The sequence below is a fragment of the Enterobacter sp. P82 genome, from assembly GCF_037053385.1.
Lineage (GTDB): Bacteria > Pseudomonadota > Gammaproteobacteria > Enterobacterales > Enterobacteriaceae > Enterobacter.
Map to the genome: position 1 here is coordinate 1 of NZ_JBALHX010000005.1, position 57,671 is coordinate 57,671.

Below are 57,671 nucleotides of genomic sequence, written 5' to 3' on the forward strand. Positions count from 1 at the left end.
TTTGCCTGGCGGCTTTAGCGCGGTGGTCCCACCTGACCCCATGCCGAACTCAGAAGTGAAACGCCGTAGCGCCGATGGTAGTGTGGGGTCTCCCCATGTGAGAGTAGGGAACTGCCAGGCATCAAATAAGTGAAGAGGCCATCCGGAAGGATGGCCTTTTTGCGTTTCTACGGCGCACAAACAAATCCCCCAACTCCTTGCTTATACGGTAAACTACCTCCGTTTTTGCATCAGGATAGCGTCTATGAACCACTCCCTTAAACCCTGGAATACCTTTGGCATTCAACGGAATGCTAATAACATTGTACGTGCCGATACTGCACAGCAATTGCTGAGTGCATGGCAAAGCGCAACAGAAAACGATGAACCCGTACTGATTCTGGGCGAAGGAAGTAATGTCCTGTTTCTCGAAGATTTTGCCGGAACAGTGATCGTCAACCGCATCATGGGAATTGATGTGGAAGAGCGCGCTGATAGCTGGCATCTGCACGTAGGGGCCGGAGAGAATTGGCATCATCTGGTGCAATTTACCCTTGAGAAGGGGATGCCAGGCCTCGAAAATCTTGCACTGATCCCAGGTTGTGCCGGATCGTCACCCATTCAAAACATCGGTGCCTACGGCATCGAACTGAAACACGTCTGCGAATATGTCGATTGTATTGAACTGGCGACCGGAACGGCTCAGCGCTTGACGGCCGAACAGTGCCGTTTTGGTTACCGCGACAGTATTTTCAAACATGAGTACCAGGATCGCTATGTGATTGTGGCCGTTGGTCTGCGTCTGGCGAAAAACTGGAAACCAGTCCTCACCTATGGTGATTTAACACGTCTTGACCCTGCAACTGCAACCGCACGTGAGGTGTTTGAGTCTGTTTGCCATATGCGAATGACCAAACTTCCCGATCCAAAAGTGAATGGAAATGCCGGGAGTTTCTTCAAAAACCCAGTCATTAGTGGCGAAAATGCAAAAGTATTTCTCGCTGGATGGCCAGCTGCACCACATTATCCGCAAGCTGATGGCAGCGTGAAGCTGGCTGCGGGCTGGCTCATCGATCAGTGCCAGTTAAAAGGTGCCACGAAGGGCGGGGCTGCAGTGCATCGTCAGCAGGCCCTGGTTCTGATTAACCAGGGCAATGCGACCGGCAGCGATGTTGTGCAGCTGGCACACCATGTCCGTCAGTGTGTGGGCGAAAAATTTAATGTCTGGCTGGAGCCAGAAGTTCGCTTCATTGGCCGCACAGGTGAAGTGAATGCCGTGGAGACCATTGCGTGAAGGATAATACCATCCCGTTAACACTGATTGGCATTCTTGCCGACGGTGAGTTTCATTCTGGCGAGCAGTTGGGTGAGCAACTCGGCATGAGCCGTGCCGCCATTAACAAACACATCCAGACCCTCCGTGACTGGGGTGTGGATGTCTTCACGGTTCCCGGAAAAGGGTACAGCCTGCCGGAGCCAATCCAATTGCTGAATGAAGAAGCGATCCGTAACCAGATTGGATATGGCAATGTTGCGGTGCTGCCAGTGATTGATTCGACGAACCAGTATCTTCTGGATCGTCTGCCTGAGCTGAAATCCGGGGATGCCTGTGTTGCGGAGTATCAGCAGGCTGGTCGTGGCCGTCGTGGCCGCAAATGGTTCTCGCCATTTGGCGCCAATCTCTATCTGTCCATGTACTGGCGTCTTGAGCAGGGGCCTGCTGCCGCTATTGGCCTGAGTCTGGTTATTGGCATTGTCATGGCAGAAGTTCTGCACGATCTGGGTGCTGATAAAGTGCGTGTTAAATGGCCTAATGATCTGTATCTGAACGATCGTAAGCTTGCAGGTATCCTGGTCGAACTGACAGGAAAAACAGGCGATGCGGCGCAAATCGTTATTGGTGCAGGCCTCAACATGGTTATGCGCAATGTACAAAATGATGTGGTGAATCAGGCCTGGACTAATCTTCAGGAAGCAGGGATCGTCATCGATCGTAACACCCTCGCCGTGCGTATGATTAAGGAATTGCGCAGCTCACTCATCCTCTTTGAACAGGAGGGGCTGGCACCCTTCCTGTCTCGTTGGGAAAAGCTGGATAACTTTATCAACCGCCCGGTGAAATTACTGATTGGTGATAAAGAGATCTACGGAACATCCCGTGGCATTGACGCACAGGGTGCATTGCTTCTGGAGCAGGATGGTGTGATCAAGCCGTGGGTGGGCGGTGAAATTTCACTGCGAAGTGCTGAACAACCGGAATGAGTTAATTATGCGAAAACCCGTCTGCGCTACGCTGGCTGTGATGATGAGTTTGCTCTTCTCTCCTCTCTCTCAGGCGGGTCAGGCCTGGGAAAGTTATAAGGCACGCTTTTTCAAACCGGAAGGCCGCATTGTCGATACCGGCAATGGTGACGTTTCGCATACGGAAGGTCAGGGTTTCGCCATGCTGATGGCGGTGGCCAACAACGATAAACCCACGTTCGATAAGCTCTGGCAATGGACAGACAGTCAGCTTAAAAACAAAGAGAACGGCCTGTTTTACTGGCGTTATAACCCCGCAGAATCCAACCCGGTTGCCGACAAGAACAACGCCTCAGATGGCGATGTCCTGATTGCCTGGGCACTGTTAAAAGCCGACGCGCGCTGGCATGACAAACGCTACAGCGCTGCATCGGATGCAATTACAAAAGCACTGATTGAGCACAACGTGATCCGCTATGCGGGTTACCGGGTGATGCTACCCGGTGTCCAGGGGTTTAACCTTGATGGTGAAGTGGTACTGAACCCTTCCTATTTCGTGTTTCCGGCATGGCAGGCCTTTGCCGGGCGTAGTCATTTAGCGGTCTGGCGTGAATTGATTAAGGATGGAGAACGCCTGCTGGGGAAAATGGGCTCGGGTAAAGCGAATCTGCCCACTGACTGGGTCTCTCTGGCGTCGGGTGGCAAGCTGGCTCCGGCCAAAGGTTGGGAACCGCGAATGAGCTACGATGCGATTCGTATTCCGCTGTATGTGGCCTGGGTTGATAAGCAAAGCCCACTGCTGACGCCGTGGCGAGCCTGGTTCGGTCAATTTCCCCGGGAACAAACTCCCGCCTGGGTTAACGTCACGACTAACGAGTATGCACCCTACATGATGGAAGGGGGTCTGCTGGCAGTACGTGATTTAACGATGGGACAGTCTTCCACAGAACCCGAAATCACCTCAAAAGATGATTACTATTCAGCAAGCCTGAAAATGCTGGTGTGGATCGCTCAACAATAATCTGAGCATTCCCTCTCCCGACGGGAGAGGGAAGCAATGCCATTTTACTGCGGATAAGGTACCCAATCTCCGCCGTTCAGGCGAACGTAAGGTTTGTTCTGGTACTGAATAACCACTGCGTTGGCGTTCTCAGAGACTTCTGCCGTTTGCGGCAGATTGCTGGTGAGCTGATCCCAGTTCACGCTGTCTTCCACAAATAGCTTCCCGTCAACGGCACGGGCAACCAGCTCGGAAATGGCCAGATAGCTGGTTGGCTGGGTGATCTCAATCGGCGCGCCCTGATGAGGAGCCTTCATACCAAAGAATTTAATACCTGCAGGCACATTGGTAATGGACGGACTTGGGATATCACGCAGACCAGACACCTGCATCCTGTCACCTTTCAACGCGCCACCATGCTCTGGTACCACAACCACCATCACTTTACGGCCTGATTTTTCCAGCTCCGTGAAGAATGCGTCCAGTTCGTCGAAGAACTTCTGCGCACGCACCTTATAGTCCGCTGTTTTGCTCACGCCAGGGAAGTGGTTACCATCGTGAAGCGGCAGGGTGTTAAAGAATGTCGCACTGCGAGGATTATTGTCCTTTTCGATGGTCTGCAGCCAGCGTTGCAGCACGGCAGTGTCGTCATAAACAGGTGAACCGTCGAAGCCCAACAGCGAAACCGGCAGACCCGTTTGATCCATCAGCGGTGCCTGCATACCCCCTTCCTGACGAACCTCTTTCAGGAAATCACCAAACACACCGTTATGACCCAACATCAGATGCTGTGTAAAGCCCAGTTTTGCCAGGTTATCGAACAGATAGCACTGGTTTCCGGCAGGCTGGTACAGGTTTTTATGTGAGGGCTGGCCGCAGCTTGCTCGCAGCAAACGAATTGCCGCCGGGCCACTGTACGAGGTAGCAGAGTTGAAATCTTTAAACTGAATGTCGAAATGTGACCACAGAGGATGCGACATCAAACCTGCTGCATCCACATCTGCCCAGGAGAGTGAACAGATGTTGATCACCAGCAGTTCAAAGGGTTGAGCATCTGCCGGCAGCGCATCCGGGAACTTAGTCTGTCGCTTATCTTCCGCGGTATAGAAGCTGGAAAGCCAGGCGTTCAGGTTAGTGGAGGTCGGTGGTGCGGTCTGGGTGGGGATATCACCCACCACAGGTGTATCGCCCGCGGTCGCAACGGTTGCCGCCGCACTGCCGCCGGTGGTGGTGACAGTTGTGGTCGGTTGACCCGCCGGCCACAGAGAAAAACCGGGACCTGCAAGCGTCAGCACGTTAAGCCAAATCATAATGGCGACGACAAACACCGTGACGCGGACCCACTGCGACAGAAATAGCCAGGCAACCAGCAGCACAAAAACGGCACCAATCATCTGCCAGTTAATAAAGCGCTCAGTGAGGTCAAGGACATAGCTGGCGCTAAACCCGGCAACCTGCGATCCCTGGCTCATAATGCTGTCCGGCCCCGGTAGCCAGGTATCATGCCAGAACAGCGCAAAGCCGACAGGGATGGCCACCCAGTGGCGTAAGCGATGCAGCCTGATATTTGGCAAAGGCATCAGCAGGAAGGCCATAAACACCAGGTTGAGAAGAGGATGGAAATTCAAATAGCCTGCCCAAAGCAGACCAAACTTCACCAGAAAGTAGAAGTTCCAGCCAGAAAGGCCGCGCCAGTATTGCCACAGCGGCGAGGGTGACGAAGCGGTATAGGTAGAATTAGTCATGTTTTCGGTCTGCCTTGACGTGTGATGCCCGTGTCAGTGTTCCGGCTGGTTTTACATAGCGAGGTTTTACAAACAGCACTCTGGCCGTATCACGGATACGGCGTATTGAATGGCGCGCGTAGTAGCCAAGCGGGAAAAAGATCAGCGCACAAAATACGACCAGTTGAATGATATCGCTGATACTCATGATGGTGCGTTCTCCCCATTCTCAGTTAATAAGCGAAGGGGTTCCGGAACCCGACGCCAGACATGTCCATCATATTTGGCATTGAGAATCGGTTTAACCTCACTCTTGATAGCGAGCGGTTTAACCCATTGTTCTGGCTTGAGGGCGCGCATCTGCACCAACTCTGCGCTGATAGAATTATCTTCGAACCAGATCATACGGTTAGAGAAGATATCCCCGGTCGGCAGCGGGAAGATGTGGTTAAGCGCAGTATCGAGATCGTTTACCCGGCAGAAGGATAAAAACAGTACCAGACGATTGTCGCCAATGGTCATGATGTCCCCTGTGCGGTTCGGACGGCATAACGTGAGGGCCTGTTCAACGCGAATACCCGGTACAGGGCGCAGGGCAACCATGACCCCTTTTCCGTCTGCCGGAAGTAGGGTGTTGTTCATCATGTTGCTAACGGCGTCGCAGAAGGTATCCCATTTTTGGTACCCACGCAGTTTCATCGGCTGCGTCATGGAGAGCAATGTGGACACATCTTCCGGGACATGGCGGCTGAACTGCTGGCCCTGAACGCTCTCGATAAGCGTCAGGCAGCGCGACAACGGCGCATTCCATGGAATGACCATATTGGCACCACAGCCCAAAAGCAGACGCTCATCGGTGGCGCGCAGGCTGGTATTTTTTTCGCGCACGATAATTTTTAACGCACTTCCGCGCTGGCGACGTAAGGTGTGGATTTGCCTTGCCAGCGTCTCAATCTGGTTATTCTGCATCAACGAGAAAACAATCGTTGCTGCCTGGGTTGTGCGGGCTTCATGAAAAAGCGCTTCGTTAGATTCAAACAGTGACCAGTTTTCCGACAGTGCAGGTGCTCCTTCTAAAACCGCAATATGGCTCAGAATCCGTTTTTCATCACTGCGCGGTTGCACCACGGTTTCTTCTTGCTTTGCCAGGTGCCACCTACCCTCGATATGTTTAAGGGTCAGTTGTTGTCTGGCGCTCACACCTTTTTCATTGCACCAGAATGCAATGTCGTAGAGATAGCTACCGACCTGATCACGCACACTTGCCAAACCAAACAGGGAGCGATATTCACCCATTAAAAGTGAGAAGAGCTTGTCATTATTACTACCAGGATTGACTATCAATAGCGTGCAATTTTGAAACTTTGTCCATTTATTGATTTTTTCCAGCCAGGTCAGCAGTTTTTCTGCGGGGATATTTTGCAGGACGTTATTCGCACATTTAAGGATCACCAGATGGTGATCCGGATCAATAGAGCACTGAACGTCGCGGGACAAAAAGTATAGACTATCGACTTCCGATGACATGGAAAATAATCGCACAGACTGCGGTCCGCGGTCACTTTCGAGCGAAATAATTTTCTTCGGGTCTTCGCCCATGCTAATGACGGCTACACGGGAATCCTTATCCTGCGCGGCAATTGTCTGGTTTACCAGACTGATAGCATCTTCATTTCGGTCCGTATTAATCCACCAGACTCCTCCGACTGGCATGTGGCTCAATTCGTCCCATAATGACTGGATGCCAATAGAAAATATGGAGTCCACGGTGTCCCTCTTTTCGTCTAATTTATCTGTATCTCAGTTTACTAGCGAAAGCGTAGAAATAAACCTAACATTGAAATTAAAGAACATCAGATTTAGCATGTAAATGAAATTTGATAGGCAGGATGCCTCGCAACTTCTGAACATGCGATTTTACTCAAAGGGATGGAAGAGAATGGATAATAATGAACCCGGTACCCCAGTCGACTCAACCCTGGGTTACACATTCCAGAATGATTTTCTGGCGCTTACGCAGGCTTTTTCTTTACCTGAAATAGATTACACCGATATTTCCCAGCGGGAACAGTTGGCTGCGGCTATTAAACGTTGGCCGTTATTAGCTGAATTTGCCCATCAACAATAAGGGAGCCATTGATGGCCATACTCGGATTACAAGGCATCCGTGGCGGGGTGGGTACCACATCCGTGACTGCGGCGCTGGCGTGGTCATTACAGCTTTTAGGTGAGTCGGTGCTGGTTATTGATGCCTGCGCCGATAATTTGCTGCGTATGTCGTTTAATGTCGACTTTACGCGCGAAGAGGGCTGGGCTCGCGCACTGCTTGATGATAAAGACTGGCGGGATGCGGGTATGCGTTATACCTCCCATCTTGATTTACTGCCTTTTGGTCAATTGACCACTGTGGAACGCGAAAATGAGGCGGCTTATCAGCGTCTGTTTTCGCAATTCACGCTTGCGCTGCAGAGCCTGAAAGAAAAAGGGCACTATAAATGGATCCTGCTGGATCTGCCGCATGGCTCCGGCACGCTGACCCGACAGCTTATCGCGCAGTGCGACTATGTCCTCTCCATCGTGAACGTTGATGCGAATTGCCATATCCGTTTACATCAGCAAGGGCTGCCTCAGAATGGACATATTCTAATTAACGATTTACGCATTGGCAGCCAGATCCAGGACGATCTGTATCAGGTGTGGCTGCAAAGCCAGCGTCGCTTGCTTCCGATTGTCATCCATCGTGATGAGGGAATGGCAGAATGCCTTGCCTCTAAGCAACCGCTCGGAGAATACCGCAGCGATTCACTGGCGGCAGAAGAGATTCTCACACTGGCTAACTGGTGTCTGTTGAACTTCGCCAACGCGGCGGACCCTGCAGGGAGTTCGGTATGAGTCGTCTCGCCAGCTGGTTACTCATCCCGCCGGTCAGTTCGCGTTTGAGCGAACATTACCGGCATTTTCGCCGGCATGGTGCTTCGTCATTTAGTGCCGCGCTCGGTTGTTTCTGGATGATTCTGGCCTGGATGTTCATTCCACTCGAACACCCGCGCTGGCAGCGCATACGTGCGCGGCACAGCGAGTTATATCCGCACATTAACCCGGACCGGCCACGGCCTTTGGATCCGGCGCGATACCTCATTCAGGCCATCTGGCTGGTGGCTACGTCCCCCCGGTCAGAGAAAAAAGTGCCGCACTGGCGCAGCTTCTCTCGCGTTCAGCAGTTACGTGAACGCTACCATCAGTGGCTGGATAAATTGCCCGATAGCGTTACCGATAAGACCAGCCACCTGGATAACCATAAAGAGCTCGGGCATCTCCACCCGGGCTTGCGGCGTTTTATTCTCGGCGTGATCGTCGTCTTCTCGCTCATCCTGGCGCTGGTCTGTATTACGCAACCCTTTAACCCGCTGGCACAGTTCACCTTCCTGATCCTGCTGTGGGGCGTGGCATTGCTGGTTCGCCGTATTCCGGGTCGCTTCTCAGCCCTGATGCTGATTGTATTGTCGTTGACCGTCTCCTGCCGCTACATCTGGTGGCGTTATACCTCAACGTTGAACTGGGACGATCCGGTCAGCCTGGTGTGCGGCCTGGTTCTGCTGTTTGCAGAAACCTACGCGTGGATTGTACTGGTGCTGGGCTATTTCCAGGTGATCTGGCCGCTCAACCGCCAGCCGGTTCCGCTGCCAAAAGATACCGCGCAGTGGCCGTCGGTTGATCTCTTTGTGCCCACCTACAACGAAGATCTGAGCGTGGTGAAAAACACCATTTATGCCGCGCTGGGTATCGACTGGCCAAAAGATAAACTCAAAGTCTGGATCCTCGATGACGGCGATCGCCCGGCGTTTCGTCAGTTTGCGGAAGAGGTGGGAGTCGAGTACATCGCCCGTCCGACTCACGAGCATGCAAAAGCCGGGAACATCAACAACGCGCTGAAGTATGCCACTGGCGAGTTTGTCTCGATCTTTGACTGCGACCACGTACCGACGCGCTCGTTCTTGCAGATGACCATGGGCTGGTTCCTGAAAGAGAAAGAGCTGGCGATGATGCAGACGCCGCACCACTTCTTCTCGCCGGATCCGTTTGAACGTAACCTTGGCCGTTTCCGTAAAACTCCGAACGAAGGCACGCTGTTCTATGGCCTGGTGCAGGACGGGAACGACATGTGGGATGCCACCTTCTTCTGCGGCTCCTGTGCGGTTATCCGCCGCAAACCGCTGGATGAAATTGGGGGTATTGCGGTCGAAACGGTCACCGAAGATGCGCATACCTCGCTGCGTCTGCATCGTCGTGGTTATACCTCTGCCTATATGCGTATTCCCCAGGCCGCCGGTCTGGCAACGGAGTCACTGTCGGCGCACATTGGCCAGCGTATTCGCTGGGCACGCGGCATGGTGCAGATTTTCCGTCTCGATAACCCCCTGATTGGGAAAGGGCTCAAGCTGGCGCAGCGTCTTTGCTACGTCAACGCCATGTTCCACTTCTTGTCCGGTATCCCGCGGCTGATCTTCCTGACTGCGCCACTGGCCTTCCTGCTTCTTCACGCTTATATCATCTACGCCCCCGCGCTGATGATTGCGCTGTTTGTTTTGCCGCACATGATCCACGCGAGCCTGACGAACTCGAAGATTCAGGGTAAATACCGCCATTCATTCTGGAGTGAAATCTACGAAACGGTACTGGCCTGGTATATCGCCCCACCAACGATGGTGGCGCTGATTAACCCGCACAAAGGTAAATTTAACGTCACCGCGAAGGGGGGGCTGGTGGAAGAGGAATACGTCGACTGGGTGATCTCCCGTCCGTATATCTTCCTGGTATTGCTGAACATTGTTGGCGTTATCGCGGGTATCTGGCGTTACTTCTATGGCCCGGAAAACGAGATCCTGACCGTGTTTGTGAGTATGGCATGGGTGTTCTACAACCTGATTATCCTCGGTGGCGCAGTTGCCGTGTCGGTAGAGAGCAAGCAGGTACGTCGTGCGCATCGTGTTGAAATCTGTATGCCTGCAGCGCTTGCCCGTGAAGATGGACATCTCTTCTCCTGTACCGTGCACGACTTCTCTGACGGTGGTCTTGGGATCAAAATCAACGGTCAGGCGAAAGTGCTGGAAGGGCAAAAAGTTAACCTGCTGCTTAAACGTGGTCAGCAGGAGTATGTCTTCCCGACGCAAGTTGTTCGTGTGGCCGGGGATGAAGTCGGTCTGCAGCTGATGCCGTTGACCAAAAAGCAGCATATTGATTTTGTGCAGTGTACGTTTGCCCGCGCGGATACGTGGGCTCTCTGGCAGGACAGCTTCCCGGAAGATAAACCTCTGGAAAGCCTGCTGGATATTCTGAAGCTGGGGTTCCGTGGCTATCGTCACCTTGCAGAATTTGCCCCGTCGTCGGTGAAAATAATTTTCCGGTCACTTACTTCGCTGGTTTCCTGGGTCGTGTCGTTCATTCCTCGTCGTCCTGAGCGGGATGAGGCGAAGCAGGCGGACCCGGTTATGGCTCAACAATGATGATAACGCGATGAAAACAAAACTTTCCTGGTTATGTGCAGTGGCAATGGGGATGAGTGCAATCCCCGCAACAATGGCTAATGCAGCACCTGATAACGCAGCGGCAACGCCTGCGCCAACGGTGCCTGTAGTCGCGCAAGCAACCGATGCGGTTGTCACTGCGGCACCCGGTCAAACAGAAAACATCACTCCGAACCAGCCAACGGAGGGGAACACCCTGCCGGCAGACAACCAGGTCATTGGGAAGGTGATGCCGGGCGTCCGGGGCGCAAATGCGCCCGTTGTCGCGGACAATGCCCCGTCACGGGATGTGAAGCTGACCTTTGCGCAAATTGCGCCCCCTCCGGGAAGTATGGTGCTGCGCGGCATCAACCCTAACGGCGGTATTGAGTTTGGTATGCGCAGCGATGAGGTTATCTCTAATGCGGTGCTGAACCTTGAATACACCCCATCTCCGTCGCTGTTACCCGTGCAGTCTCAGCTGAAGGTTTACCTGAATGACGAGCTGATGGACGTTCTGCCCGTTACGAAGGAGCAACTGGGTAAAAAAACACAGGCTCAGGTGCCGATCAACCCGCTGTTTATCACCGACTTTAACCGTATCCGTCTGGAGTTTGTCGGCCACTACCGTGATGTCTGTGAAAACCCGGCCAGCAACACACTGTGGATGGATGTCGGGCGCAACTCCTCGCTGCAGATGACCTACCAGTCACTGGCGCTGAAAAACGATCTCTCAGCGTTCCCCATTCCGTTCTTTGATCCGCGTGACAACCGTTCGCTAACCCTGCCGATGGTCTTCGCCTCGTCCCCGGATGTGACTGAGCAACTCGCGGCCACGATTGTGGCATCCTGGTTTGGTTCGCGTTCCGGCTGGCGCGGCCAGAGCTTCCCGGTGATGTACGATAAAATGCCGGACAGAAACGCGATCGTCTTTGCGACCAATGCCAAACGACCAGCCTTCCTTCGCGATCATCCAGACGTCAAAGCGCCAACCATTGAAATGGTAAGCCACCCGGATAACCCGTACGTGAAGCTGCTGGTGGTCTTTGGTCGTGATGATAAAGATCTGGTGCAGGCCGCAAAAGCGATTGCTCAGGGCAATGTCCTGTTCCGCGGTAACAGTGTCGTTGTGGATGAAGTTAAGCCACTGCTGGCGCGTAAACCTTACGATGCGCCAAACTGGGTACGTACTGACCGTGCAGTGACATTTGGTGAACTGAAAACGTACGAAGAGCAGTTGCAGGCGACCGGGCTTGAGCCTGCACCAATTAGCCTGTCACTGAATCTGCCGCCGGATCTGTACCTGCTGCGTACCAACGGGATTGATATCAATCTGAACTACCGTTACACCTCGCCGGTAACGAAAGACAGCTCGCGCATGGATATCAGCCTGAACAACCAGTTCCTGCAATCTTTCAGCCTGCAAAGCACGCAGGATACTAGCCGACTGATGCTTCGCCTGCCAGTGTTGCAGGGGCTGCTGGACGGGAAAACGGATGTCTCTATCCCGGCGCTGAAGCTGGGTGCGGTGAACCAGTTACGCTTTGATTTCCAGTACATGAACCCGATGCCTGGCGGTTCGATAGATAACTGCGTGACCTTCCAGCCTGTACAGAACCACGTTGTGATTGGCGATGAGTCGACCATCGACTTCTCGAAGTACTATCACTTCCTGGCGATGCCAGATCTGCGTGCATTTGCTAATGCGGGCTTCCCGTTCAGCCGTATGGCCGATCTCTCTGAGTCCATTGTCGTTATGCCAAAAGCGCCAAATGAAGGGCAGGTGACAACGCTGCTGGATACCATGGCGACCGTAGGAGCACAGACAGGATTACCGGCAATTAACGTCACGTTGACTGATGATGGTAGCCAGATCCAGAACAAAGATGCTGACATCATGGTGATCGGTACCATCCCGGATAAGCTGAAGGATGACAAACGTATCGATCTGCTGGTGAAAGCGGCTCAGTCATGGGTTAACACCCCGATGCGCCAGACCGAGTTCCCGAGCATTATGCCGGATGTTAACGATCGCCAGGCCAGCGTGCAGACGACCGTAACGTCTCAGGGAGCCATGGCCGCAGTGGTGGGCTTCCAGTCACCTTACAACGAGCAACGTAGCGTTGTGGCTCTTCTTGCGGACAGCCCGCGCGGGTATGAACTGCTCAACACCGCGATGAACGACAGCGGTAAACGTGCCGCGATGTTTGGTTCGGTGTCGGTGATCCGTGAGTCTGGCGTCAACAGCCTGCGCGTGGGTGATGTGTATTACGTCGGTCATCTGCCATGGTTCGAACGTCTGTGGTATGCGCTGGCTAACCATCCGGTTCTGCTCGCCATCCTGGCTGCGGTCAGTGTGGTTCTGCTGGCGTGGGTGCTGTGGCGTCTGCTGCGTATCATCAGTCGTCGTCGCCTTAATCCGGATGAGTAAGATGTGATGAAAGCCTTTCGCTGGTGTGCATTAGCAGCGTTGATGCTGGCGGCACTTCCCCTTCGCGCCGCCTGTACCTGGCCTGCCTGGGAGCAGTTTAAAAAGGATTACATCAGTGAGAGCGGGCGTGTCATTGATCCCAGTGACACGCGCAAAATTACGACGTCAGAAGGGCAAAGCTACGCCTTGTTCTTTGCCCTGGCCGCGAACGATCGCAAAGCGTTTGACCAGTTGCTGACGTGGACGCGCGATAACCTTGCCAGTGGCAATCTCAGTGACCACCTGCCGGCCTGGCTATGGGGACAGAAAGACAAAGAAAACTGGGCGGTTATTGATACCAATTCCGCCTCAGATGCCGATGTCTGGATCGCATGGTCGCTGCTTGAGGCGGGTCGGTTGTGGAAGCATCCGGAGTATACCCGTACGGGTAAGGCACTGCTGAAACGCATTGTCAGCGAGGAAGTGGTAAAAGTGCCCGGTCTCGGCGCGATGCTGCTTCCCGGCAAAGTGGGTTTTGCCGAAGAGAAAAGCTGGCGCTTCAACCCCAGTTATTTACCTCCGCAGTTAGCGAGCTATTTCACGCGCTTCGGTGCTCCGTGGACGACCCTTCGTGAAACCAATCTCCGTTTGCTGCTGGAGAGTGCGCCGAAAGGTTTTTCGCCGGACTGGGTGCAGTATCAGAAAAACAAAGGCTGGCGGTTACAACAGGATAAGACGCTGGTAGGGGGCTACGACGCCATTCGCGTCTACCTCTGGGTGGGGATGATGAGTGATAACGATCCCCAGAAAGCCCGGCTACTGACGCGCTTCCAGCCGATGGCGGCAATGACAATGAAACACGGTGTGCCGCCGGAGAAAATGGATGTGGCGAGTGGAAAACGCACGGGTAAGGGCCCGGTCGGTTTCTCTGCCGCGATGCTACCTTTTTTACAACAACGTGATGCCCAGGCGGTTCAGCGCCAGCGCGTTGCAGACCATTTTCCCGATAATAATGCCTATTACAGTTACGTACTGACTCTCTTTGGGCAAGGATGGGATCAGCATCGTTTTCGCTTCACCGCTAAAGGTGAATTAATACCGGATTGGGGCCAGGAATGCGCAAGTTCACAGTAAGTCTACTCAGTTTATCGCTTGGCCTGGCATTGATGCCGTTGGCTCAGGCCGCTAACTCTCCCCAGCAGAGACAACTGCTGGAACAGGTTCGGCTGGGTGAATCAACTCAGCGTGAGGATTTGGTTCGACAGTCACTTTATCGTCTTGAGTTGATTGACCCGAACAACCCTGACGTCATCGCCGCACGCTTTCGTTACCTGCTTCGTCAGGGTGATACCGGTGGTGCGCAAAAAGAGCTGGATCGACTGAAAGGGATCGCGCCGGGCTCCAGTGTGTATCAGTCATCACGTAATACGATGTTGCTCTCCACCCCTGATGGTCGCCAGCAGCTACAGCAGGCCAGATTGCTTGCTACGACGGGGCACACTCAGGAGGCGATTGCCGCCTATGACAAGCTGTTTGGCGGCAACCCACCGAGTGGCGACCTTGCGACGGAATACTGGAATGTCGTGGCGAAAGATCCTGCCCGCCGCAATGCAGCGATTAACCAGCTCAAGAAAATAAATACCAGTAACCCCGGAAATACACAGCTGCAGGCAACGCTGTCTCAACTTCTGTTCCAGAGTGGACGGCGCGATGAAGGCTTTGCGGTGTTGCAGGAGATGGCTAAATCTACCAATGGCCGCAATCAGGCGTCAGATTTGTGGTATGAGCAGATAAAAGGCCAGCCTGCCAGCAGCGCCAGCGTCAGCGCGTTGCAAAAATATCTGAGCGTGTTCAGCGACGGTGATAATGTCGCGGCGGCACGCTCACAGCTTGAAGCACAACAAAAACAGCTTGCTGACCCGGCGTTCCGTGCGAAAGCGGAAGGACTGGCCGCAGTGGATGCCGGACAGGGTGGTAAGGCGGTAGCTGAACTGCAAAAAGCCGTCAGCGCCAACCATGCCGACAGTGAGGCAGTGGGGGCCCTGGGGCAGGCTTATTCCCAGAAAGGCGATCGCGCCCGCGCAGTGGCACAGTTCGAAAAGGCGATTGCCCTCGATCCCCAGAGTGATAACCGGGGCAAATGGGACAGTTTGCTGAAAGTTAACCGTTACTGGCTGCTGATCCAGCAAGGGGATGCGGCGCTGAAGGCGAATAACCCAGCGCAGGCAGAGCGTTACTATCAGCAGGCACGCAATATAGACAATACCGACAGTTATGCTGTGCTGGGGCTGGGGGATGTCGCGGCAGCGCGTAAAGATAACGACGCGGCAGAACGTTATTATCGCCAGGCGTTGCGTATGGACAGCGGCAACAGCAATGCGGTTCGTGGTCTTGCCAATATTTACCGCGCGCAGTCTCCTGAGAAAGCTTCACAGTTTATCCAGTCGCTGTCTGCCAGCCAGCGCCGGAGCATTGATGATATTGAACGTAGTCTGACCAACGAGCAGCTTTCAGCCCAGGCAGAACAGCTGGAGAATCAGGGTAAATACGCTCAGGCAGCAGAAATTCAGCGTCGCCGTCTGGCACTCTCTCCTGGCGACGTGTGGATAACATACCGACTGTCGCGCGATCTCTACAGCGCGGGCCAGCGTAGCCAGGCGGATACCCTGATGCGTCAGCTTGCCAGCCAGAAACCGTCTGACCCGGATCAGGTGTATGCCACCGGGCTGTATCTTTCCGGAAACGATCAGGACCGGGCTGCCCTGGCGCATCTGGACACGCTTCCGCGTAACCAGTGGAATAGCAACATTCAGGAGCTGGCCGACCGCCTGCAAAGCAACCAGGTGCTGGAAACCGCCAACCGTCTGCGCGACAGCGGCAAAGAGCAGGAGGCAGAAAATCTCCTCCGCCAGCAACCGACCTCCACCCGAATTGACTTAACTCTGGCAGACTGGGCACAACAGCGCGGCGATCTTAATGAGGCAAAAGCGGCTTACAGTGCCGTGTTGCAGCGTGAGCCGCAGAACGAAGATGCGATCCTCGGTCTGACTGAAATTTACAGTGCGCAAGGTGACAAGGATGCCGCGCGCGCCGAACTGGCAAAATTGCCGGCCGCGCAAAATGGTCAGCCGTTGTCGCTCAATATGCAACGCCGGATTGCGATGGCGCAGGCCGGTCTGGGTGATTCCGCTGCCGCAGAACAAACATTCAACAAAATCATCCCGCAGGCCAAATCGCAACCCGGCTCCATGGAAAACGCGCTGGTATTACGTGATGCTGCGCGTTTCCAGGCACAAAACGGCCAACCTCAGCAGGCGCTGGATACCTATAAAGATGCGATGGTCTCGTCTGGCATCACGACGACGCGCCCGACCGACAACGACAGCTTCACCCGTTTGATGCGTAATGATGAAAAAGATGACTGGCTGAAGCGCGGCGTGCGTAGTGATGCCGGTGATTTGTACCGCCAGCAGGATGTTAACGTCACGCTGCAACATGATTACTGGGGCTCCAGCGGTACGGGCGGTTATTCTGATCTAAAAGCGCACACCACCATGCTGCAGGTTGATGCCCCGCTCTCTGATGGACGTATGTTCTTCCGCAGCGATCTGGTCAATATGGATGCCGGATCGTTTGAGACGAAGGACGGGAAGTACGATCCGACCTGGGGTACCTGTTCAGCGACACCGTGTAGCGGCAACACCCATCAGTCAGACAATGGTGCGAGCGTCGCCGTTGGCTGGCAGAATAAAACCTGGGCGATGGATATTGGTACCACGCCAATGGGCTTTGATGTCGTCGACGTGGTCGGCGGTATCAGTTACAGCAGCGATCTGGGGCCAATCGGCTATACCGTTAACGCCCACCGCCGACCAATATCCAGTTCTCTGCTGGCCTTCGCCGGGCAAAAAGACACCAATACCGGCACCACCTGGGGTGGCGTGCGTGCTACGGGTGGTGGTGTGAGTGTCAGCTATGACAAAGGCGAGGCGAACGGTGTCTGGTCGAGCCTGAATGCAGAAACGCTGACGGGTAAAAATGTGGAAGATAACTGGCGCGTCCGCTGGATGACGGGTTACTACTACAAGCTGATTAATAAAAACAATGAGCGCCTGACGGTCGGCGTCTCCAACATGTTGTGGCACTACGACAAAGATCTGAGTGGGTATTCTTTGGGTCAGGGCGGCTACTACAGCCCGCAGGAGTATGTCTCCTTCGCCTTGCCAGTGACCTGGCGTAAACGCACGGAAAACTGGTCCTGGGAGTTGGGTGGCTCGGTATCCTGGTCTCATTCAAAAACCAAAGACGAGTTGCGCTACCCGATCCAGAGTCTGATCCCGACCGATGAGCCAGGCCGCTATACTGACCGGGGCGCGATGGAAACCGGCAGCAGCTCCTCAGGCACAGGTTATACCGCGCGGGCTATTATCGAACGTCGTGTAACGTCCAACTGGTTTGTGGGCATGGGAGTGGATATTCAGGAAGCGAAAGACTATACCCCAAGCCATGCGTTGCTGTATGTACGCTACTCTGCTGCAGGCTGGCAGGGCGATATGGATTTACCGCCGCAGCCGCTCATCCCTTACGCGGACTGGTAATCGGATTTTCCTTAATCCATTTGTAAGTCTCTCTTAATAGCGTAGCAATCGGGTATACTCAGGCGCGCCAGGTTTACACCCTGGTGCGCCCTGCGCTTCGAGTTTTGTGGAGAGTCATTTTGCGTGTCAGCCGTTCTTTAACGATCAAGCAGATGGCGATGGTTTCTGCCGTCACCATGCTGTTTGTCCTGCTCTTTTGCGTAATTTTGCTGTTTCATTCCGTACAGCAGAATCGCTATAACACGGCTTCGCAGTTAGAAAGTATCGCCCGCTCGGTGCGAGGCCCACTCTCTGCCTCTATCCTGAAAGGGGATATTCCCGAAGCGGAAACCATTTTGAAACGCATTCAGCCGGCTGGTGTCGTAAGCCGGGCGGATGTTGTGCTGCCTAACCAGTTTCAGGCGCTGCGGATGAGCTTTATCCCGGAACGCCCCGTCCCGATGATGGTGATGCGCCTGTTTGAACTGCCGGTGCAGATTTCACTGCCGGTCTATTCGCTTGAACGTCCTGCTAATCCGCAGCCGTTGGCCTATCTGGTGTTACAGGCGGATTCCTATCGCATGTATAAGTTCGTCATGAGCTGGGTGGTTACGTTAGTGACCACTTGCTTACTTATGACGCTGATCCTCAGCGTGGCGCTAACCTGGTGCATTAACCGCCTGATTGTACATCCGCTGCGCCGTATCGCCCGCGAGCTGAATGCACTTGCGCCGCAGGATCAGATGGGGCATCAGCTTGAGCTGCCGCGTCTGCATCATGACGATGAAATTGGTATGCTGGTGCGCAGTTATAACCTCAATCAACAGCGTATTCAGCGTCAACAGGATGAGTTAAGCAACAGCGCCACTCGCTTCCCGGTGTCCGAGCTTCCCAATAAAGCGTTTTTGATGGCGATGCTGGAGCAGACTGTTGCGCGCCAGCAAACCACGGCGCTGATGGTCATCGCCTGCGAGACCTTGCAGGACACGGCTGGCGTGCTCAAGGAGAGCCAGCGCGAAATGTTGCTCCTGACGCTGGTGGAAAAAGTGAAGTCTGTCCTTGCCCCGCGCATGGTACTGACTCAGGTCAGTGGTTATGACCTGGTTGTTATTGCCAACGGCGTGAAAGAGCCCTGGCATGCGATCACATTAGGTCAGCAAGTACTCACTGTCATTAATGAACGCTTGCCTGTTCAGGGTATCCAGCTTCGTCCAAGCGCCAGCATCGGTATCGCGATGTACTATGGCGACTTGACCGCGGAACAGCTATATCGGCGCGCGTTCTCGGCGGCCTTTACCGCCCGGCGCAAAGGGAAAAATCAGATCCAGTTCTTCGACCCGGAACAGATGGAAAAGGCGCAACAGCGCCTGACCGAAGAGAGCGATATCCTGACCGCGCTGGATAACCGTCAGTTTGCCCTCTGGTTACAGCCGCAGGTGAACTTACTGACGGGAGAAGTGAAAAGTGCTGAGGCGCTACTCCGTGTACAGCAGCCGGATGGCTCATGGGAGCTACCGGAGGGGCTGATTGAGCGCATCGAATCCTGTGGTCTGATGGTCACCGTCGGTTACTGGGTGCTTGAAGAGTCCTGCCGTCAGCTAGCTGCCTGGCAGGAGCGGGGCGTGACGCTGCCGTTATCGGTCAATTTGTCAGCCCTGCAGCTTATGCACCCGACCATGGTTTCAGAGATGCTGGAGCTGATCCATCGTTACCGAATCAAGCCTGATACGTTAACCCTGGAAGTGACCGAGAGCCGACGCATTGACGACCCTAATGAGGCGGTGGCGATTCTGAAGCCGCTGCGTAATGCCGGCATTCGCATTGCACTGGACGATTTTGGCATGGGGTACGCCGGGTTGCGCCAGCTTCAGCACATGAAAACTCTTCCGGTGGATGTGCTCAAAATTGACAAAGCGTTTGTCGACGGCCTGCCGGACGACAGCAGTATGGTGCAGGCCATTATCCAGATGGCACGCAGCCTGAACCTGCATCTTATTGCCGAGGGGATTGAGACCGAAGCGCAACGCGCCTGGCTGGCAGAGGCGGGCGTGGAGAGCGGACAAGGCTTCCTTTTTGCCCGTGCTGTTCCTTCGGATGTCTTTGAACAACGATACCTTTCTGGTCCTGACAATAACGCAAAAGTGTAATTTTGTTGCTGGCTTGTGCGAGTCAGCTCAAAATTCTTAACATTTGTGTTTCAAATTTGAACTGAGTTTATTTCTGTCCTGTTATGTGGGTGTTATTTTAAAGCCGCAGGTTAACCATAACCTTACAAAGCCTGTGGTTTTTCTTCCCAAGGACACCCTATGAAAACCTCACTCTTCAAAAGTCTTTATTTCCAGGTCCTGACAGCCATCGCCATCGGTATTCTGCTGGGTCACTATTACCCAGAACTGGGCGCACAAATGAAACCGCTTGGCGACGCGTTCGTTAAGCTCATCAAAATGGTCATCGCCCCGGTGATCTTCTGTACGGTAGTGACGGGCATCGCGGGCATGGAAAGCATGAAAGCGGTAGGTCGCACCGGCGCTGTGGCACTTCTGTATTTCGAAGTGGTCAGTACCCTCGCGCTGATTATCGGTCTTATCATCGTTAACGTGGTGCAGCCAGGTGCGGGTATGAACGTTGACCCGTCAACACTGGATGCCAAAGCGGTCGCGGTTTATGCCGATCAAGCGAAGGATCAGGGCGTCGTCGCCTTCCTGCTGGACGTAATACCTGGCAGTGTCATCGGCGCGTTCGCCAGCGGAAACATCCTGCAGGTGCTGCTGTTTGCGGTCATGTTTGGCTTCGCCCTGCATCGTCTGGGCAGCAAAGGTCAGCTTATTTTCAATGTGATTGAAAGCTTCTCGCAGGTGATCTTCGGTATCATCAATATGATCATGCGCCTGGCGCCGATTGGTGCTTTCGGTGCGATGGCCTTTACCATCGGTAAATATGGCGTTGGTACGCTGGTGCAGTTGGGTCAGCTGATTATCTGTTTCTATATCACCTGTATCCTTTTCGTGGTCGTGGTACTGGGTTCTATCGCCCGCGCGACAGGCTTCAGTATTTTCAAATTCATCCGCTACATCCGTGAAGAGCTGCTGATTGTTCTGGGGACGTCTTCTTCTGAGTCGGCGCTGCCGCGTATGCTCGATAAGATGGAGAAACTAGGGTGCCGGAAATCGGTGGTCGGTCTGGTGATCCCGACGGGTTACTCCTTCAACCTTGATGGAACCTCGATATACCTGACGATGGCGGCTGTGTTTATCGCTCAGGCGACCAACAGTCATATGGATATTTTCCATCAGATTACCCTGCTGGTGGTGCTCCTGCTCTCTTCTAAAGGTGCGGCGGGCGTAACAGGCAGTGGCTTTATCGTGCTGGCGGCCACCATTTCTGCAGTGGGTCACCTGCCAGTGGCGGGTCTGGCGTTGATTCTGGGTATTGACCGCTTCATGTCTGAGGCGCGTGCGTTAACCAACCTGGTGGGTAACGGCGTAGCAACGGTAGTGGTGGCGAAACTGGTGAAAGAACTGGATCACAAAAAGCTCGACGACACGCTGAATAACCGTTCAACTGACAGCAAAAATCCTGGCTTAACCTCTTAATCTTGTCACAAATGCCCGTATTCCCTTGTCGGGATGCGGGCTCCTGCGCATAATAACTGTTCATACCTGTCATAATTCGACAAGATTTTTTTTGGGTATATTTCACTTCTGACCGTGACGTTTTGCCGAACGCGCGGTCTAATTGACGTATTTTCATCGTCATCTTTAAGAGTGAGGCGCGTCGCGAGACACTCTTTTTTTAACCAGGAATGTTGATCAGGGGTTCACATGCAGGGCACAAAAATTCGACTCTTAACCGGCGGTTTGCTGATGATGGCAGCAGCCAGTTATGTGCAGGCAGATGCGCTCCAGCCAGACCCGGCCTGGCAACAAGGGACATTAGCGAACGGTTTTCAGTGGCAGGTTTTAGCCACTCCACAACGTCCCAGCGACCGTATTGAAATCCGTCTGTCCGTGAATACCGGCTCTCTCACGGAAAGCACCCAGCAAACTGGGTTTAGCCACTTTATTCCCCGGCTGGCGCTCACTCAGAGCGGCAGTCTGCAAGCGGTTCAGGTGCGTTCGCTTTGGCAACAGGCCATCGATCCAAAACGCCCACTTCCTCCGGCTGTGGTTTCGTATGACTACACCATGTTTAACCTGAGCCTGCCAAATAACCGCAACGATTTGCTCAAAGAAGCCCTGACGTATCTCTCCGATGCCTCTGGCAATCTGGCGATTACGCCGGATACCGTTAACTATGCCCTGAGCAACAGTGACATGGTGGCGACCTGGCCTGTGGATACCAAAGAGGGCTGGTGGCGTTATCGCCTGAAAGGCTCCACGTTGCTTGGGCATGACCCGGCCGAACCATTGAAACAACCGGTGGATGCTGAGCAGGTAAAATCGTTCTACCAGAATTGGTACACCCCGGACGCGATGACGTTGATCGTTGTGGGCAACGTGGACAGCCGCGCGGTGGTTGAGCAGATCAACAAAGCGTTTGGCGAATTGAAAGGTAAACGTGAAACACCTGCTCCCGTCCCAACGCTCTCGCCACTGCGTACAGAACCCGTCAGCATTATGACGGACACTGTGCGCCAGGACCGGCTTTCCGTCATGTGGGATAACGCCTGGCAGCCTATTCGTGAGTCCGCGGCGCTGCTGCGCTACTGGCGTGCGGATCTGGCGCGTGAAGCGTTGTTCTGGCATGTTCAGCAGACGCTCAATAAGAACGGTGTGAAGAATATCGGTCTTGGCTTTGACTGTCGTGTGCTGTTCCAGCGCGCACAGTGTGCCATTAACGTTGAATCACCGGGTGATAAGCTGAATGCGAATTTAGGTGTGGTCGCGAAAGAGCTGGCGAAAGTGCGCAAAGAGGGGCTGTCCGAAGAGGAATTCAACGCTCTCGTGGCGCAGAAAAAACTCGAGTTGCAGAAGCTGTTTGCGACATACGCACGCGCCGATACCGACATTCTGATCAGCCAGCGTATTCGCTCCCTGCAGAATCAGGTGGTGGATATTGCACCGGAACAGTACCAGAAGCTTCGTCAGGACTTCCTGAACGATCTGACCGTCGATATGTTAAATCAGGACTTGCGTCAGCAGCTGTCGCAGGAAATGGCGTTGATCCTGCTGCAGCCAAAAGGCGAGCCGGAATATGACATGAAGGAACTTCAGTCGACCTGGAATTCCATTATGGCTACCGCGCCGCAGCCGGTGCAGACCACCACGACTGATGATTTACATCCGGACGCGACGGATACTCCTCAGGGGCAGTAATGCGTAAATATCCCCTCTCCCAGTGGGAGAGGGGATCAGCCCACACCTTACTTAAACAGGCATCGCCTCACGCGGAATAATCGCCCCGCGATACTGAATCACGGTGCTGGCCGTCAGATGCCCGCGCTGTGCCGCTGCTTCCGGTGTTCCACCCGTCAGACGTACCGCCAGATAGCCCGCGCTGAATGAATCCCCTGCCGCCGTGGTATCAATCACTTTCTCTTTGGCCAGCTTCACGGCCGGAACCTCAACCGACGCTTCACCTGCAATAGCGACCAGGCACGAATCCGCACCTCGCTTAATCACCACTTCGCTCACGCCAGCGGCCTGCGTGCGCGCAATTACCTCCTCTACCGGCTTCTCACCCCAGAGGGCGTCCTCATCATCAAGGGTCAGGAAGGCGATATCGGTGCATTGCAGCATCTGCAGATAAACCTGCTGCGTTTCTTCACGGCTGGCCCACAGGCGGGGGCGGTAGTTATTATCGAAAATAACCTTACCGCCGTTGGCACGGCATTCGCGCAGCAGAGAGAGCAGTTTTTCGCGACTGTCCTGGCTTAAGATTGCCAGGCTGATCCCGCTCAGATAGAGATAATCAAACGTGGCCAGTTTTTCACAGATGTCGGCGGCAGCATCACTCTCAAGCCAGAACTTAGCTGCTGCTTCGTTACGCCAGTAATAAAATGTGCGCTCACCGGTGCTGTCGGTTTCGATGTAGTAGAGCCCCGGGAGACGGTTTTCCATACGCTGGATCAGCGAGGTTTCAACGTGTTCACTCTGCCAGGCGTCCAGCATTTGCTGGCTGAAATTATCGGTACCCAGTGCGGTGACATAGTTCACGGTGAGCGCCTCAGGTGCAACCTGACGGGCAATATAAACGGACGTGTTTAACGTATCGCCACCAAATCCGCGGCTAACTTCCGCGCCTTTTTGTGACAGCTCAATCATGCATTCGCCAATCACGGCAATTTTTTTGGACATAGTCGTGAACCTGAACAGAAGAATTATCAGCAGTGTGCGCTGAGTGAATTAACTGGTCAACTATATTAAAACAACGTTCCATTATTTTATTTGAGCCAGCGCGTGTTCCTGCTCACTTATGTCATCTTAATTTCATTTTCCCCGTGAATTGAACATAAAGTTCTCAATTGTTGCGCCGATAATCCTGTGACGAGTCCAGAAAGGCTATCCCAACAACAGGACATCTGAAATGAAGTCAGAGCAGGTTATCCAGCGGCTGAGCACTACGCCTGAGGCAAGTATTGAGAACTTGCAGGAGCATCGCTACTGGCTGCAATGTGAGCGCGCGTACACCTATCAGCCGATCTACCGAACTGATGGTCGGCTGATGGCAATTGAAATTTTGACCGTCGTTACGCATCCATCAAACCCTTCTCAGCGTATCGCACCGGATCGCTATTTTGCCGAAGTTGCCGTTCGCCAGCGCCTGGATGTGCTGGAAGAACAGCTCCGTATGCTGGCGACGAAGCAGGCCTTTTTCGAGCAGAATGATATCCTCGCCTCGGTGAACGTTGATGGCCCAACTCTGCTGGCGCTGCGTCAGAATGCGAAATTGCAGGAATTGATTGCCACCCTGCCATGGATGCGCTTTGAGCTGGTCGAGCATGTTCGACTGCCGCAGGACTCTTCGTTTGCTTCAATATGTGAGTATGGCCCGCTGTGGCTGGATGATTTTGGTACTGGCATGGCGAACTTCTCTGCCCTGAGTGAAGTGCATTATGACTACATTAAAGTGGCCCGCGAGCTGTTCATTATGCTGCGGCAGACCTCTGAAGGGCGGAATCTGTTTACGCTGTTATTACAGCTGATGAACCGCTATTGCCAGGGGGTGATTGTCGAAGGCGTGGAAACGCTGGAAGAGTGGCGTGATGTGCAAAACTCTCCTGCAGCGGCTGCGCAAGGCTATTTCCTCTCTCGCCCGGTCCCCATGGATCACCTCGATAACGTGATAACGACCCTCTGATAAGCCCGCTTCCCTTTGTCTGAACTATAGTTTTACAGGACAGGTCATCAGGAAAGGGGAAAACAATGACAAAAACAGCCAGGGTAATCTCCTGGGTAGCAGGGATTTTCTTGTTGTTGATCGTGGTTTTCGTCGTCATTGTTGCGACGTTTGACTGGAACCGTCTTAAGCCGACCATCAACCAGAAAGTCTCAACCGAACTGAACCGCCCCTTCGCCATACGTGGTGATTTAGGGGTGGTTTGGGAACGTCAGAAAGAGGAGACCGGCTGGCGAAGCTGGATCCCCTGGCCACATGTCCACGCTGACGACATCATCCTCGGCAACCCGCCAGATATCCCGGATGTCACCATGGTGCATCTGCCCCGCGTTGAAGCCACGCTGGCCCCGTTAGCGCTATTGTCCAAAACGGTCTATCTGCCGTGGATCAAACTTCAGCAGCCCGATGCGCGGCTGATTCGCCTCTCTGAAAAAAACAACAACTGGACGTTCAACCTTGCCAGCGACAGCGAAAAAGATCCGAATGCCCAGCCTTCTTCCTGGTCATTCCGTCTCGACAATATTCTTTTCGATCGCGGGCGGATCGCCATCGACGATAAGGTCAGCAGGGCGGAAGTGGAGATCCTGGTTGATCCGCTGGGCAAACCCTTGCCGTTTAGCGAAGTGACTGGCAGCAAAGCGAAAGGCGACAACACCAACGTGGGTGATTACGTATTCGGCCTGACAGCAAAGGGACGCTACAACGATCAACCTCTCAGCGGTAAAGGGAAAATAGGCGGCATGCTGGCGCTCAGGAGCGAAGGCACGCCGTTCCCGGTGCAGGCGGATTTCCGTTCCGGAAATACCCGTGTGGTGTTCGTGGGGACGGTCAACGATCCGATGAACATGGGGGGTGTCGATCTACAGCTGAAATTTGCCGGTGAATCTCTGGGCGAATTGTATCAGCTCACTGGCGTGCTACTGCCGGATACGCCTCCGTTTGAGACCGACGGCCATCTGGTGGCGAAAATCAATGCAGAAAAATCGTCGGTATTTGATTACCGGGGTTTCAACGGTCGTATTGGTGACAGTGATATCCACGGCTCACTGACTTACACCACCGGGAAACCGCGCCCGAAACTGGAAGGGGATGTCGAGTCCCGCCAGCTGCGTCTGGCCGACTTAGGCCCGCTGATAGGTATTGATTCCGGTAAAGGTACGAAGTCAAAAGAGGTGAAGAAAGACCTCCAGCCCGCGGGGAAAGTGCTGCCCTACGACCGCTTTGAGACCGACAAGTGGAATGCAATGGATGCGGATGTACGCTTCAAAGGCGGCAAAATTGAACACGGCAGCACGCTGCCGATCAGCAATCTTTCGACCCATATTCTCCTCCAGAATGCCGACCTGCGCCTGCAGCCGCTGAAGTTTGGCATGGCAGGCGGGACAATTTCCTCGAACATTCACCTGGAAGGCGATAAAAAGCCGATGCAGGGACGAGCCGATATTCAGGCCCGCAGGCTTAAGCTGAAAGCGCTGATGCCGAACGTGGAGTTAATGCAGAAAACCCTCGGCGAAATGAACGGTGATGCCGACATTCGCGGGGTAGGGAATTCCGTGGCGGCGCTGCTGGGAAGCAGTAATGGCAATCTGAAGCTTCTGATGAACGATGGGCTGGTGAGCCGCAACCTGATGGAGATCCTGGGGTTGAACGTCGGAAACTACGTTATCGGGCAAATCTTCGGTGACGACGAGGTGCGGGTGAACTGCGCGGCGGCCAATCTGGATCTGGTTAACGGCGTGGCACGCCCGCAGATTTTTGCCTTTGACACGGAAAACGCAGTCATTAACGTGACCGGTACCGCCAGTATGGCCTCCGAGCAGCTTGATTTGACGATCGATCCGGAAAGTAAGGGGATTCGTATCATCACCCTGCGCTCGCCGCTTTATGTGCGCGGCACCTTCAAAAACCCCCAGGCGGGTGTGAAGCCCGGGCCTCTGATTGCGCGTGGTGCGGTGGCAGCAGCCCTCGCGACGCTGGTAACCCCAGCCGCAGCGCTGCTGGCGTTGATATCGCCGTCAGAGGGCGAGGCAAATCAGTGCCGGACCATTTTGTCACAGATGAAGAAGTAAGGTGCGGTATGTTATTGCCGGGTGGCGCTGCGCTTACCTGGCCTACATTTGAATCGTAGGCCGGGTAAGGCGTAGCCGCCACCCGGCATTAGCTTACAGAGCCTGGTGCTTCGTCTCGTGCGTCAGCAGCAGTGCAATCAGCGTCAGCGCTGCCATAGCTGCCAGATAGACACCGACATAGAACAGACCATAGTTTGCCTGTAACCAGGTCGCGATGTACGGCGCAACGGACGCGCCCAGAATGGAGGAGACGTTGTAAGAGAACGACGCGCCGGTATAACGCACTTCCGTCGGGAACAGCTCCGGCAGCAGCGCGCCCATCGGGCCGAATGTCAGCCCCATCAGGCTCAGGCCAATCAGCAGATAGGCCATCACCAGCGCCGGGCTACCGGAGCTCAGCAGCGGTGGGAAGACAAACAGGGCAAACAGAATGATCAGCGTGGTGATCACAATCATGCTTGCGCGGCGACCAAATTTATCCGCCAGCAGACCCGCAATCGGTACCATCACACCAAACCCAATCACCGCCATCATCAGCATCCACAGCACTTCGTTACGCGGCAGACCCAGCCCAACTGGCGCGGCGGCGGTACTGAACGTCATGGAGTAAACGGTCATGATGTAGAACAGGGTATAGGTCGCCAGCATGATAAACGTGCCCAGCACGGTCACGCGGACGTGTTTGGTCAGCAGCGTGCCCAGCGGTACTTTCACCTGTTTTTTCTCGGCGGCAACTTTCGCGAAAACAGGGGTTTCATGCAGAGAAACGCGGACATACAGACCAATCAGCACCAGCACAGCAGAGAACACAAATGGGATACGCCAGCCCCAGCTCATGAACTGTTCATCTGTCAGCAGCCAGGAGAGCAGCAGGAACGTCCCGTTGGCAAAGAAGAAGCCAATGGGTGCGCCAAGCTGCGGGAATGAACCATACAGCGCACGTTTACGCGCCGGTGCGTTCTCGGTCGCCAGCAGCGCTGCACCACCCCATTCACCACCCAGCCCCAGACCCTGACCAAAACGCGCCAGCGCCAGCAGAACGGGAGCCAGAATGCCGATAGTTTCGTAAGTTGGCAGCAGACCGATGGCCACGGTGGAGATCCCCATCGTCAGCAATGAGGCCACCAGAGTGACTTTACGCCCAATGCGATCGCCAAAATGCCCAAACAGCGCAGAGCCAATCGGACGGGCAACAAACGCGATAGCAAAGGTGGCCAGAGATTGTAGCGTGGCTGCCGTCGGGTCTCCCTGCGGGAAGAAAATATGCGGGAAGACGATGACCGCAGCGGTGGCATAAATGTAAAAGTCGAAGAACTCGATGGCGGTGCCAATCAGCGATGCGACGACAACTTTATTGCGCGAATTTACCGGAACGTTTTCTGCACCAGAGTCGAGTGTTGTGGCTGTTGCTTGCATAATATTTTCTTATTTTTTGTCGAACGAAAGGCCATATTACGCACAGCAAAAGCGACATTTCAATCTGTAACAAAGCTGTTGGCTGGTGATAAAAGCAACAAAAAGCGGATAATTTTCAGACCAGCCAAAACACGTCTATGAAATGCTTCACAGATTTTAAATATTAGTCAATAAAACTGGTTTTTGGTTAAATAAAAGTTACAGGCTGGATTTATATGCTGAAATGATGGATCGGGCTGAAATTTCAGCCCGGAAGAGGGATTACCGATGCGTTTTCCCCGGCATCCTTGGGTCATCTTTGTACTGGGCGGTGGCAATCCACGCTGCGCAGAACAGCGTCAGGCGGGCGAAGAAGTAGAAGAACGCCATCAGTCCCAGTACTGAGCCAAACGCTGCGCCAGAAGGGGACTTAACCAGTGCCGGCAGGGTCCAGGTCATCACAATTTTGATCACCTCAAAGCCTATCGCCGCAATCAATGTTCCACGGATCAGCGCCTTCTTGCGCGGACGATGACGCGGCAGGCGCCAGAAGATCCAGAAGAACAGCAGGTAGTTAGCGAAGATGGAAATCGCCAGACCAATGCCGCGCCAGGCGGGTTTCAGCCACTCGATATAATCGAGATAAAGCGCGGAGATAATCATCTGCTGCGCGGAGCCTGCAACAGAAGTAATCGAGAGCGTGACGATGAGTGCGACAAGCAGGCCAATCAGCGAAACAAAGTCACGAATATACTTAATCCAAATTTTTTCCTGATCCTGGGGCTTACGCTCCCATACCTCGCGCGACTGGGCGCGAATGGCCTCGCGCAGGTTGCCCATCCAGTTAACGCCGGAGTAAAGGGCAATCAGCAAGCCAGCGATACCGACGGTGGTACGCTGTTGGACGGCGGTATTGATGGTACTTTTGAGCGTGCTGGCAAGGGTCGGGTCGCTGACGTTATTCAGGATCTTATTGAAAATATCCTGCAGTAGCGTCGGGTGCGACGCGAGCACGAAACCGGCCACCGCAAACGACACCATCAGGATCGGGATCATCGACAGGAAGGAAAAATAGGTGATGGCGGCACCAAACTGGTTTCCCATGCGGTCATTAAAGCGCTCGGCAGCACGTATCAGATGTGCCACCATGGGAAACTGCTGAATTCTCGCGACGATGCCAGTGACGGTTCCCAGTGCTTTGCTGGCGGTGCCTGGCGATTTGGCCTCTTCGGGCCCGGTTTCCATCTTTTTGATGGGATCATAATCTAACTGTTGGGTGGGTCGTTGCGGGTTGTTTTCCGGCGTCACGCGTCTTTTCCTTTTCGTTTGGCTGGATGTGATTGAATTATAGCTTGCGACTAATCCACATAAGCTTTTGTGAGTTCGGTAAGCCACTCCATAAACAGATGTACCCGGCGGGAGAGGTTACGGCGATGGGGATAAATCAGTGATACAGGCATCGGTTCGGCCTTGTATTGCGGGAGGATCTCAATCAGTTTCTTCGCGCGCAGTAAATCGCGAACCCCAACCCGTGGAACCTGAATAATGCCCAACCCGGCGAGGCAGGCAGCCTGGTAAGTTTCCGTGCTATTGACGGTTAACACCCCGCCCGTTTTTATCCATTGCGTCGCACTGCCGCCATAAAACTCAAAGCCCTGCGGGCGGGTACCCAGCATGGCAGCGTAATGAATGACGGCATGTGAGCCTAAATCGTCCAGCGTTTCCGGGTAACCAAAACGCGCCAGATAATCCGGGCTGGCGCAGTTAATCACCGTCAGCTTGCCCAGCGGACGCGCGATAAGACCCGAATCTTTCAGCGAGCCGACGCGTACCACGCAATCAAACCCTTCACGGATCACATCCACCAGACGATCGCTGCTGCTGAGTTCCAGTTCGATACCGGGATAGTGCTGCAGAAAAGCAGGCAGTTTGGGGATGACTAAATTTCGTGCAACGGCGACGGGCATATCCACGCGTAACCGCCCGCTGATGCTGGAGGGGTCGTGCTGAAACATTCCGTCGAGTTCATCCAGGTTTGCCAGCAGATCTTTTGCTCGTTCGTAATAGACCATGCCGTCCTGCGTCAGGCTCACGCGACGCGTGGTACGGTGCAACAGCTGGGTGCCAAGCCGGTTTTCCAGCGCCTGAATCTGCCGCGAAACGCTGCCTTTTGGCAGCGTTAATGTTTCTGCCGCGCGGGTAAAACTCTCCAGTTCCGCGACGCGGACAAACAACTGCATTGCGTGAATTTTATCCATAGATGAAGCTCATTGTTGTTGTCATTGAAACAGTGAAGCGTTTTATCCCATCTTTATTGATTTTCTATCACCTAATAAGCTCTTTCTCAATCTCCATAACAGCCAAAACGAGGTTTATGATGACTGAACGTATCGCATTAGTGACAGGTGGTAGCCGTGGACTGGGTAAAAACGCGGCTTTGAAGCTGGCGGCAGAGGGGACGGGAATTATCCTGACATATCACCGCAGTGAGCAGGAAGCACAGGATGTTGTACGCGAAATTCAGGGAAAAGGTGTCAGAGCGGTAGCATTACAGCTCAACGTCGGGGATATCGCCAGTTTCGACCATTTTGCCCAACAGCTTCAGGAAACCCTTAACACCGTCTGGCAGCGTGACACCTTTGATTATTTATTAAACAATGCCGGGACGGGGTTATACGCGCCCTATACCGACACGACGGAAGCTCAGTTTGATGAGGCGCTAAACATCCATTTCAAAGGGCCGTTTTTCCTGACGCAGCGACTGCTGCCGTTGATTAATGACGGGGGACGGATCCTCAATGTTTCCAGTGGACTGGCTCGTTTTACTCAGCCAGGTTCAGGGACCTATGCGGCCATGAAAGGGGCGATGGAAGTGCTGACCCGTTATCAGGCAAAAGAGCTGGGCGCTCGCGGGATCGCCGTCAACATCATTGCTCCCGGCGCGATAGAAACGGACTTTGGCGGTGGACGCGTGCGTGACAACGCGCAGTTGAATCAGATGCTGGCTTCACAGACCGCCCTGGGCCGGGTGGGGCTACCGGATGATATTGGCGATGCCATTGCGGCCCTGCTTAGCGATAAACTGGGCTGGATGAACGCACAACGTATTGAAGTATCAGGCGGAATGTTCCTGTGATGCCTATTCTTAAGGGGAAGGAACCTCTTAAGGAAATCCTCAACATTAATGTGTCCAAATACTGACAGATATAAAGAACACGGGTGGATTTGTAACGTCCCCATTCATTGAGTTTTTTCTTAAATAACGCCTCTGTAGAATCCCCCTTCGCTATTCTCAGAGGGGGAAAAAGATGCGAGTGATCATGTTTGACAGGCAGTCAATATTTATTCATGGAGTGATACACAGTCTTCAGACGTTAATTCCAGAAATAAATATAACAGGAACCTGTCAGGCAGAAGATTTATGGGCTCAGGTGTCCGCGTCACCGTCTGCTATTGTCATGATTGACGGAAATTTAATTCAGGATGTCGAGATCGCGTGGCTGGAAGCGCTCATGACTCGCTTCCCGGCGATATCCGTGGTCATGGTGTTAGCGAAAAAAGAGGCCCGATGGGTTGAGCAGTTGTTGCAGCGAAACGTCATGGCCATTATTCCCCGCAAGGCGAGCCCAGAACGGTTTTCCGCCGTGCTGGATTCGGTGTCCAGAGGGATGGTCTGTTTTCCCGGAGAGTGGGTTAAACAGCCGTCGTCATCTCAGGCCTTATTATCTCTGAGCGAACGCCAGCGCGAAGTTCTGAAATTGCTGGCCGCAGGGGAATCTAACAAAGAGATTGGACGCAATCTCAACATCAGTGCGGCCACGGTAAAAGCGCATCTGGAAGCGCTTTTCCGTCGGCTGGATGTTAAAAACAGAACGCAGGCGGCTATGTATTATACGCGAGCGACGGTCTGAAGAACCGCTTGCGGGAGCGAGGACGTCTCTCCGAAGCTGAATAGCATTAGCACCAGTGCGTCATGCTGCTGTTGGGTTAATGGCCGAGCCATATTTTCCCGCAGCAGCCTCTCACATAACTGAATATCCTTATGAAGCAAATATTCTGCCTCAGAAGGGGTGATCAGACTGTTAAACGTTTCCCGGTCGCGTATAACATGGCCATAACCAATAACCCATAAACCGTTTTCGTCACGATATTTCGCCAGTGAAAGCCCCTGATGATTTTTTATTAACGCAATGGCGGCATCCGATATTTTCAGTGCATGACCTTTCATATTTGTGTCCTCTTAATAGCGACACTGTAGAGGAATAAACGTCAGAGAAATATCCGCCAAATGGCTGTTGATCAGGCGTTATCGCTCAGGTATTCCTGCCTCAATAAACCGAACAACCAGTCATTATGCCAGCGCCCGGCAAGGTAATAGCTCTCGCGTAACTCACCTTCCAGACGAAAATGGGCTTTTTCCAGCAGGTGCCTTGAGGCGACATTCCCCGCAGTGACGGTAGCAGTCAGCCGGCGTATCCCTCCCTGATGAAAGGCATAGTCACAAAGTGCCTGCAGGGATTCGAAGCCGTAACCTTTCCCCTGCGCCGCGGGCGCAAAAAGAAAACCCACTTCAGCACAATCCTCTTCCCGATGAATATACCCGGTGACACCCAGCGCCGTCCGGGTGGTGGCATCACGCACGACGAGACAAAGCCAGTGTGGGCTGCCAGGTATCCATGGCGTCAGACGAGCGTCAAAAGCCTCGCGGATCTCTGCTACAGGGCGATCTTGTGCAACAAAGCGCATGACATCAGGATGCTGCTGTAATGCCAGGAAAAAGGGCCAGTCGTGTTCCTGCAGGGGCGAGCAGCTAAGGCGCGGGGTGTTTAAAACAGGCATTCAGATTCTCCTGACACTTTTTAAATGATTTTAGGGTTGTCACTTTATTTCAATAGAAAGTCAGGTATGGTTAACCTCGTATAAATAAAAAGAAAAACGGCCGTCACGTGCCATTCCGGATGTCTTCGTTGTTGCTTAAGGAAAATAATGGCTCTCAGTACATCACATCACGTTCGCGAACAGTTCGAACACTGTCTCGCGGTCATTCGCCAGGCCTCAGTGGAAATTTTGCTTCTTCTGAATGTACATGCTTCTGAGGGCAAAGATCCACGTTGGTTTCTTGAACAACTGGACAGCGCGCGTTTAGGTCTGGGGGGCTGGGGAGCCGTTGCGAAGAAGCTCAATCTGAATGATGCCGAAATGTCGGAATTTACGCTGCAATTGCGCCTGCTTCAGCAGCGCGTACCGCAGTATGAAAGCGGGCAGGATGTGAGTGAAAACCAACTGATTGCGGCAATGCGGTTTGTGACTGCACTGGAACACCTTCGTCTGCAGCAGCCGCTTCTGACCTACAGCACTGAACTGGCTCCAGGCAGTGAACTCCAGCAGCAACAGGCGCACAAACAGGTGCGTGCAATTGAGCTGATGTTAAAAGGGCTCATCCAGCAGGCCTGGCCCGATCAGGTGCGGTTGAATAACCATCTTAAGACGCTTTTTAACGCCGACCGGGTAAGACGCTGGTTGAAGCTTGGCGAGATTAACGATGTCCTGAGCGGCATGATGTTCAGTGAACTGGCGCAGATGCTGGTGGATAAAAAAGAGTTCAGCCGCTATTACGCTTCGCTATTCAGTGATCCGACCATGCTGACGCTTCTGGTGGAACCGCGTAAAACGCTGCAAACCTTCCTTGATGACATTCGGCAAATCCGCAACAACATCACGGTTCAGAAAACATTAAGTTCGGCGCAAATTCAGCTGCTGGATAACTATTACACGCAGATCAGCCGACCGGTTCAGCGTGCGTTTGAAGAGGGGAGAACCCGCGTCAATCCGACCGGGTTAATGGCGGTAGATGCCAGCGAATTACATACCTTCTGGGAAAAAGCGCAGAAAATGGATCGGGTCACTGGCGGGGATCTGTTTGAAGTTCGTGACACCATTGAAAAGCCGACCCAGCGCGCACCGCGCACCCCTGAACAACGCGAGCAGCTTATTTCCGGTGCGTTATGGGGGGCGGTTGGCGTCATGGTGATTGCCATCGTGGCTGGGGGCGTCTGGCTGGTGACCAGTGGTACACCACAGCCTGCGACCGTCAGTGCCGCAGAAACAGCGCCTCCGCAGGAAATGCGCGAGACGCCTTCCTCGCGTGAAACGCTGACGCGTATGGGCGTGACCTGGGACGAGAATAACTTCCGTTCGGCCATTAACCGCAACGATACCCGCGTGGTTCAGCTCTTTTTACAGGGTGGCATGGACTGGAAGCTGTCATGGACCGAAGAGGCGATGTCGGCAGGTTATGACGATGTGCTGGAACTGATGTTACGCTACCAGCAGAACATGGTTGAAGAGAAGCCGTGTCGTCGCTTTATCAATACGCTCAGCCACGCCATGTCGAATGGCGAGCCTCTGACGTCAAAACGTAAAGAGTATCTGAAAGCATTCTGTACGGTGCCAGCCGTGGTGAAACGCCAGCAGCACGATCTTGATATGGCGACCCGTCGTGCACAGTCACAACCGGATGCCACCACGAAAAAATGGCAGTCCATCCAGACCGCCATTTATGAGGTGATTCGCTGATTAAGGTTCCCCATACAACCCAATCAACCGTCGCACCACGCCGTTCGTCCAGCCAAAGCCATCCTGCAGGGGGTATTCACCACCGCCCCCTTCGCGTGGCGTACTGCTGGCGATGTGGTACTTCTCAATGAGCTTATGGTGCGTCTTATAAAAATGGTTGACCGTATGCAACCAGCTCCAGGCGATCTCATCCCCTAGCGAATCATTTCCGTACTGCTTGAACCCCTGAATTGCCATCCATTGTAGCGGGGCCCAGCCGTTGGGTTTATCCCACTGTTCGCCGGTTTCATACTCGGTAGCGAGAATACCGCCTGGGGTGAGCAACCGCGTTTTTACCGCATCAGACAACCGCTCAGCCTGCTCATGCGTTGCCATACCAACGTATAAGGGCACAATACTTGCCGCAGAAAATAGCGCCATGACCTCGCGGCGCCAGTCGTAATCGCGGTAACAGCCATTTTCTTCGTCCCACAGGTAACGGTTGACTGCTGCACGACGATCGCTGGCTTTCTGGCGGAACAGGTCAGCGGTTTCTTTATCACCTTTTGATGCCGAGATATTGGCGATAGCACTTTCCAGTTTGAACAGGAAAGCATTCAAATCTATGGGAATAAACTGCGTAGTGCGGATGCTGGCAAGCCGGCCTGGCTCACGTAGCCAGCGTGAAGAGTAATCCCAACCGGAAGCCGCACCCGCGCGCAGGTCGCGATACACCTCATTGGGCGGACGACCCGAGTGTCGAGCTGTTTCCACATCCTCAATCCACGATTCGTCGCGCGGGGTATCACGGTCGTCCCAGTAGCGGTTGAGCAGCGAACCGTCCGGCATACGCACGGCGCTGCGGTAAGCCTGATTAAGCAGCAATGACTCAGCGCCGTCCATCCAGAAGGCGTGCTCCATTTTGAGGTGTTCAAGATAACGCTTGGCCCCGCGCACCCCGTCCTCTTCAAACAACTCCACCATCAGGGCAAAAACGGGGGGCTGGGAGCGGCTGAGATAATAGGTGCGATTGCCGTTCGGAATATGGCCGTAGCGTTCGATGAGCCAGGCGAAGTTATCCGCCATGCATTTCAGCAAATCGTTCCGGCCACTTTCGGCCAGCCCCAACATGGAGAAGTAAGAGTCCCAGTAGTAGGTCTCGCTGAAACGCCCGCCGGGGACGATATACGCTTGCGGCAGCGCCAGCAGGGATGACCAGGGAATATGATCCTGCGGCTCGCGCGTTAACACTGGCCACAGACTGTCGATGTGCTCTTTTAACGAAAGGCCGGGGTCGGAGACATATTCCGTGCTGTAAGTCTCCGGTAGCCAGAAGTGGTTCTCCACAAACTGGCGCAGGTCGAAATCCCGGTGGCGTTTGACCTTGCGATAGCGGATCAGAATATCCAGTGGGTCCATCTTCGGCGCGCAGTCGGGGAAGGTTTTGCTGTCTGCAAACAGCCGTGACGATTGCACGTGTTCGAACAGTTCAAGATAGCGATCGGCGGGCGTCAGGGCATCAGAGGCGGGTAGCCCTTCGATCATCTCGGGTTCCGGCTCCGCTTCAATCATTTCATCCAGTTTCAACTCACAGGGATCGGTCTCGTAGCGCAGCTCTTCTTCAATCCCGAACTCGATATTCTCGGCAGCCTGTGTCTTCTGGTTGAACATGGTGATAAGGACCTCCGGTTGTGTGTTCAAAGAGATTGTTCTTCCGGGTGTCTTTAAAGCGTAGACATTCGCTTCGGTAGATGGGGAGGAATATGTGCGCCAGATCACTGTTTTCGGAACATTCGTTTTGCAACAAATTATGTAAAAAAGCCCGAACATGCCGTCGCCCGGGCATCTTCCGCTGTTCAGTATAGATAATTCCGTTTTGCCAGATCCACCAGTTCCGCCAGGCGGGTTATTTTGAATTTTGCCATGATGCGCTGCTTATACGCGCTCACCTTTTTATTATTCATATTGAGCATCGAGGCGATAATCTGATTGCTGTAGCCCGCAGAAATATAGCGCAAAATACAGATATCAATATGAGACAGCGATAATAACAACGATGCATCCCGGGGATACCGGGCGTGGTGATGCCATAGTTCCGGGCCATAGCAATATCCACCGGAGGTGATCCTGTTGACGGTGGTAATAATTTTATCCAGTGAGCTGTTTTTATTTATATAGCCTGCTGCACCGGCTCGGCGGCTCAGCTGAATATGAAAATCACTGGAGGACGAAGACAAAATGAGAATCTGAATATCAGGGTGGTCTTTTCTTATTTGCATCAGATGAGAGAAAACCTCGGGACTCTGCTGCAGATGTTCCATAATAATCAGGTCAGCATGTAACATCGGCAACGCGCTGTGCATTGTCTCAATCGTGGGGAATTGTGCCGCCGTCTGATAACCGTGTTCTGCTAATAAACCCTGGATGCCAGTCCGCAGTAATGAACTGACATCCATGAGAATGACTTTCTTATCTGACATTCCTGATTGTCCTGATTGGGTGACAAAAATGTCATTTTCCATCCGCGCTGAAAAAAGTTGGCTAAGACTTGTCTTTATCTTCACCATTATTTTCTGGCGTCTACATACCATCAGGTTACTTCGTCTCTTCCCCATCCCTTTGGCATATATAGGTGCAAAAAAGAAAGGATGAGCAGAGGCCCATCCTTTCTTTTTTTGCATGAGAGTGTAAATACAATTGTGCAGTCAGAACGTCCAGCGGACGCCGCCCGTGTAGTTCCAGCCTCTGGCACCGTTGCTGTCAAGCTCCTTACGGTAATCCACCTCGGCATACAGAGACAGGTCGTTTTTAAAGGTGACCGTTCCGCCGCCGCCCAGCTCACCCATCTGGCCAAATTTACCGCTGGTAAAGGTATGGCTGATGGCAACGTCTTTGGCACCAATGGTTGTTTTGGCTTCGTTCCCCCAGCCGCGATAATAGTTCGCGCGCAGATACGGCGTGTACTGACGTCCGGCATCATCTGTCCAGGTGCGGTCGGCACGCAAGCCTGCACGGCCAATCGTCTGGCTATAGTCCTTATACTCCACCGTCGTGTTGTCCTTGTCGGTGAAGTTGTCCATATCAATGCGGGTATACATCAGTTGCGCCTGAGGCTCCAGCTTCCAGCCGTTATCAAACTGGAACGGATAGCCGGTTTCCAGCGAGGCGCTCCAGCTTTTTCCATTCGGTGAAGCCACGGCGTGCTGACGCTGGATATCCGTGCTGCCACGGTGTCTGTCAAAGGACAGCACGCCGTCCATATAGAAGCCGTTCTGGCGCTGCCAGGTCATGTAGAGCGCAATGCTGTTGCTGTCAAACGAAGTCGAGCTGAAACCGTCTGCGGCATCCGGACGGACGCGGCTGTTACCGCGCGTCCAGGCCACACCTCCGCGAAGGCTGTCTTTCTCACCGTCCAGACGCAGCAGATTGCCACCCAGTTGCATGGCGTTGTAGTCCATATCGAAGTCATAACCAAATTGCTTAAACCCGACGTTGGTTTTGTAGGTCATGTTCGAGCCGATATAGCGCAGGAACATTTCACCGGCAGTCCCCTCCGTCCGGCTTTGTTCATGGCGCAGTTCGCCAAGGCGTTTATGCAAATCGTCGATGATCGACGCGTTGTAATAGGCCAGCGCGACGGGGGCCGAAATGTAAGAGGGGATCTGTGGTGTGACGGCCGGACGTCCGGGCGCACAGTTATCCACGCCATCAACCATGCAGCCATCATCCGGTGGATTGGTGAGCGGCTGGCTGTCCGGATTCACCGGAACAGAAGGCTGTTCCGGTGTTCCTGGATTAACGGGCGTTACCGCGACCTCTTTCACTTTCGGGCGACAGTCATCTCCTTCACAGACATAGGCGTTGGCCAGACGGTAATCCCAGAACGTATTGTTAATGCCACCCGGGACTTTACGCTGGTTCGCATCGCTGGCACCTGGTGCAAAGCTGTACAGGTCGTAGCGCCACGGCCCGGCCGCCAGATAGCCGCCCTTCAGGCTGAAACTGCCCGGGCTGGCATGTCCGGCAACCTGCACCAGGGAGATGCCTTCATAGGCTTCCACCGTTGAGGAGTGATTCAGGTCGGTGAGGTTACCGGTGCTGAGCAGCGATGGCGTGACGTCAAGCAGGGTGGTTCCGCTGCTGGCATTGCCCTCAACGGTCAGCATGTCGCTGAACTGATTCCCGGTAACGCCGCCTTCATTCAGGCGGGTAATCATATTGACCGTACCGCCATCTGAGACCAGATCGCCATCAATATTAAGGGTGTTACCTGGCGAGCCGCTGCCGTTGGTTAAATCGATAATCCCCGCATTGGTGACAATGGCCGAGTTCTCTTCACCACCGGAAATGGTGGCATGCACGCCGTTACCGGCAAACAACGTGGAGGTGCTGTCGATATTCACATTACTGTGCGCCAGTTTCAGGTTATCCGTGAGCTCCCACTGGGTGCCATCAACAAAGTTGATCACATTCCAGCCACTGCCTAAATTGACGCCACGCGTCAGGTCATCCTGAGCAAACGAGCCGCCGCGCGCGACAACCTGCGAGAAGTTAAGCTGGTTGTCGGTACCCACATCGCTGGTAATATGGCGGGTGAGGGAGAGAGCCGCCCCGTTGATCCAGGCCCGGTTAGCATTACCTGCGCCGAGCGATATGCCACCATTAAGAAGACTCTTCGTTAGCGTCACGGTGTCATCACCTCCGCCGGTACTGACCTCGCCGGTTACCTTTCCGTCGCTCAGCAGAACGGTGTCATTTCCGTTACCCCCCGCGACCGCCGTTGCCGTAACGGATGAGGCGGCAATCGTGCCCTGGTTTTCAAACGCCACGCCGTTGCCGTTGCGAAGATCGACCACTGGCGCGTTCAGACTGGAGGAGGTAAGGGTGCCGGTGTTCAGCACGGATGCGGCCTGACCGGCAACCAGTGCCGATCCCCCCGCGCTGTTTGTTACGTTGACCGTTGCGGAAGTGGCAACATCGCCGGTGGTGTTGGCGTTAATCCCGGTACCGCCTGCACCACTTACATTAAAGTCATAACCCTCCCCAAGCGTTAATGCTCCGGTGGTGGTGGTCAGATCGGCCTGGGTGAAATTCAGGCCTGTGCCGTTACCCGATACGTTAACCGTGACCTGCGATGCCGGATCGAACGCCGTTGCCGTGCGAATACCGTAGCCATCTTTTACGTTGATGGTGGCGTTTTGCAGAAGGACGTTGCCTGTTTCCGCACGGTTTTCAATACCGTGGCCTGTGCCATTAACGTTCAGGGTGGTTTGCGTCATCGCCAGCCCGGTGGCGCCCGTATCCAGCAGCACACCGTGCGCAGTACCGGCGGTGGAGATGTGATTATCATCGCCGTTTAACACCAGCCGTGTGCCGTCGGCAATCCGTACCCCCGCCACGCCGTTGTTAACAGTGATATTACCGGCGCGGGAGACCGATGTACCACCACCGCTGGCATCAATCCCGGTCCCGTTGGCGATAGTAACGGTGCCGTTGTTGGTAAATGTGCCGCCAGAAACCAGTTTTGCGCCGATACTGCCTGCCCCTGTCAGCGCGATTGTCCCGTTGTTGATCACATTCCCAAGCGTGGTCGCCAGATAACCGATAGCCCCGGTGGCGCTGCCATTGAGCGTGGCGGCGCTGGTCAGTGTAGTATTCGGATTGGGGTCGGTCACGATTGTACCGTCGGATTCACGTTTTTGCCCATCCGCCACGCCGCCAATGCTGTTGGCGCCGGTTAAGGTCACCTGGCTGGTACTGTCCAGGTTGCCCAGTGCCCCTCCTTCAACCGTGATTGCCCGTGCCCCCTCGCCGCTGGCAATGAGCTTAGAACCCGAGGTATGAATACGTGCATTAATCCCGGCACTGACCAGCGCCTTGCTGTCTTTGCCGGACGCGGTGAGTGTGGAGCCATTCCCCAGCGTCAGAAGGGCGCCGTCGGCGATGCGATAGAGCGTTGAACGCCCGGTATTGACGTTGAGCACGCCGGTGGCGCTGTTGATGGTAGAGCCATCACCCACGGCGCGATAGGCAATCTGATCGGTATTATTAAATGTTGGCGTGGCGGAGCTGGCGATGTTGACCGTGCCGCCGTTGAGCGCGTCGGCACCGATGGCACCCACGCCGTTCAGGTTGATCCGTGAGCCATCGGTCAATGTCCCCACTGCTTTGGCGCCATTCGCGCTGACGCCACGGCTACGGGCTGCGACGCTGCCGCCGTTTACGTCAATGCTGCCGCTGGTGCTGGCGGTGGTGGTTAACCCGCTGGTGCCGCTGTTAACAGCAATCCCGGTTCCCCCGTTGTTAATGGCAATATTCCCGGTATTGCTGCCGGTCGCACCACTTTCCACTCGCAAACCTGTCGCCCCCACACCCGTAAACGCGATATCGCCGGAGTTGGTCAGTGAGGCACGGTTACGGGCGATATAACCGGTCAGTCCGTTTTGTGCCGAGGTGAGTACCGCGTGAGAGTTAAGCGTGGTACTTTGCGCCGGTGAGCCGGAGTTCGCTCCCGCCAGCGTATGCCGTTGTCCGTCCGCAATAGCCCCCACGGCATTCATGCCGGTGAGATTAATGGTGGTTGCGGCATCGATCGTCCCGGTGGCCCCCCCTTCAATGACCACTCCCGTTGCTCCTTTCCCGGAGACCGCCACCGTGGCATTTTGCGTTGAAATTTGGGTTCCACCGGTTCCCGTGCCGAGCACCCCGACAGAATTTTCACCCGAGGCGGTAATGGATAAATCCGTGCCGTCAAAATCGGCGCCTTGCTCAAGGCGGAACAGCGTTGAACTGTTGGTTGTCACGTTGAACGCGTTGTTGCCCACGGTGTTAATTCTGGCGTTCGGGCCGAAGGCAAAGAAGCCAATCTGATGGCTGCCCTGACTGAAGGTTGGCACCGCATCCGGGGCAACATCGACCGTGGCGTTACCGCGGGCATGTACACCGATAGCACCATTCCCGGTGAGATTCACCGGACCATCGACCGTGGCTGACGCCTGGCCGGTCCCTTGTCCTTCGACCCAGACACCGTAGTTGCGCGTCCGGCTGGCCGGATCGGCGCCGCCGGCGACATTGATAGTTCCGGTCGAGCGGGCGGAGGCCGTATTGCCCTGTGTCGCCAGCACCTTGATGCCCGTACCATTTACGCCGCTCAGATTAATGGTACCCGCGTTGTTAATATTGCCCTGGGCGTTGATGACCGACATGCCCATATTGTCCCGGGGAACGGCCGTGGCTTTACCGTTCACGTCAATGACACCGTTATTGATCATCGTAACGCTGGTCGCATTCTCTGCAGACATCCCGGCACTGTCCTGTACCCGTGAGCCCAGCACGATGTTACCGTTGTTGACGGCGTTTCCTCCGCTCGCCACTTTCACGCCGGAGGTGAGTCCGCTCTGGTTTACGGACACATCAGCCGTGTTTTCCGTCAGGTTGTTTTGCGGACCGCGACCGATGTAGATGGTGCCACTGGCGTTGTTAGTAAAAGCGGTACCGCTTCCGACCATCACGCCGTTAGTCGTTCCCGTGGCGCTCGTCCCGTTCACCCCGACGTTAATATTGCCGCTGTTCTCTGCGGTCGAGCCATTCACAAGGTTGATGGCCGATGACACACCGCCGATGGAGGCAAAGTTGACGATACCGTTATTGGCAAAGGTACTGTTGTTCTGCAACTGAATGCCGTGTGACCCAAAACCCAGCGAGGCCACGCCGGTGCCGTCATTACGGTTGATAAACCCGCCATTGACCACGCCATTGTTGGTTCCCCGGCTGGCATCAAGCACCAGAGCGGGTCCGTCAGTCACCCATGTGCTGGTGCTGCTCACTTTGCCGTCGATGGTAATCTCCGCACCATTTGATCCACGGATAGCACCGCCGTTCGCGCCGATCACTTCCAGCGTTTTGCCCGCCGCGATATTCACTTTGGCGTTGGCACCGCTGGCATTGATGACGATGCGGTTACCCAGAGCCTGCGCGACATCATCGGTGGGGTCATCCGCCGATATCCGGTAGTCCACCGTGCTGGAGCGGCTGCTCATTGCTTTGTTGAATTCGCTAATGTAGGCGTTCTTATCGAGATTGCCGGCTTTAAGCTGCGCAATTAACCAGTCGTTATAGGCCCTTAGCTCCGTTGCGTTGGTGACGTTGAAGCGGGTGGTGGCATTATCGAGGGTGGTCACGCTGAAGGCACCGTTATAGGTCACGATATTCAGCGCGCTGGACTGGCGAGGGATTGCCGGGTTGGCCGCCGTTCCGGTAAAGGTAATACGGTTGTTCGAATTCCAGTTCAGCGTCGAATCCGTACCGCTGCTGCCGTCGACATTAAACAGCAGGCTCTGCTTGGCTGCCATTGTCCAGCTGTTGGTTGATGCGCTCGACGTCGAGCTGGCCTGGCCGATATTGACATTCAGTGTCCCGCCACCGCTGACGTCTGCGACCCGGGTATTGATGTACTGATTGTCCTGCACGTTAACCACGTCTGCGACGGTAGTCGTGGCATCAATGGGTGCCAGTGCAACGAGGTTGGCCGGGTTGTAAACCTGAAAGGTGGTATTCCCCCCAGTGGCCGGGTCCGGAATGGTGATCCCAAAGTTTACCGGGCCGGGATCCAGCCTGTCGACACCCAGGACACCATGATCGTCAACAATCCGGTTCAGCGTCTGCAGTGCGCCAATGGAGGTATTCACCGAGCCATCCACCCCGGTCTGGAAAAGCTGATTGCCGGTCAGGTCGATCACGCTGCCACCTGTTACGTTCAGGCTTCCGTTAAGTTGATCGTTATCGACCGGATTAAAGGCCTGCAGCGTGACAGCCTGGGAGAGCACGGGAAATAAAAAGAGTGGAGGTGAGGCAAGGGCGGCGAATACAGAAACCGCTACCTTCGACAGGCTTAAGCTTGCTTTCATAAAGACTCCGTAAGGTAAGATGGATTGATGTACAGGCAGTGTGAAGCCTGACAAAAAGCTAAATTCGGCGTAAAAGCCTGACGAAATGTAACGGCGTGTTAGTTGTGTTATGTTTTTGTTATCGGAATGTATAGTTTTGTTATTTTCATTTGGCAATATGCATTTTTCGATTTTGTACAGCTAAACCGTTTTGGTTCTGTTTTTAGGTTTTTTCCGAAAAGAAAATGTCTTGTAATGAGACATCTCACACGACTTAGTTTGCTGACGGGGGGACAGGGCGTGGCAATATGACAGCACAAGAAGAGCCTGTAATTCAGTCTCTGCTAATTAAGCCACTAAAAAATTGCTAAACAAGCAACTTTTTGAACGTTTTTTAAATTTCCTGGTGCAAGATAATGAGCTATGCGTATGGGCATCAGCGAACCCATTACAGTAGCGCGGTTTTCGCTAATATATCTTATTCTTGATATGTGTTCTCCATAGTGAATAATTTGAAAGAACGGCGTTAATTCCATTTTTGAATGATAGAATGGGGCGGTAAAAATAATTCGATTTTTCTGTCTGTTATAAACATATCATCTCTATCTTATCTAAGTAATGTTACTCACTCTGGCATTAAACTACAGAAGGTGGTTTATACCCGTCATACTTCAAGTTGCAGATGCGTTGGCTGCGCTCGTTCCCCCCTATCACTTACTAATGTAAGCTCCCGGGGATTCACACCCTTGCCGCCTTCCTGCAACTCGAATTATTTAGGGTATATCTGACGGATGTGTATGACGATATAACTCCATCATAGATTAAGTGTATTTAATTATTATTATCAGGTTTTGCGACAGGTCTTATTAAGCCAAAACTTGCCAACCGGGAAGATAGTGTCAGCCAGGGAATGTATCCCGTATGGAAGTGCGTCTGGCGCGTTGCGCGGACACAGATCGATTATTTACACGAGAATTAAAACATGACTCTCAAGCCAGTAAATATTGCAGTCGTTGATAAAAATACGATTGTCAAAGCTGACGTTCTGCGCAGTGAAAAGGTTGGCAGTGCTGTCAAAATCAAGGCCATCCCGAATGCAAAATACATTCTTGCTGAGGGAAAAAATGGCGTCGCACCAGAAAACATTACGCTGAAACGCGTGGGTAAAGACCTGTTCGTGATGCTGGAAGGCACTGATGAGGATCAGCCGCAGCTGATCATTGAAGACTATTTCGATAATCCAGGCGAGTTGGTGGGTAAAGGCGAAGATGGTCAATGGCATGAATATATCGCCACCGATGGTGATGATGACCATAAAGCCGCTTTCCTGCTGGACGGGGAATCCTCCGCTCAGGCACTGGGTGCAGGGGCCATTGCGAGCCTGGATGGTCTGGCTGTAGCGGGCACTGCGTTCTCTCCTGCTTTGCTGGCGCTGGGTGCGTTAGCAGGGCTGGGTGCGCTGGTGGGTATCGGCGCCATTATTCGTCATAACCGTGACGATGATAATGGCGGCAACCGCAAAGAGCCCGTCACCACCCCTGAACTGACCGACGTGCACGACGACTATGGCACGAAAACCGGCTCGATCCCGCAAAACGGCGTGACCGATGACGCCACCCCAACCTTTAGCGGTAAAGGTAAAGCGGGCGATATCGTTGAGTTCTGGGAAAACAACGTCAAGCTCGGCGAAACCCGTGTGGGTGCCGATGGCACCTGGACCTGGACGCCAGAAACCCCGCTGGCACATGGCGACCACAGCATTGTGCTGATCGGTAAAAGCCCGGATGGCCGTACCAGCGCCCCGAGTGACTCTTTTGATTTCACCATCGATCTGGAAGCGCCAGCCAAACCGGTTATCGGTGAAGTGACCGATGATGTCGGTGCCGTGACCGGGCCTATCCATAACGGTGATGCGACTGACGACAAACAACCGGTCTTTAGCGGCGAAGGTGCCACGCCTGGTGATACCGTACGCCTGATCGTTGACGACGAAGTCGTCGGCACCGCCATCGTTGGCGAAGACGGCAAATGGGAAGTGACCCCGGAGAAACCACTGCCGGAAGGCAGTCACACTGGTACCGTGATCATCACCGATCCGGCTGGCAACGACAGCAAGCCATCTGATGACTTCAAATTTATCGTTACGCCTGAAAAACCGGTCATCGGCGAAGTAGAAGATGATGCCGGTACCATTGTTGGGCCAATCCAGAATGGCGGTGCGACTGACGATACGCAGCCGACCTTCCGTGGTGAAAACGGCACGCCTGGCGATACCGTCAGATTGATCGTGGACGACAAACTGGTGGGTACCGCGATCGTTGGTGGCGACGGTAAATGGGAAGTGACCCCGGAGAAACCGTTGCCGGAAGGCGAGCACGTCGGGAAAGTGATCATTGCCGATCCGGAAGGTAACGCCAGCGAACCCTCTGATGATTTCGAATTCATTGTAGACCTGCAAGGCCCTGACAAGCCGGTCATTGGTGACGTTGAAGACGACCAGGGGCCGGTGGTGGGTCCTATTCACAATGGTGATACCACCGACGACACCCAGCCGGTATTCAGTGGCGACAAGGGTACGCCAGGCGACACCGTGCGTTTGATCGTTGATGACGAAGTGGTGGGTACCGCTATTGTCGGCGATGACGGTAAGTGGGAAGTGACGCCTGAGAAACCGTTGCCGGAAGGCGAACATGAAGCGGTTGTGGTGATCACCGATCCGGTGGGTAACGACAGCGAGCCGTCTGATCCGATCGGTTTCATCGTTGACACCACGCCGCCGGTAAAACCGACGATTGATAGCGTGTTTGATGATGCTGGCCTGAAAACGGGTAACCTGGCTAACGGCGATATCACAGATGACAGTACCCCGACCTTTGCGGGTACCGCTGAGAAAAACAGCCTGGTGCGCATCATTGTTAACGGTAAGGAAGTGGATTCCGTTACCGCTGATCCAACAGGCAACTGGACCTGGACGCCATCTCCGGCGCTGACGAACGGTCACTACGATGTGAAAGTGGTTGCCGAGGATAAGGCTGGCCTGCGCTCTGAGCCGTCTGACGCGTTCTCGTTTGATCTGGTAGCAGGCGGCATTCCTCCGGCACCGGCAATCACGGACGTAATCGATGATGTCGATGCCCATGTCGGCACCGTACAGCAGGGTGGCATCACGAACGATGACAAACCGACCATCACCGGTACGGGTCAGGACGGGACGACCATTTACCTGTATGACGGCACTAACCCGGATCCGATCGGTAGCGCTGTGGTTACGGGTGGCACCTGGACCATTGATTTTGACACTGCGCTGGCGCAGGGCGAGCACCGCTTCCGCGCGGTCGCGGAAAACGCCGTGGGTAACCGCAGCCCGGAAACCGGGGAGTGGGTGATTATTGTTGATTCCGTTGATCCGCTGGCACCTACGGACATTGAACTGTGGGACGACTTCGGCACGCCGGGCATTATTGCGGATAACGATACCACCGACGACAACACCCCAACCTACCGTGGTAAGGGTGAGGCGAACGGTACCGCAATCATCGATCTGGGTAACGGCACTACCGTGCGCGTGCCGGTAGATGGTAGCGGTAACTGGAGCTATACCCCGGCCCCGGCCCTGGCGGACGGTGGCTACACCTGGAAAGTCTCGATTGAAGACAAAGCGGGTAATGTTGGCCCAGCTTCTGACCCTATCCACTTTATTGTGGACACCAGCCACAACGGTGTGTCTATCAGCCACGTGGAAGACGATGAAGGGGCGCTGACGGGTAATCTGGCCAGCGGCAGCCACACCGATGACACGACGCCAACCGTTGTGGGCCACGCTACGCCAGGTGCCGAAGTGAAAGTGTATCTGGACGGTAAGTATGTCGACAGCGTGATCGCTGACCCGGCGACCGGTGTGTGGAAATACACCTTCAACCCGGCGCTGACCGCTGACGGAACTTATCAGATCACCGCCAGTGAAAATGCCGGTGCCGGTGACAGCGCTCAGACCGCGCCGTTTGAGCTGACGCTGGATACCCGCGTACCTGTTGGCTCATTCGATAGCGTATCGGATGACGTAGGTCTGGTGCAGGGTGACCTGGCGAACCCGGCTGTGACGGATGACACCACGCCAACTCTGCACGGGACTGGCGTCGCAGGCGATATCGTTTTCATTTATGACGGTACCACGCTGATTAACTCCGTTACCGTCGGTCTGGATGGCTCATGGAACTACACCCTGCCTGCACAGAACAATGGTACGGAACTGGCCCTGACGACGGTCTTCCAGAGCCCAACCGGCGTAAGAAGTGCGCCGTCTGCGGAATGGAAAATCATCGTTGATACCGATGCGCCGACAAGCAGCGCCGTGGTTGATGAAATGACCCATGACTCCGGTATCAGCGGCAACGACTTCATTACCAACAGTGGTCAGGCCGGCAGCCTGGTCAGCGGCCATCTCTCGGCCCCGCTGGAAGCGGGTGGCAAGGTGATGGTGTCTACTGACGGCGGGAAAACCTGGCTTGAAGCCATGGTTGACGGCGACAAGTGGGCGTTTGTCGACGGGCAGGGGCACAGCGCGGACTGGACTGTACTGACGCGCGTGGTCGATATCGCCGGGAACTACACCGAATCTTCACAAAAGGTGGTGCTGGATCAGGTAGCACCGGATGAACCGACCGACGTGGTGCGCAGCGGTGATGACGTGACGGTGACGCTGCCAGGCAGCGGAATTGTTGAGGGCGACACCGTACTGGTGAAGAGCGGTGACATTACCGTGACCCATACGCTGACGGCCGCTGACATTGCTAATGGCAACGTGACTCTGAGTCTGCCACCGGGCGGCTACACCGATATTCCTGTGGGTGCGGCGATTGTTGACGCGGCGGGTAACAGCTCCAGCTACCGCACCAGCGCGTTCACCAGTACCAACAACTTCGAAGACGATACGGAGTTCGCGGACATTAATGCAGGTGCGTGGGTGCACGGGATGCGTTTCTCCCACACGGCGGATACCACCTCGGCGGATTATGAGTTCGACAAACAGATTATCGGTGCGGGAAGCACCAACAGCTTGTATCTGTACAGCACCTCAGCGGATCTCGGAATGCAAGCCAGTATGTTTGTCGACTTCCAGTATGGCGCGAAAACGATCGATTTCGTTTTCAACCCGCGCTTTGCCGGCCCGTCTACGGTGGTGACGTTCTACGACATTAACGGCAATGAGATCAGCTCTCAAACGGTTAACGCTTTCATCGGCAACCGTAACGTCCCGGTGTCGTTCACCAGCCCGGATGACACGCCGGTTTACCGGATGGAAATCCACCACGAGGAGCAGCCAACCAGCTCCGGGTTTGGTTTCAGCATCGATAACCTGGTGGTGAGTGGCATAGCGAAAACCGTCACCCCTGGTGAATTCCTGGCGGATAACCAGGGCGATATCTGGTACGGCGACGCAGCGGACAACCTGTATCAGGTTGCGGACGTTGCCAGCCTGACCGGTGCGGTGATTCAGGGTGGAGAAGGTACCGACACGCTGAAGCTGCTGGGGGCGGATCAGCATCTCGACCTGAGCGCGCTGACCCATCCTGTCCAGTCAGTGGAGGTGTTCGACATTACGGGAACAGGCAATAACACCCTGACGCTGAGCGCGGGTGATGTGCTGGAAAACGCCACGCAGAACCTGTTCCACGATAACGACTTCAACCAAATGATGGTGAAGGGCGATGCGGGCGACAAGGTGAACCTGAGCGACCTGCTGCCGAACGGTATGGACCCGGGTAACTGGACCGATGGCGGAACAGTGAATGTTGGGGGAGTGGAGTATCAGTCTTACCAGATGGATAGCCTGAATACCGAGATCCTCGTTCAGATGGGAGTCACGGTCACGCTACAGAACCATTAATTGATGCCAGGAAGGGGGGCTCCTGAGCCGGAGCCTCCAGAACGTTTTAGATCAGATCATAAACAGAATTCATTTGGAAAATTGTATGAAAAAGACCATTACTTCTAACAACAATACCGAAAATATCGCTGCAATGGCGACGTTGCCACCACTGCCTACAGACGTTTTACTGTGGAACGACTACCAGTTCCCGCGCGAAATTTACAACGGCGATCTGAGCGAAGATAACACCCCAACCATCAGCGGTAAGGGTGAGCCGGGCATGACGGCGGTGATCAACCTCGGTGATGGCCAGAGCGTTCGCGTACCGGTCAATACCGAGGGTAACTGGACCTGGACGCCGGCACCTGCGCTGGCGGACGGTTCTTATATCTGGTCTGTGGCACTGGAAGATGCTCAAGGCAACCGTGGTCCATCCACCACGCCAATCAGCTTCACTATTGATACTGTCGGTAATGCGGTGTCCATTAGCCACGCTGAAGATAACACCGGCCCACTGACTAACCCGCTGGCAAGCGGCAGCAGCACGGATGACGTGAATCCGGTTATCGTGGGGACGGCGACGCCTGGCTCTCTGGTCACCCTGTATGTTGACGGTAAATCGGTCGGTTCTATGACTGCCGATCCGACTACCGGGGCGTGGGCAATTGAGATTAACCCGGCGCTGGAATCTGGCAAAACCTACGAAATCACCGCAGGTGAATACAGCGGCCCAGGTGAAATCCCTGCTCCAACACGTCCGTTCCTGTTGACCGTGGATACCGTGGTGCCGACGGGCTCTCTGGACCGTATTGAAGACAACGAAGGTCGTTACCAGGGCGATGTGGCGAACCCGGGCGTGACGGATGACACCACCCCAACTCTGCACGGTACTGGCCGCCCAGGGGATATCGTGTTTGTTCGTAATGGCAGCGACATCATTGATTCCGTCACCGTGCGCCCTGACGGTAGCTGGGAATACACCCTGCCTGAGCAGACGAACGGCACTGCGCTGGACGTCAGCGTGGTATTCCGGGGCCCGACCGGTGTGGAAAGCGCACCGACTGCGCCGTGGAAGCTGGTCATTGATACCGAAGCACCAAACAAACCGATCATTGGTGACGTGGAAGACGACCAGGGACCGGTTGTTGGTCCTATTCACAACGGTGACACCACGGATGACACGAAGCCGGTATTCAGCGGCGAAGGCGCTGTGCCTGGCGATACCGTTGAACTGATTATTGACGACGAAGTCGTGGGAACCGCGATCGTCGGTGAAGACGGTAAATGGGAAGTGACCCCGGAAGACCCACTGGAACGCGGTGAGCACGAAGCCGTTGTGGTGATCGTCGACCCGGCTGGTAACGCAAGCGAACCGTCCGATCCAATCGGCTTTATCGTGGATACTCAGCCGCCGGCAAAACCGACGATCGATACCGTCTATGATGATGCGGGTCAGCAGACTGGTAACATTGCTAACGGCGGTATTACTGACGACAGCACGCCAGACTTCACCGGTACGGCCGAGAAGGGCAGCCTGGTGTTCATCATTGTGAACGGGAAAACCGTTGACTCTGTAACCGCAGACAGTACGGGAACCTGGACCTGGACACCATCGCTGGGTATGGCAAACGGTCATTACGATGTCGCCGTTGTGGCTCAGGACAAGGCGGGGCTGCGCTCTGAACCTTCTGACACGTTCTCATTTGATCTGCTGGCAGGTGGTATTCCGACTGCACCGGCTATCACCGACGTGATCGACGACGTTGACGCCCATGTGGGGACCATACAGAACGGTGGCATCACTAACGACGCACGCCCGACCATTACCGGTACCGCACAGGATGGCACTACCGTCTATTTGTACGATGGTACTAACCCGGATCCGATCGGCAGTGCTGTGGTAACGGGCGGTCGCTGGACGATTGAGTTCGACACCGATCTGGCGCAGGGCGAGCACCGCTTCCGCGCGGTTGCAGAAGATGCGACAGGTAACCGCGGCCCGGAAACCGGCGAGTGGGTGATTATTGTCGATTCCGTCGACCCGCTGGCACCTACGGACATTGAGCTGTGGGACGACTTTGGCACGCCGGGTCTTATTGCCAATGGCGACACAACCGATGACAACACCCCAACCTACCGTGGTAAAGGTGAAGCGAACGGTACTGCCATTATCGATCTGGGTAACGGCACCACCGTGCGCGTACCGGTAGACGATAAAGGTAACTGGAGCTACACCCCGGCCCCGGCACTGGCGGATGGTGACTACACCTGGAAAGTCTCTATTGAAGATAAAGCGGGTAACGTTGGTCCAGAGTCTGCTCCGATCCACTTTATTGTGGACACCAGCCATAACGGTGTTTCTATCAGCCACGTCGTGGATGATCAGGGCGACATCACCGGTAATCTGGGCAGCGGTAGCCATACCGACGACACGACCCCAACAGTGGTGGGCCGTGCGACGGCTGGCGCTCTGGTAAAAGTGTATGTTGATGGCAAATACATCGACAGCGTGCGCGCTGACGCCATTACTGGTGCATGGCAGTACACCATCAGCCCGGCGCTGACTGCGGATGCAACCTATAAGATCACCGCCAGCGAAGATGCCGGCGCAGGTGAGAGTGCGCAGACGGCACCGTTCGAGCTGACGCTGGATACCCGTATCCCGACAGGTTCTCTGGATCGTGTTGCGGATGACGTGGGTCTGGTTCAGGGTGACCTGGCGAACCCGGCTGTGACCGATGACACCACGCCGACCCTGCACGGTAAGGGTGTGGCAGGTGATGTGGTCTTCATTTACGACGGTACCCGACTGATTGACTCGGTCACCGTAGGACCTGCGAACACCTGGAACTTTACGCTGCCACAGCAGAACAACGGCACTGAGCTGTCTCTGACGGCGGTATTCCAGAGCCCAACCGGCGTGAAGAGCACACCGACGGAAGCGTGGAAGCTGACCATTGATACCAAAGCACCTGATGCTCCGGCTATCACCGGCATGTATGACGATGCAGGCACCCTGATCACTGACGGCGGTCGTTCACGCGACACCACGCCAGAGCTGCGCGGTACGGCGGAGAAGAACAGCCTGGTGAAAATTTATATGCCGGGCAGCAGCGATCCGATTGCCTCAGTGATGGCCGATGCGAACGGCAAATGGAGCTGGACGTCGCCGAAGCTGTCTGACGCATCGCATAATTTCTATGTGAAAGCGCAGGATGCGGCGGGCAACGTGTCGGGTGAATCTAACCATTATGGTTTAGTGGTGGATACCCAGTCTGCTACCCCAGTCATCCTCGGCACTTATGACGATGTTGAGGGCGGTATTTATAAAGGGCTGGTGCCAAACGGCGGGCTGACCAACGACGCTAACCTGGAGCTGCGCGGTACAGCAGAAGCGAACAGTATCGTTTATATCTACAACGCGTATAACAACGCGGTGCTGGATACGGTGAAGGCCGATGCGAAAGGTAACTGGAGTTGGGAACGTGCGGTTGGGAATACGGCTGCGGGTCGTCCGCACATGTTCTACACCATTGCTAAAGACGATCTGGGTAACGTCTCTGGTAAATCTGAGACTTACTCCATTAACGTGGATACCGTCAATAACGCGCCAGTGATCACCGGTTCCTGGGATGATGTTCAGGGTGGCGTGTACAACGGGCTGGTGGGCAATGGCGGTGTGACCAACGACCGTACGCTGGATTTACGCGGCACGGCGGAGCCAGGCAGTGTGGTGTATATCGTTATCGACAACTACGGCACTGTATCGGGTTCTGTAACGGCAGGTGCGGATGGTAAATGGTCGTACCCAGTCACGACCAACTACAACATGACCTACAACTTCCACGCGTACTCTGTGGATGTTGCGGGTAACCGCTCTGCAGATTCCGCGAAGTTCGCGATCACGGTGGATACCGTGGTTGCAGCGCCAACCGTAACGGTTATCACGGATAACGTGGTCGGCGGCAAAGTCGGTAATCTGGTTGACGGGGATCGTACTAACGACAACCGTCCGACCATCACCGGTAACGGTGCGGAAGCGGGTGCGAAGATCGAAATTGTGCTGGCGCTGGGTAATCAGGGGTGGAGTAATAACAACCTCGTTTATACCACTACGGCCAAAGCTGATGGTACCTGGAGCCTGGAGATTCCGAAGGCGCTGGACAACGGTACCTGGTACTTCCGTGCCAAACAGACCGATCTGGCGGGTAACACCAGTGCGCTGGGTAACCAACATTATGTTGTTGTGGATACCGTTGCTGCGGCACCGACTGTAACGGTTATCACGGATAACATGGCGGGCGGTAAGGTCGGTAATCTGGTTGACGGGGATCGTACCAACGACAACCGTCCGACCATTACCGGTAACGGTGCGGAAGCGGGCGCGAAGATTGAGATCGTGCTGGCGCTGGGCAACCAGGGGTGGAGTAATAACAACCTTGTTTATACCACTACGGCCAAAGCCGATGGTACGTGGAGCCTGGAAATTCCGAAGGCGTTGTCAGACGGCACCTGGTACTTCCGTGCGAAGCAGACTGATCTGGCGGGTAACACCAGCGCGCTGGGGAACCAACATTACGTTGTTGTCGATACCGTTGCGGTGGCACCGACGGTAACCGCGATTGTGGATAACGTTGCGGGTGGCACTGTAGGTAATCTGGCCGATGGTGAAAGAACCAACGACAACCGTCCGACCATCACCGGTAACGGTGCGGAAGCGGGTGCGAAGATTGAGATCGTTCTGGCGCAGGGCAGCCAGGGGTGGGGGAGTAACAACCTGGTTTATACCACCACGGCTAAAGCTGATGGTACCTGGAGCCTGGAAATTCCAAAGGCGCTGGACAACGGTACCTGGTACTTCCGTGCCAAGCAGACTGACTCTGCTGGCAATACCAGCTCCCTGGGCAACCAGAAGTACATCAATATCTCGACTGAAGTTGCGGGGAATAAGGAAAACTTCGACGCTTACGCAGGTAAGAGTATTGCTGTCGGTACACCGCTGGCCTCTGGATTTACTCTGCTGAAAGCAGGTGCGACTGTTGGCACAAGTAACTGGGAAAACGGTGCCTGGGGTACGTTCGCTCAGATGAAGTCGAAGGGAACAGTGGAGTTCACGGTAGGGGCGACATCACAGATAGATTTCGTTGTTTATGATGCGACACCGTTTACTGGCAATGCGCGACACTATGTGACGTTTTATGCTGAAGATGGGGTCACTGTGCTGGCTACGCAGTACTGGAACCATCAGGTGCTTAATGGCGTTTCATCTGGGTTCCGGGCTAACTATAAAGCGCCTGCCGGACAGCTGATTGGTAAAGTTGTTGTTCATGATACTCAGGGTGAAGGCATTCTTATCGATGATGTTGCATGGGGAAGTCAGGCTTACCAGTATCCGTCTAACTTCTACGTTCCAGGGACGAATGGCACGCTTCCAGGTTCGAGCAGAGCGATGTCGATGTTCTCTGAGGGGAACGATGACAACACCAGTGCTGTGAGTACGCTGAATGGTCATGAGATCCACCTGGATAACCTCCAGCACAAGACCATTGATATTACGAACGGCAAGCAGGACAAGCTGAATATCAGTCTGCACGACGTGCTGACTCACGCTGAAAAAGACATGTTTATCGCCGATGGCAATAAACAGCTGATGGTTCAGGGTGATAAAGGCGATGTGCTGAACCTGAACGATCTGTTGCCAGACAATACCGATCCAGGTAACTGGACCAATGCCGGTAACGTCAAGGTGTCCGGTGTGGAATATCAGGTTTACCACATGGAAAACCATGATGTGGAACTGCTGGTACAAAACGGCGTAACCGTCAACGTAAATAATCACTAACTTAAACTTTTCCAGGCCTCCTTTCGGGGGGGCCTCTGGAGGATTTATGACTTTTTTCAAGACCTCTTTGCTTGCGGCGCTGTTTACCTCCTCCGCATTTTTACTGCCCTCCGCGATGGCTGCGGAGACATTTGGCAAAACGTATCAACCTGTCGCGCCAGTGGGTCAGACGCAGACACAAATTGTTTACTACCGTGATGCCAGCAACACCGCAGGCGGTGCGGCGCATATTTATGTCGACAATGAATTCCATGATGCACTGCTGCCGGGGGGGTATACCGTTTTCTGTCTGGCGCCAGGCAAGCATAATCTGGGGGCGTACCAGAACGATGCACCGCAGTATCGCGGTAAAGAGCAGGGTTACAACGTCGACATGAGCGGCGGGCAAACCTATTTTGTACGGGTAAACCACACCATGAACGCTGTGCCGGAAGCCCGTACGCGTGAGCAGGCGGAGAAAGATCTGGTCGGATTGCGCGAGCAGATCCACGTGCTTTCTCGTGCTTCCAGCGTTGAAGCGTGTAAAAACCTGGCCGCGCCGCAGTACAAAGATTACACACTGTCTGGCGACGTGATGTTCCGCTTTGGTCAATCCAGCGAGAAGGGCGTTTCAGCTCAGGGTCGTCAGGCGGTGAAAGATCTGGTGGCAACGATTAAGCGTGAAAACGTGGAGCTGAAACAGATTCAGGTGATAGGCCATACCGACGCCATTGGTAGCGATCGCAGTAACTACGCGTTGGGTCTGAAACGTGCGCAAACTGTCCGCACCATGCTGGCGGAAAACGGTCTGCCAGCACGTCTGATGACGGCCACCAGCGTCGGCAGTGATGAGCCGATCGTGAATGATTGCGCTGCGTCCGGCAAGAATGCGTTGATCTCCTGCTATGCGCCAAACCGTCGTGTCGTGGTGCGTGTCAGTGGCGATCAGAACGTGGTGGCACCCGCGCAAAAATAATGCCTCCCCCCTGTGCCTTCCCATAACGGGGAGGCATCCTCCCCCTCTTTGCTTTTCCAGACCTGATTCGCGTCAAAAAATAACCAGTTCCATTGAGACAGGTCTCATTAAGGCAAGACCATTCCGCGTGACAGAATATTCCTAATTCATCTCAGAGAGTTATTTTATCTTTTTGATTTAACTGTCTTTTAATAACCAGGAACATACGAAATATGGAATCCTCAACGGCTAAAATTCAGGAGGAACAGCTGCACGTCGCCACTCGTGATAACCGACAAAATGATGACTCACTGCTCAGAAGTATTGCCTGGGTATGTGAGCATTATGGCCTCGGTAAGAGTGATGACGTTTTGCTCGCTGGTCTGCCTGTCGAACAACTCCTCACACCCTCTTTAGCGCTTGATGCGCTTAAAAATGCCGGTGTGACCGGGGGGCTCATCAAGCGTAATAGTGCGGAACTGCCTGAGCAGATCTTTCCGATGATTTTGCTGCGTAAAGGCTCTGGGGCCATGATTCTGCTGGCGCGTGAGCGCCGTAAAAACGCAGAAGACAAATGGGATCTGTTCTATTCCCTGATCATGCCGGATGTGAGCGACGAGCCGGTTGAACTGAATCATGAAGCGCTCAACGAGCTGTATGTGGGCTACGCGATCGCGGCTAAACCGACTGCGCGTATCGACAGCCGGGTGAGCGATATCGCGCCGCCGCAACCGAAAGGTCACTGGTTGTTCAGTACGTTGTGGCGCTATCGCAGCTATTACCGCAGCGCGGCACTGGCGTCAGTGCTGGTGAACGTGCTCGCGCTAGCGACTGTGTTCTTTACCATGAACGTGTATGACCGCGTTATCCCTAACCAGGCGTTCACCACGCTTTGGTCGCTGGCGATTGGCGTGGTGGTGGCGATGGTTTTCGAAACGATAACCCGTACCGTGCGTGCGCACCTGCTTGATACCGCAGGGAAAAAAGCGGACCTGATCGTCGGCAGCATTCTGTTTCGCCAGTCCCTGGCGGTCAAGATGGAGCATAAACCGGCGTCGTCTGGCTCTTTTGCTAACCAACTGCGCGAATTTGAATCGGTGCGTGATTTCGTCTCTTCCGCAACCCTGGCGGCTATTGCCGATCTGCCGTTCGTTCTGCTGTTTATTGCCATTATTTTCGCCATTGGCGGTCAACTGGCGATTGTGCCGCTATTGATGCTGCCAATGATTTTGCTGGTCAGCATGCTTATTCAATGGCCACTGGCGAAAGTAATGAAAGCGAGCTTGCAGGAAGCCTCGCTGAAACAGGGCGTATTGATTGAATCCATCGAAGGGATGGAAACCCTGAAG

33 protein-coding genes and 1 rRNA gene (1 of these 34 running past the window's edge) are annotated in these 57,671 nt (G+C 54.4%); 22 read left to right on the forward strand and 12 right to left on the reverse strand.

The window, feature by feature from the left end:
• The first annotated feature begins 4 nt into the window (after window positions 1-4).
• The 4 genes from rrf to WB237_RS18870 all read left to right on the forward strand — a co-directional run bounded on the left by rrf (window position 5) and on the right by WB237_RS18870 (window position 3,241).
• Window positions 5-120, forward strand: a 5S ribosomal RNA gene (gene rrf, locus WB237_RS18855).
• A gap of 124 nt (window positions 121-244) precedes the next feature.
• Window positions 245-1,273 carry a UDP-N-acetylmuramate dehydrogenase gene (gene murB / locus WB237_RS18860; protein WP_336215364.1) on the forward strand — a complete coding sequence of 343 codons (1,029 nt, stop codon included), beginning with the start codon at window positions 245-247 and terminating at the stop codon, window positions 1,271-1,273.
• Window positions 1,270-2,241 (forward strand): bifunctional biotin--[acetyl-CoA-carboxylase] ligase/biotin operon repressor BirA, encoded by a 972-nt coding sequence (gene birA, locus WB237_RS18865; protein WP_108091158.1) that lies wholly within the window; start codon window positions 1,270-1,272, stop codon window positions 2,239-2,241. The genes murB and birA overlap by 4 nt, the downstream gene beginning before the upstream one ends.
• Before the next feature lie 7 nt (window positions 2,242-2,248).
• The gene (locus WB237_RS18870) at window positions 2,249-3,241 is read left to right on the forward strand and encodes a glycosyl hydrolase family 8 (protein WP_336215368.1); all 993 of its coding nucleotides are present in this window, start codon (window positions 2,249-2,251) and stop codon (window positions 3,239-3,241) included.
• A 44-nt stretch (window positions 3,242-3,285) separates the two neighbouring features.
• Here WB237_RS18870 and bcsG read toward each other — a convergent pair whose 3' ends face one another.
• From bcsG to bcsE, 3 genes are read right to left on the reverse strand one after another with little or no spacing between them, the layout of a single operon-like run.
• Window positions 3,286-4,965, reverse strand: coding sequence for a cellulose biosynthesis protein BcsG (bcsG, locus tag WB237_RS18875; protein WP_114980145.1), 1,680 nt, complete (start codon window positions 4,963-4,965; stop codon window positions 3,286-3,288).
• Complete coding sequence (gene bcsF, locus WB237_RS18880) at window positions 4,958-5,155, reverse strand: cellulose biosynthesis protein BcsF (protein ID WP_114980146.1); 198 nt, start codon at window positions 5,153-5,155, stop codon at window positions 4,958-4,960. Before bcsF ends, bcsG begins: the two co-directional genes overlap by 8 nt.
• Window positions 5,149-6,711, reverse strand: coding sequence for a cellulose biosynthesis c-di-GMP-binding protein BcsE (bcsE, locus tag WB237_RS18885; protein WP_336215372.1), 1,563 nt, complete (start codon window positions 6,709-6,711; stop codon window positions 5,149-5,151). The genes bcsF and bcsE overlap by 7 nt, the downstream gene beginning before the upstream one ends.
• A 172-nt stretch (window positions 6,712-6,883) precedes the next feature.
• On the opposite strand from bcsE, the gene bcsR reads away from it, so the two are divergent.
• The 9 genes from bcsR (at window position 6,884) to WB237_RS18930 (ending at window position 22,750) form a co-directional block, all read left to right on the forward strand.
• Window positions 6,884-7,072: a cellulose biosynthesis protein BcsR gene (gene bcsR / locus WB237_RS18890; RefSeq protein ID WP_008503237.1), complete on the forward strand. Its 189-nt coding sequence runs from the start codon at window positions 6,884-6,886 to the stop codon at window positions 7,070-7,072.
• Between the two features lie 11 nt (window positions 7,073-7,083).
• Entirely contained in the window at window positions 7,084-7,836 is a 753-nt protein-coding gene (gene bcsQ, locus WB237_RS18895) for a cellulose biosynthesis protein BcsQ (RefSeq protein WP_336215376.1), read from the forward strand.
• Window positions 7,833-10,448, forward strand: coding sequence for a UDP-forming cellulose synthase catalytic subunit (gene bcsA, locus WB237_RS18900; protein ID WP_336215378.1), 2,616 nt, complete (start codon window positions 7,833-7,835; stop codon window positions 10,446-10,448). The genes bcsQ and bcsA overlap by 4 nt, the downstream gene beginning before the upstream one ends.
• Before the next feature lie 10 nt (window positions 10,449-10,458).
• Window positions 10,459-12,879 (forward strand): cellulose biosynthesis cyclic di-GMP-binding regulatory protein BcsB, encoded by a 2,421-nt coding sequence (gene bcsB / locus WB237_RS18905; protein WP_336215381.1) that lies wholly within the window; start codon window positions 10,459-10,461, stop codon window positions 12,877-12,879.
• 6 nt (window positions 12,880-12,885) lie between these two features.
• Window positions 12,886-13,992: a cellulose synthase complex periplasmic endoglucanase BcsZ gene (gene bcsZ / locus WB237_RS18910; RefSeq protein ID WP_316942664.1), complete on the forward strand. Its 1,107-nt coding sequence runs from the start codon at window positions 12,886-12,888 to the stop codon at window positions 13,990-13,992.
• A complete protein-coding gene (bcsC, locus tag WB237_RS18915; RefSeq protein ID WP_336215383.1) occupies window positions 13,974-17,456 on the forward strand; it encodes a cellulose synthase complex outer membrane protein BcsC in 3,483 nt (1,160 codons plus the stop codon). Before bcsZ ends, bcsC begins: the two co-directional genes overlap by 19 nt.
• Before the next feature lie 119 nt (window positions 17,457-17,575).
• Window positions 17,576-19,582, forward strand: coding sequence for a biofilm formation regulator HmsP (hmsP, locus tag WB237_RS18920; protein ID WP_236919857.1), 2,007 nt, complete (start codon window positions 17,576-17,578; stop codon window positions 19,580-19,582).
• Between the two features lie 159 nt (window positions 19,583-19,741).
• Window positions 19,742-21,028, forward strand: a complete 1,287-nt coding sequence (locus WB237_RS18925) for a dicarboxylate/amino acid:cation symporter (protein ID WP_336215386.1) — start codon at window positions 19,742-19,744, stop codon at window positions 21,026-21,028.
• Window positions 21,029-21,256: 228 nt separating this feature from the next.
• Window positions 21,257-22,750, forward strand: coding sequence for a M16 family metallopeptidase (locus tag WB237_RS18930; protein WP_336215389.1), 1,494 nt, complete (start codon window positions 21,257-21,259; stop codon window positions 22,748-22,750).
• 51 nt (window positions 22,751-22,801) lie between these two features.
• On the opposite strand, the gene WB237_RS18935 is transcribed toward WB237_RS18930, so the two are convergent.
• Window positions 22,802-23,731 carry a sugar kinase gene (locus WB237_RS18935; protein WP_316942591.1) on the reverse strand — a complete coding sequence of 310 codons (930 nt, stop codon included), beginning with the start codon at window positions 23,729-23,731 and terminating at the stop codon, window positions 22,802-22,804.
• A 229-nt stretch (window positions 23,732-23,960) separates the two neighbouring features.
• Between WB237_RS18935 and pdeH the strand changes: the two genes are divergently transcribed.
• Window positions 23,961-24,734, forward strand: a complete 774-nt coding sequence (pdeH, locus tag WB237_RS18940) for a cyclic-guanylate-specific phosphodiesterase (RefSeq protein WP_028018351.1) — start codon at window positions 23,961-23,963, stop codon at window positions 24,732-24,734.
• A gap of 65 nt (window positions 24,735-24,799) precedes the next feature.
• Window positions 24,800-26,842 (forward strand): AsmA family protein, encoded by a 2,043-nt coding sequence (locus WB237_RS18945; protein ID WP_336215393.1) that lies wholly within the window; start codon window positions 24,800-24,802, stop codon window positions 26,840-26,842.
• A 93-nt stretch (window positions 26,843-26,935) separates the two neighbouring features.
• Here WB237_RS18945 and WB237_RS18950 read toward each other — a convergent pair whose 3' ends face one another.
• The 3 genes from WB237_RS18950 to WB237_RS18960 form a co-directional block, all read right to left on the reverse strand.
• Entirely contained in the window at window positions 26,936-28,258 is a 1,323-nt protein-coding gene (locus tag WB237_RS18950) for an MFS transporter (RefSeq protein WP_336215395.1), read from the reverse strand.
• A gap of 261 nt (window positions 28,259-28,519) precedes the next feature.
• Window positions 28,520-29,545 carry an inner membrane protein YhjD gene (yhjD, locus tag WB237_RS18955; RefSeq protein ID WP_336215397.1) on the reverse strand — a complete coding sequence of 342 codons (1,026 nt, stop codon included), beginning with the start codon at window positions 29,543-29,545 and terminating at the stop codon, window positions 28,520-28,522.
• Between the two features lie 50 nt (window positions 29,546-29,595).
• The gene (locus tag WB237_RS18960) at window positions 29,596-30,495 is read right to left on the reverse strand and encodes a LysR family transcriptional regulator (RefSeq protein ID WP_336215399.1); all 900 of its coding nucleotides are present in this window, start codon (window positions 30,493-30,495) and stop codon (window positions 29,596-29,598) included.
• 119 nt (window positions 30,496-30,614) lie between these two features.
• Between WB237_RS18960 and WB237_RS18965 the strand changes: the two genes are divergently transcribed.
• Window positions 30,615-31,373, forward strand: a complete 759-nt coding sequence (locus WB237_RS18965) for an SDR family NAD(P)-dependent oxidoreductase (RefSeq protein WP_336215685.1) — start codon at window positions 30,615-30,617, stop codon at window positions 31,371-31,373.
• 172 nt (window positions 31,374-31,545) lie between these two features.
• Window positions 31,546-32,148: a response regulator transcription factor gene (locus WB237_RS18970; protein WP_336215402.1), complete on the forward strand. Its 603-nt coding sequence runs from the start codon at window positions 31,546-31,548 to the stop codon at window positions 32,146-32,148.
• Here the strand turns inward: WB237_RS18970 and WB237_RS18975 are convergent.
• Both WB237_RS18975 and WB237_RS18980 read right to left on the reverse strand, forming a co-directional pair.
• Window positions 32,127-32,465 carry a lysozyme gene (locus WB237_RS18975; RefSeq protein WP_336215405.1) on the reverse strand — a complete coding sequence of 113 codons (339 nt, stop codon included), beginning with the start codon at window positions 32,463-32,465 and terminating at the stop codon, window positions 32,127-32,129. The genes WB237_RS18970 and WB237_RS18975 overlap by 22 nt on opposite strands.
• 71 nt (window positions 32,466-32,536) lie before the next feature.
• Window positions 32,537-33,076: a GNAT family N-acetyltransferase gene (locus tag WB237_RS18980; protein WP_336215407.1), complete on the reverse strand. Its 540-nt coding sequence runs from the start codon at window positions 33,074-33,076 to the stop codon at window positions 32,537-32,539.
• A 147-nt stretch (window positions 33,077-33,223) separates the two neighbouring features.
• Here WB237_RS18980 and WB237_RS18985 point away from each other — a divergent pair, with 147 nt between their 5' ends.
• Window positions 33,224-34,813 (forward strand): STY4199 family HEPN domain-containing protein, encoded by a 1,590-nt coding sequence (locus WB237_RS18985; protein WP_336215409.1) that lies wholly within the window; start codon window positions 33,224-33,226, stop codon window positions 34,811-34,813.
• Here the strand turns inward: WB237_RS18985 and WB237_RS18990 are convergent, their stop codons facing one another.
• The 3 genes from WB237_RS18990 to WB237_RS19000 all read right to left on the reverse strand — a co-directional run bounded on the left by WB237_RS18990 (window position 34,814) and on the right by WB237_RS19000 (window position 43,698).
• On the reverse strand, window positions 34,814-36,463 hold the full coding sequence (locus tag WB237_RS18990; RefSeq protein WP_336215688.1) for an alpha,alpha-trehalase: 1,650 nt from the start codon (window positions 36,461-36,463) through the stop codon (window positions 34,814-34,816).
• Window positions 36,464-36,648: 185 nt separating this feature from the next.
• The gene (locus WB237_RS18995; RefSeq protein ID WP_336215411.1) at window positions 36,649-37,359 is read right to left on the reverse strand and encodes a response regulator transcription factor; all 711 of its coding nucleotides are present in this window, start codon (window positions 37,357-37,359) and stop codon (window positions 36,649-36,651) included.
• Window positions 37,360-37,497: 138 nt separating this feature from the next.
• Window positions 37,498-43,698: an autotransporter outer membrane beta-barrel domain-containing protein gene (locus tag WB237_RS19000; RefSeq protein WP_336215413.1), complete on the reverse strand. Its 6,201-nt coding sequence runs from the start codon at window positions 43,696-43,698 to the stop codon at window positions 37,498-37,500.
• Between the two features lie 961 nt (window positions 43,699-44,659).
• Here WB237_RS19000 and WB237_RS19005 point away from each other — a divergent pair.
• From WB237_RS19005 to WB237_RS19020, 4 genes are all read left to right on the forward strand, one after another.
• Window positions 44,660-49,564 carry an Ig-like domain-containing protein gene (locus WB237_RS19005; protein ID WP_336215416.1) on the forward strand — a complete coding sequence of 1,635 codons (4,905 nt, stop codon included), beginning with the start codon at window positions 44,660-44,662 and terminating at the stop codon, window positions 49,562-49,564.
• 85 nt (window positions 49,565-49,649) lie between these two features.
• Window positions 49,650-55,388, forward strand: a complete 5,739-nt coding sequence (locus WB237_RS19010; protein ID WP_336215418.1) for an Ig-like domain-containing protein — start codon at window positions 49,650-49,652, stop codon at window positions 55,386-55,388.
• A 46-nt stretch (window positions 55,389-55,434) separates the two neighbouring features.
• The gene (locus WB237_RS19015) at window positions 55,435-56,343 is read left to right on the forward strand and encodes an OmpA family protein (protein ID WP_336215420.1); all 909 of its coding nucleotides are present in this window, start codon (window positions 55,435-55,437) and stop codon (window positions 56,341-56,343) included.
• Window positions 56,344-56,555: 212 nt separating this feature from the next.
• On the forward strand, window positions 56,556-57,671 hold the start of the coding sequence (locus tag WB237_RS19020) for a type I secretion system permease/ATPase (protein ID WP_336215422.1). Its footprint extends 1,143 nt past the window's final position; the window shows 1,116 of its 2,259 coding nt (coding positions 1-1,116); the start codon lies at window positions 56,556-56,558; its stop codon lies beyond the right edge, outside the window.

Coding starts and splice junctions, on each gene's coding strand:
- pdeH (WP_028018351.1), top strand. CDS start 23,961: ATGAAGTCAGAGCAGGTTATCCAGCGGCTGAGCACTACGCCTGAGGCA.
- WB237_RS18980 (WP_336215407.1), bottom strand. CDS start 33,076: ATGCCTGTTTTAAACACCCCGCGCCTTAGCTGCTCGCCCCTGCAGGAA.
- WB237_RS18925 (WP_336215386.1), top strand. CDS start 19,742: ATGAAAACCTCACTCTTCAAAAGTCTTTATTTCCAGGTCCTGACAGCC.
- WB237_RS18960 (WP_336215399.1), bottom strand. CDS start 30,495: ATGGATAAAATTCACGCAATGCAGTTGTTTGTCCGCGTCGCGGAACTG.
- WB237_RS19015 (WP_336215420.1), top strand. CDS start 55,435: ATGACTTTTTTCAAGACCTCTTTGCTTGCGGCGCTGTTTACCTCCTCC.
- bcsC (WP_336215383.1), top strand. CDS start 13,974: ATGCGCAAGTTCACAGTAAGTCTACTCAGTTTATCGCTTGGCCTGGCA.
- WB237_RS18970 (WP_336215402.1), top strand. CDS start 31,546: ATGCGAGTGATCATGTTTGACAGGCAGTCAATATTTATTCATGGAGTG.
- murB (WP_336215364.1), top strand. CDS start 245: ATGAACCACTCCCTTAAACCCTGGAATACCTTTGGCATTCAACGGAAT.
- WB237_RS18870 (WP_336215368.1), top strand. CDS start 2,249: ATGCGAAAACCCGTCTGCGCTACGCTGGCTGTGATGATGAGTTTGCTC.
- WB237_RS18945 (WP_336215393.1), top strand. CDS start 24,800: ATGACAAAAACAGCCAGGGTAATCTCCTGGGTAGCAGGGATTTTCTTG.
- WB237_RS18950 (WP_336215395.1), bottom strand. CDS start 28,258: ATGCAAGCAACAGCCACAACACTCGACTCTGGTGCAGAAAACGTTCCG.
- WB237_RS18935 (WP_316942591.1), bottom strand. CDS start 23,731: ATGTCCAAAAAAATTGCCGTGATTGGCGAATGCATGATTGAGCTGTCA.
- bcsZ (WP_316942664.1), top strand. CDS start 12,886: ATGAAAGCCTTTCGCTGGTGTGCATTAGCAGCGTTGATGCTGGCGGCA.
- WB237_RS18995 (WP_336215411.1), bottom strand. CDS start 37,359: ATGGTGAAGATAAAGACAAGTCTTAGCCAACTTTTTTCAGCGCGGATG.
- WB237_RS19005 (WP_336215416.1), top strand. CDS start 44,660: ATGACTCTCAAGCCAGTAAATATTGCAGTCGTTGATAAAAATACGATT.
- WB237_RS19010 (WP_336215418.1), top strand. CDS start 49,650: ATGAAAAAGACCATTACTTCTAACAACAATACCGAAAATATCGCTGCA.
- WB237_RS19000 (WP_336215413.1), bottom strand. CDS start 43,698: ATGAAAGCAAGCTTAAGCCTGTCGAAGGTAGCGGTTTCTGTATTCGCC.
- WB237_RS18990 (WP_336215688.1), bottom strand. CDS start 36,463: ATGTTCAACCAGAAGACACAGGCTGCCGAGAATATCGAGTTCGGGATT.
- bcsG (WP_114980145.1), bottom strand. CDS start 4,965: ATGACTAATTCTACCTATACCGCTTCGTCACCCTCGCCGCTGTGGCAA.
- WB237_RS18965 (WP_336215685.1), top strand. CDS start 30,615: ATGACTGAACGTATCGCATTAGTGACAGGTGGTAGCCGTGGACTGGGT.
- bcsA (WP_336215378.1), top strand. CDS start 7,833: ATGAGTCGTCTCGCCAGCTGGTTACTCATCCCGCCGGTCAGTTCGCGT.
- WB237_RS18985 (WP_336215409.1), top strand. CDS start 33,224: ATGGCTCTCAGTACATCACATCACGTTCGCGAACAGTTCGAACACTGT.
- bcsQ (WP_336215376.1), top strand. CDS start 7,084: ATGGCCATACTCGGATTACAAGGCATCCGTGGCGGGGTGGGTACCACA.
- bcsB (WP_336215381.1), top strand. CDS start 10,459: ATGAAAACAAAACTTTCCTGGTTATGTGCAGTGGCAATGGGGATGAGT.
- bcsR (WP_008503237.1), top strand. CDS start 6,884: ATGGATAATAATGAACCCGGTACCCCAGTCGACTCAACCCTGGGTTAC.
- WB237_RS18975 (WP_336215405.1), bottom strand. CDS start 32,465: ATGAAAGGTCATGCACTGAAAATATCGGATGCCGCCATTGCGTTAATA.
- WB237_RS18930 (WP_336215389.1), top strand. CDS start 21,257: ATGCAGGGCACAAAAATTCGACTCTTAACCGGCGGTTTGCTGATGATG.